The sequence below is a fragment of the Streptomyces sp. NPDC057623 genome (genome assembly GCF_042800355.1).
Classification (GTDB): domain Bacteria; phylum Actinomycetota; class Actinomycetes; order Streptomycetales; family Streptomycetaceae; genus Streptomyces.
The window spans coordinates 114,376-171,626 of record NZ_JBHVGZ010000014.1 but is presented as its reverse complement, the minus strand read 5'-3'; the positions used below and the strand labels follow the sequence as shown (position 1 = coordinate 171,626).

General features: G+C 70.6%; 50 protein-coding genes, 5 tRNA genes and 1 pseudogene (2 of these 56 only partly in view). 14 read left to right on the top strand and 42 right to left on the bottom strand.

All coding sequences use genetic code 11. The annotated features are described in order from the left end of the window. Nucleotides 1–290, bottom strand: partial view of a proline--tRNA ligase gene (gene proS, locus ACFU95_RS17660; RefSeq protein WP_383828138.1) — the 5' portion only. Its footprint begins 1,126 nt before the window's first position; the window shows 290 of its 1,416 coding nt (coding positions 1–290); its start codon is at nt 288–290; its stop codon lies off the left edge, out of view. A 197-nt stretch (nt 291–487) separates the two neighbouring features. Between proS and ACFU95_RS17655 the strand changes: the two genes are divergently transcribed. After that, entirely contained in the window at nt 488–1,345 is an 858-nt protein-coding gene (locus tag ACFU95_RS17655) for an SAM-dependent methyltransferase (protein ID WP_383828136.1), read from the top strand. Nucleotides 1,346–1,397: 52 nt separating this feature from the next. Here the strand turns inward: ACFU95_RS17655 and ftsH are convergent, their stop codons facing one another. From ftsH to ACFU95_RS17625, 6 genes are all read right to left on the bottom strand, one after another. Continuing rightward, on the bottom strand, nt 1,398–3,335 hold the full coding sequence (gene ftsH, locus ACFU95_RS17650) for an ATP-dependent zinc metalloprotease FtsH (RefSeq protein WP_383828134.1): 1,938 nt from the start codon (nt 3,333–3,335) through the stop codon (nt 1,398–1,400). 133 nt (nt 3,336–3,468) lie between these two features. After that, a complete protein-coding gene (gene ffh / locus ACFU95_RS17645; RefSeq protein ID WP_383828132.1) occupies nt 3,469–5,022 on the bottom strand; it encodes a signal recognition particle protein in 1,554 nt (517 codons plus the stop codon). A 106-nt stretch (nt 5,023–5,128) separates the two neighbouring features. Further along, complete coding sequence (locus tag ACFU95_RS17640; protein ID WP_383828130.1) at nt 5,129–7,576, bottom strand: [protein-PII] uridylyltransferase; 2,448 nt, start codon at nt 7,574–7,576, stop codon at nt 5,129–5,131. Nucleotides 7,577–7,604: 28 nt separating this feature from the next. Beyond that, a complete protein-coding gene (locus ACFU95_RS17635) occupies nt 7,605–7,943 on the bottom strand; it encodes a P-II family nitrogen regulator (protein WP_003997576.1) in 339 nt (112 codons plus the stop codon). Further along, the gene (locus tag ACFU95_RS17630; protein WP_383828128.1) at nt 7,940–9,295 is read right to left on the bottom strand and encodes an ammonium transporter; all 1,356 of its coding nucleotides are present in this window, start codon (nt 9,293–9,295) and stop codon (nt 7,940–7,942) included. Before ACFU95_RS17630 ends, ACFU95_RS17635 begins: the two co-directional genes overlap by 4 nt. Before the next feature lie 415 nt (nt 9,296–9,710). Further along, nucleotides 9,711–11,204 carry a hypothetical protein gene (locus ACFU95_RS17625; protein ID WP_383828126.1) on the bottom strand — a complete coding sequence of 498 codons (1,494 nt, stop codon included), beginning with the start codon at nt 11,202–11,204 and terminating at the stop codon, nt 9,711–9,713. Nucleotides 11,205–11,661: 457 nt separating this feature from the next. Between ACFU95_RS17625 and ACFU95_RS17620 the strand changes: the two genes are divergently transcribed. Further along, nucleotides 11,662–12,318, top strand: a complete 657-nt coding sequence (locus ACFU95_RS17620) for a bifunctional DNA primase/polymerase (protein ID WP_383828124.1) — start codon at nt 11,662–11,664, stop codon at nt 12,316–12,318. A gap of 108 nt (nt 12,319–12,426) precedes the next feature. On the opposite strand, the gene ftsY is transcribed toward ACFU95_RS17620, so the two are convergent. Beyond that, entirely contained in the window at nt 12,427–13,638 is a 1,212-nt protein-coding gene (gene ftsY / locus ACFU95_RS17615; protein WP_383828122.1) for a signal recognition particle-docking protein FtsY, read from the bottom strand. A gap of 105 nt (nt 13,639–13,743) precedes the next feature. Between ftsY and ACFU95_RS17610 the strand changes: the two genes are divergently transcribed. Next, the gene (locus ACFU95_RS17610) at nt 13,744–14,715 is read left to right on the top strand and encodes an LLM class flavin-dependent oxidoreductase (RefSeq protein ID WP_383828120.1); all 972 of its coding nucleotides are present in this window, start codon (nt 13,744–13,746) and stop codon (nt 14,713–14,715) included. A 142-nt stretch (nt 14,716–14,857) separates the two neighbouring features. Here the strand turns inward: ACFU95_RS17610 and ACFU95_RS17605 are convergent, their stop codons facing one another. The 4 genes from ACFU95_RS17605 to ACFU95_RS17590 all read right to left on the bottom strand — a co-directional run bounded on the left by ACFU95_RS17605 (nt 14,858) and on the right by ACFU95_RS17590 (nt 21,204). Continuing rightward, nucleotides 14,858–16,273, bottom strand: coding sequence for a sugar porter family MFS transporter (locus ACFU95_RS17605; protein WP_383828118.1), 1,416 nt, complete (start codon nt 16,271–16,273; stop codon nt 14,858–14,860). Nucleotides 16,274–16,497: 224 nt separating this feature from the next. Further along, complete coding sequence (smc, locus tag ACFU95_RS17600; protein ID WP_383828116.1) at nt 16,498–20,082, bottom strand: chromosome segregation protein SMC; 3,585 nt, start codon at nt 20,080–20,082, stop codon at nt 16,498–16,500. Nucleotides 20,083–20,335: 253 nt separating this feature from the next. Continuing rightward, the gene (locus tag ACFU95_RS17595) at nt 20,336–20,539 is read right to left on the bottom strand and encodes a hypothetical protein (RefSeq protein ID WP_030048901.1); all 204 of its coding nucleotides are present in this window, start codon (nt 20,537–20,539) and stop codon (nt 20,336–20,338) included. A 383-nt stretch (nt 20,540–20,922) separates the two neighbouring features. Continuing rightward, nucleotides 20,923–21,204 (bottom strand): acylphosphatase, encoded by a 282-nt coding sequence (locus ACFU95_RS17590; protein WP_383828114.1) that lies wholly within the window; start codon nt 21,202–21,204, stop codon nt 20,923–20,925. 152 nt (nt 21,205–21,356) lie between these two features. Here ACFU95_RS17590 and ACFU95_RS17585 point away from each other — a divergent pair, with 152 nt between their 5' ends. After that, on the top strand, nt 21,357–22,499 hold the full coding sequence (locus tag ACFU95_RS17585; RefSeq protein ID WP_383828112.1) for a CAP domain-containing protein: 1,143 nt from the start codon (nt 21,357–21,359) through the stop codon (nt 22,497–22,499). 51 nt (nt 22,500–22,550) lie between these two features. On the opposite strand, the gene ACFU95_RS17580 is transcribed toward ACFU95_RS17585, so the two are convergent. Both ACFU95_RS17580 and ACFU95_RS17575 read right to left on the bottom strand, forming a co-directional pair. Continuing rightward, a complete protein-coding gene (locus ACFU95_RS17580) occupies nt 22,551–22,892 on the bottom strand; it encodes a hypothetical protein (protein WP_383828155.1) in 342 nt (113 codons plus the stop codon). 327 nt (nt 22,893–23,219) lie between these two features. After that, nucleotides 23,220–23,810: a flavodoxin family protein gene (locus tag ACFU95_RS17575; RefSeq protein WP_383828110.1), complete on the bottom strand. Its 591-nt coding sequence runs from the start codon at nt 23,808–23,810 to the stop codon at nt 23,220–23,222. Between the two features lie 107 nt (nt 23,811–23,917). Between ACFU95_RS17575 and ACFU95_RS17570 the strand changes: the two genes are divergently transcribed. Beyond that, nucleotides 23,918–24,319, top strand: a complete 402-nt coding sequence (locus ACFU95_RS17570) for a winged helix-turn-helix transcriptional regulator (protein WP_383828108.1) — start codon at nt 23,918–23,920, stop codon at nt 24,317–24,319. Here the strand turns inward: ACFU95_RS17570 and mutM are convergent. The 10 genes from mutM to recG all read right to left on the bottom strand — a co-directional run bounded on the left by mutM (nt 24,292) and on the right by recG (nt 34,569). After that, the gene (mutM, locus tag ACFU95_RS17565; RefSeq protein WP_383828106.1) at nt 24,292–25,152 is read right to left on the bottom strand and encodes a bifunctional DNA-formamidopyrimidine glycosylase/DNA-(apurinic or apyrimidinic site) lyase; all 861 of its coding nucleotides are present in this window, start codon (nt 25,150–25,152) and stop codon (nt 24,292–24,294) included. The genes ACFU95_RS17570 and mutM overlap by 28 nt on opposite strands. A 56-nt stretch (nt 25,153–25,208) precedes the next feature. Further along, nucleotides 25,209–27,698, bottom strand: a complete 2,490-nt coding sequence (locus ACFU95_RS17560; protein WP_383828104.1) for a tetratricopeptide repeat protein — start codon at nt 27,696–27,698, stop codon at nt 25,209–25,211. Nucleotides 27,699–27,710: 12 nt separating this feature from the next. Further along, on the bottom strand, nt 27,711–28,148 hold the full coding sequence (locus ACFU95_RS17555; protein ID WP_383828102.1) for a hypothetical protein: 438 nt from the start codon (nt 28,146–28,148) through the stop codon (nt 27,711–27,713). Nucleotides 28,149–28,224: 76 nt separating this feature from the next. Then, entirely contained in the window at nt 28,225–29,079 is an 855-nt protein-coding gene (rnc, locus tag ACFU95_RS17550; RefSeq protein WP_383828100.1) for a ribonuclease III, read from the bottom strand. 7 nt (nt 29,080–29,086) lie between these two features. Then, the gene (gene rpmF, locus ACFU95_RS17545; protein ID WP_007493396.1) at nt 29,087–29,260 is read right to left on the bottom strand and encodes a 50S ribosomal protein L32; all 174 of its coding nucleotides are present in this window, start codon (nt 29,258–29,260) and stop codon (nt 29,087–29,089) included. 2 nt (nt 29,261–29,262) lie between these two features. Further along, nucleotides 29,263–29,904 (bottom strand): YceD family protein, encoded by a 642-nt coding sequence (locus ACFU95_RS17540; RefSeq protein ID WP_383828098.1) that lies wholly within the window; start codon nt 29,902–29,904, stop codon nt 29,263–29,265. A gap of 138 nt (nt 29,905–30,042) precedes the next feature. Then, nucleotides 30,043–31,101 (bottom strand): ATP synthase F0 subunit B, encoded by a 1,059-nt coding sequence (locus tag ACFU95_RS17535; RefSeq protein ID WP_383828096.1) that lies wholly within the window; start codon nt 31,099–31,101, stop codon nt 30,043–30,045. Nucleotides 31,102–31,159: 58 nt separating this feature from the next. Next, nucleotides 31,160–31,639 (bottom strand): pantetheine-phosphate adenylyltransferase, encoded by a 480-nt coding sequence (coaD, locus tag ACFU95_RS17530; RefSeq protein WP_383828153.1) that lies wholly within the window; start codon nt 31,637–31,639, stop codon nt 31,160–31,162. Between the two features lie 26 nt (nt 31,640–31,665). Next, the gene (rsmD, locus tag ACFU95_RS17525; protein ID WP_383828094.1) at nt 31,666–32,253 is read right to left on the bottom strand and encodes a 16S rRNA (guanine(966)-N(2))-methyltransferase RsmD; all 588 of its coding nucleotides are present in this window, start codon (nt 32,251–32,253) and stop codon (nt 31,666–31,668) included. A gap of 99 nt (nt 32,254–32,352) precedes the next feature. Further along, nucleotides 32,353–34,569 (bottom strand): ATP-dependent DNA helicase RecG, encoded by a 2,217-nt coding sequence (gene recG / locus ACFU95_RS17520; protein ID WP_383828092.1) that lies wholly within the window; start codon nt 34,567–34,569, stop codon nt 32,353–32,355. A 190-nt stretch (nt 34,570–34,759) separates the two neighbouring features. Here recG and ACFU95_RS17515 point away from each other — a divergent pair, with 190 nt between their 5' ends. Both ACFU95_RS17515 and ACFU95_RS17510 read left to right on the top strand, forming a co-directional pair. Further along, a complete protein-coding gene (locus tag ACFU95_RS17515; protein WP_383828090.1) occupies nt 34,760–36,598 on the top strand; it encodes an HSP90 family protein in 1,839 nt (612 codons plus the stop codon). Next, a complete protein-coding gene (locus tag ACFU95_RS17510; protein ID WP_383828088.1) occupies nt 36,595–39,567 on the top strand; it encodes a tetratricopeptide repeat protein in 2,973 nt (990 codons plus the stop codon). The genes ACFU95_RS17515 and ACFU95_RS17510 overlap by 4 nt, the downstream gene beginning before the upstream one ends. A gap of 20 nt (nt 39,568–39,587) precedes the next feature. On the opposite strand, the gene ACFU95_RS17505 is transcribed toward ACFU95_RS17510, so the two are convergent. Continuing rightward, entirely contained in the window at nt 39,588–41,291 is a 1,704-nt protein-coding gene (locus ACFU95_RS17505; RefSeq protein ID WP_383828086.1) for a DAK2 domain-containing protein, read from the bottom strand. 256 nt (nt 41,292–41,547) lie between these two features. Between ACFU95_RS17505 and rpmB the strand changes: the two genes are divergently transcribed. Beyond that, nucleotides 41,548–41,733 (top strand): 50S ribosomal protein L28, encoded by a 186-nt coding sequence (gene rpmB, locus ACFU95_RS17500; RefSeq protein WP_003993230.1) that lies wholly within the window; start codon nt 41,548–41,550, stop codon nt 41,731–41,733. A 134-nt stretch (nt 41,734–41,867) separates the two neighbouring features. Here the strand turns inward: rpmB and thiD are convergent, their stop codons facing one another. After that, a complete protein-coding gene (gene thiD, locus ACFU95_RS17495; RefSeq protein WP_383828084.1) occupies nt 41,868–42,659 on the bottom strand; it encodes a bifunctional hydroxymethylpyrimidine kinase/phosphomethylpyrimidine kinase in 792 nt (263 codons plus the stop codon). Beyond that, entirely contained in the window at nt 42,656–43,624 is a 969-nt protein-coding gene (locus ACFU95_RS17490) for a thiamine-phosphate kinase (RefSeq protein WP_383828082.1), read from the bottom strand. The genes thiD and ACFU95_RS17490 overlap by 4 nt, the downstream gene beginning before the upstream one ends. Nucleotides 43,625–43,830: 206 nt before the next feature. On the opposite strand from ACFU95_RS17490, the gene ACFU95_RS17485 reads away from it, so the two are divergent. Next, nucleotides 43,831–44,064, top strand: a complete 234-nt coding sequence (locus ACFU95_RS17485; RefSeq protein ID WP_003997603.1) for an Lrp/AsnC family transcriptional regulator — start codon at nt 43,831–43,833, stop codon at nt 44,062–44,064. 20 nt (nt 44,065–44,084) lie between these two features. Continuing rightward, nucleotides 44,085–44,594: a DUF3515 domain-containing protein gene (locus ACFU95_RS17480; RefSeq protein WP_383828080.1), complete on the top strand. Its 510-nt coding sequence runs from the start codon at nt 44,085–44,087 to the stop codon at nt 44,592–44,594. A 39-nt stretch (nt 44,595–44,633) separates the two neighbouring features. Here ACFU95_RS17480 and ACFU95_RS17475 read toward each other — a convergent pair whose 3' ends face one another. The 3 genes from ACFU95_RS17475 to ACFU95_RS17465 all read right to left on the bottom strand — a co-directional run bounded on the left by ACFU95_RS17475 (nt 44,634) and on the right by ACFU95_RS17465 (nt 47,694). Next, nucleotides 44,634–45,791 carry a D-alanine--D-alanine ligase family protein gene (locus ACFU95_RS17475; RefSeq protein ID WP_383828078.1) on the bottom strand — a complete coding sequence of 386 codons (1,158 nt, stop codon included), beginning with the start codon at nt 45,789–45,791 and terminating at the stop codon, nt 44,634–44,636. 80 nt (nt 45,792–45,871) lie between these two features. Then, nucleotides 45,872–46,882 (bottom strand): NAD(P)H-dependent glycerol-3-phosphate dehydrogenase, encoded by a 1,011-nt coding sequence (locus ACFU95_RS17470; RefSeq protein ID WP_383828076.1) that lies wholly within the window; start codon nt 46,880–46,882, stop codon nt 45,872–45,874. Next, a complete protein-coding gene (locus ACFU95_RS17465) occupies nt 46,879–47,694 on the bottom strand; it encodes a lysophospholipid acyltransferase family protein (RefSeq protein WP_383828074.1) in 816 nt (271 codons plus the stop codon). The genes ACFU95_RS17470 and ACFU95_RS17465 overlap by 4 nt, the downstream gene beginning before the upstream one ends. Before the next feature lie 169 nt (nt 47,695–47,863). Between ACFU95_RS17465 and cofC the strand changes: the two genes are divergently transcribed. Then, on the top strand, nt 47,864–48,502 hold the full coding sequence (gene cofC / locus ACFU95_RS17460; RefSeq protein WP_383828072.1) for a 2-phospho-L-lactate guanylyltransferase: 639 nt from the start codon (nt 47,864–47,866) through the stop codon (nt 48,500–48,502). Nucleotides 48,503–48,542: 40 nt separating this feature from the next. Further along, nucleotides 48,543–48,746, top strand: coding sequence for a hypothetical protein (locus ACFU95_RS17455; RefSeq protein ID WP_383828070.1), 204 nt, complete (start codon nt 48,543–48,545; stop codon nt 48,744–48,746). Nucleotides 48,747–48,817: 71 nt separating this feature from the next. Here ACFU95_RS17455 and ACFU95_RS17450 read toward each other — a convergent pair whose 3' ends face one another. The 4 genes from ACFU95_RS17450 to leuC form a co-directional block, all read right to left on the bottom strand. Beyond that, nucleotides 48,818–49,465, bottom strand: coding sequence for an HU family DNA-binding protein (locus ACFU95_RS17450; protein WP_383828068.1), 648 nt, complete (start codon nt 49,463–49,465; stop codon nt 48,818–48,820). A 138-nt stretch (nt 49,466–49,603) separates the two neighbouring features. After that, nucleotides 49,604–49,834, bottom strand: coding sequence for a hypothetical protein (locus ACFU95_RS17445; RefSeq protein ID WP_383828066.1), 231 nt, complete (start codon nt 49,832–49,834; stop codon nt 49,604–49,606). Between the two features lie 265 nt (nt 49,835–50,099). Then, nucleotides 50,100–50,693, bottom strand: coding sequence for a 3-isopropylmalate dehydratase small subunit (gene leuD, locus ACFU95_RS17440; protein ID WP_383828064.1), 594 nt, complete (start codon nt 50,691–50,693; stop codon nt 50,100–50,102). A 6-nt stretch (nt 50,694–50,699) separates the two neighbouring features. Then, nucleotides 50,700–52,130 (bottom strand): 3-isopropylmalate dehydratase large subunit, encoded by a 1,431-nt coding sequence (gene leuC, locus ACFU95_RS17435; RefSeq protein ID WP_383828062.1) that lies wholly within the window; start codon nt 52,128–52,130, stop codon nt 50,700–50,702. 202 nt (nt 52,131–52,332) lie between these two features. Here leuC and ndgR point away from each other — a divergent pair, with 202 nt between their 5' ends. After that, the gene (gene ndgR, locus ACFU95_RS17430) at nt 52,333–53,049 is read left to right on the top strand and encodes an IclR family transcriptional regulator NdgR (protein ID WP_383828060.1); all 717 of its coding nucleotides are present in this window, start codon (nt 52,333–52,335) and stop codon (nt 53,047–53,049) included. Nucleotides 53,050–53,120: 71 nt separating this feature from the next. Here ndgR and ACFU95_RS17425 read toward each other — a convergent pair. Then, a pseudogene (locus ACFU95_RS17425) lies at nt 53,121–53,647 on the bottom strand (DUF4188 domain-containing protein). 89 nt (nt 53,648–53,736) lie between these two features. Here ACFU95_RS17425 and ACFU95_RS17420 point away from each other — a divergent pair. Beyond that, the gene (locus tag ACFU95_RS17420) at nt 53,737–54,384 is read left to right on the top strand and encodes a MerR family transcriptional regulator (RefSeq protein ID WP_383828058.1); all 648 of its coding nucleotides are present in this window, start codon (nt 53,737–53,739) and stop codon (nt 54,382–54,384) included. A gap of 50 nt (nt 54,385–54,434) precedes the next feature. Here the strand turns inward: ACFU95_RS17420 and ACFU95_RS17415 are convergent. From ACFU95_RS17415 to gltX, 7 genes are all read right to left on the bottom strand, one after another. Beyond that, nucleotides 54,435–54,510: transfer RNA gene (locus ACFU95_RS17415), tRNA-Glu, on the bottom strand. 44 nt (nt 54,511–54,554) lie between these two features. Beyond that, nucleotides 54,555–54,626, bottom strand: a tRNA-Gln gene (locus ACFU95_RS17410). 20 nt (nt 54,627–54,646) lie between these two features. Next, nucleotides 54,647–54,719 (bottom strand) — tRNA-Glu (locus tag ACFU95_RS17405). 62 nt (nt 54,720–54,781) lie between these two features. Continuing rightward, nucleotides 54,782–54,854, bottom strand: a tRNA-Glu gene (locus ACFU95_RS17400). Between the two features lie 21 nt (nt 54,855–54,875). Further along, nucleotides 54,876–54,947: transfer RNA gene (locus tag ACFU95_RS17395), tRNA-Gln, on the bottom strand. Nucleotides 54,948–55,038: 91 nt separating this feature from the next. Next, nucleotides 55,039–55,770: an HAD family hydrolase gene (locus ACFU95_RS17390; RefSeq protein WP_383828056.1), complete on the bottom strand. Its 732-nt coding sequence runs from the start codon at nt 55,768–55,770 to the stop codon at nt 55,039–55,041. Between the two features lie 148 nt (nt 55,771–55,918). Next, nucleotides 55,919–57,251: the 3' portion of a glutamate--tRNA ligase gene (gene gltX, locus ACFU95_RS17385; protein ID WP_383828054.1), read on the bottom strand. 152 nt of this gene lie beyond the right edge of the window; only the last 1,333 of its 1,485 coding nucleotides appear in the window; the start codon falls outside the window, past its right edge; it ends in the stop codon at nt 55,919–55,921.

Here is a 57,251-nt window from a genome sequence, read left to right as displayed (position 1 = left end):
CCGTGCGTGACGACCGCGAGCTCCGGCGCGAAGCCCTCGACGTGGTCCGCCTCGCGCGTGAGATACGACTGCGGGATCAGCAACGGGAAGTACGCGTTCTGCGTGCCCGTCTCCTTGATCCGGGCGTCCATCTCGGCCTGCATCCGCTCCCACAGCCCGTACCCGTACGGCCGGATGACCATCGTGCCGCGCACCGGGCCGTTGTCGGCCAGCTCCGCCTTGGTGATCAGATCCTGGTACCAGCGCGGGAAGTCGTCCGCCCGCGGCGTCAGAACGGGTGCCTTTGCCATGGCGCGATGGTACGGGCACACCTTGCCGGAATGTGAATTTCAGCCATGGACGCAGGGAAGCCTCAAGCAGGGCTCCGCGACCCCTGGACGCGACGTCGGGTGCGGAGTTTCCTGGCATACGTGGGGATGTGAGCGCATGTCACGGGGGCCACGGAATCGGACACAGAGGCAACTCTCTGCGGATTGGGGCGCTTTAGATGACACCTACGCTCGTGCGGCAGCACCTGCCTCACGCGGGCGCTGCAGCCCGTGTGGACCTGTGTGCACGCGCGCGTGACTGGTCCGAGATCCAGGAGCGGATGCTGGTTCCGCTCTACGAGGCCGTCTACGAGCGAGTGGAAGTGGGCCCGGGGACCCGGCTCCTGGGCCTTGGCTGCGGCAGCGGGCTCGCCCTGCTGATGGCGGCGTCCAGAGGCGCGGCCGTCACCGGCGTCGAGTCCGCCTCCCCCGAACGACTGACCCTGGCACGGCAGCGGATGCTGCCCGACACGTGGGACACGCGCGCGCGTGCCGGCACCCGGCTCGTCGACGGTTCGCCCGGCGACGCGGCCGACCCGGCGGCGCCCGCCTACACGCTGGTGACCGCGTTCGAGCCCATCGGTTGCCTGGCGGGTGACTCGGAGGGGCTCGGGGAGACGCTCGCGGCCGCGACACCGCTCGCGCTGCGGGGGGCGCCTGTCGTCCTGGCCGGCTGGGGTCCGCCGGAGCGCTGTGCCACGTCGTCCGTGCTGCGGGTCGCCACGAAGTTGGCCGATCCCTTGCGCAGTGCGGGCAGTTGGCGCCCCGCACTGCGGGACGACCTGGAGGAGGTCGCCCAGCGCGCGGGTCTCAGGCCCGACGGCTCGGGCCGGGTGGCCTGCCCCTTCGGGTACGCGGACGTGGACAGCGCCGTACGCGGACTGCTGTCGACGGGCCTCTTCGACGCGGCGATCACCGCGACCGACCAGGCCCAGGTGGACAAGGAGCTGACGGAAGCGCTGCATCCGCATCAGCGGCGGGACGGGACGGTGTGGATGCCGAACGTGTTCCGGTACCTGATCGCCCGGGTGCCCTGAACGCAGGGGTGACCGACAGGGCCGAGCGTCGCCCTGGTGGGCGAAAGGCGTCCTACTGGGCGTCGTCCTTCGTCAGCCGGGTGATCCCCGCGATCCGGTACGCGTCCGCCTCCTCCAGCGTCTCGTTCTCCAGCAGCGCCTCGGCCAGGGCGTTCAACTGTCCTCGGTGATCACGGAGTTTGCGGCCGGCCTCCTCGTAGCACTCGTCGACGATCCGGCGCATCTCGGCGTCGATCACGTCGAGGGTCTGCGGGGCGGCCGCGAGCCCGTACGCCTGCTGGGGGTCGCTGGGCAGGGCGGACAGCCGGCCCACCCGCTCGCTCATGCCCCAGCGGGCGACCATCGCGCGGGCGATGTTGCTGACCTGTTCGAGGTCGTTCTCGGCGCCCGTGGTGACGACGCCGTAGACCAGCTGTTCCGCCGCCATGCCGCCCAGGGCGCCGATGATGCGGCCGCGCAGATATCCCTCGGAGTGCGCGTACCGCTCCACCTCGGGCGTCGACATCGTCACGCCCAGCGCCCGGCCGCGGGGCACGATGGTGATCTTGCGTACGGGGTCGGCGCCCGGCTGGAGCATGCCGAGGAGGGCGTGGCCGCTCTCGTGAAACGCGGTGCGCCGACGGTCCTCCTCGGGCATCACGAGGGTGCGCTCGGCACCCAGCTGCACCTTCTCCAGGGCTTCGGACAGGTCCGAACCGGTCACCTGGTCCTGCTTGCGCTTGACCGCGAGCAGTGCGGCCTCGTTGGCGAGGTTGGCGAGATCCGCACCGGTCATGCCCGGGGTCGTGCGGGCCACCTGGGTCAGGTCCACGTCCTCGGCGAGCGGGATCCCGCGGGTGTGGATGCGCAGGATCGCCTCGCGCCCGCCGCGGTCCGGCGGGGAGACGTTGACCACCCGGTCGAAGCGGCCGGGCCGGGTCAGCGCCGGGTCCAGGATGTCGGCGCGGTTCGTCGCCGCGATGACGATCACGCCCTCCGAGCCGGAGAAGCCGTCCATCTCGGTGAGGATCTGGTTGAGGGTCTGCTCGCGCTCGTCGTGCCCGCTCACCGAGGCGCCGCCGCCGCGCATCCGCCCGATGGTGTCGATCTCGTCGATGAAGATGATCGACGGCGCCACCTTGCGGGCCTCGGCGAACAGTTCGCGGACGCGGGAGGCCCCCACTCCGACGATCATCTCGATGAACTCGGAGGCGGAGGCGGAGAAGAACGGCACGCCCGCCTCGCCCGCGACCGCACGGGCCAGCAGGGTCTTGCCGGTGCCGGGCGAGCCCGCGAGCAGCACGCCGCGCGGCATCTTCGCGCCCATCCTGCGGTAGGCGTCGGGATGTTCCAGGAAGTCGACGACGTCGTCCAGTTCGCCCTTGACCTCGTCGATGCCGGCCACGTCGGCGAACGTCGTGCGTTCCTTGCCGGGCTGGAGTTCGACCGGCTTGGGCGGGGCCTTGCGGCCGAGCATGCCTCCCGCCCCGCCCATTCCCGCGCCCATCCGCCGGGCGACGAAGATCCAGACGGCGAGCAGCAGCACGATCGGGATCAGGGAGAACAGCAGGTTGGAGACGACGCCGCGCTCCTTCACGACGGGCTGTGCGGTCACCGTGACGTCGTGGCGGTCCAGTTGCCGCCAGAGGTCGTCGTCCGCGAAGGCCGGCCGCTGGGTCTTGAACCGGGTGTAGTCACCGTCGCCGTCGGGGTTGTCCCGGGCGCTCTTGAGCTCTCCCTGGATCGCGTCGCCCTTGGAGTAGAGCTTCTCGACATTGCCGGCGTCGACCTGTCGGCTGAACTCGGTGTAGGAGATCGTCGGCTCGTTGCCCCGGTCGAAGTACGTCAGTCCCACATAGGCGAGCAGGAACACGATCACCGCGGTGAGGAGCAGGCCCCACCAGCGGCCGCGCATCCGTCGGCCACGGGGCTGCCCGGGCGGCTCGTCCGGTGTGCCCTCGGTGCGCCACGGCTGGTCAGGGGCCTTGCGTGGTGGCGCGGCATTGCTCATATCTGGACGTTACGGCAGATGCCGGTCCCCGGCACGCGCTGAGGGCGCCCCTGCGGAAGGGGCGCCCTCAATGACGTACGCGAGAGGAGCCGTACGGGACGAGACGGTCGCACGGGCGAACCGTCAGCCCATGTCAGCCCATGAACTTCTTGAACTCGTCCGGCAGCTCGAAGTCCTGCGGAGCCTGCTGGCCCGGCACTCCGAAGGCGCCTCCGGCCTGAGCGGCGGCGGCGCGGCGGGCGGCTTCCTCCTGCTCCTGCTGCTTGCGCTTCATCGGGTTGCCGGAGCGCTGCTTGCCCTTGGCCTTCTTGGGCTGCTTCTTCGTCCGGCCGGGACCGCCACCCATGCCCGGCATCCCCGGCATACCGGGCATGCCGCCGCCCTGGGCCATGCGGGACATCATCTTGCGGGCCTCGAAGAACCGCTCGACGAGGTTCTTGACCGCGCTGACCTCGACACCGGAACCGCGCGCGATTCGGGCGCGGCGGGAACCGTTGATGATCGTCGGCTCCTGGCGCTCGGCCGGGGTCATCGACTTGATGATCGCGGCCGTGCGGTCGACGTCCCGCTCGTCGAGGTTGTTGATCTGGTCCTTGATCTGGCCCATGCCCGGGAGCATGCCGAGCAGCTTGGAGATGGAGCCCATCTTCCTGACCTGCTCCATCTGGGCCAGGAAGTCGTCGAGGGTGAAGTCCTGGCCCTTCTTGGAGGCCAGCTTCTCGGCCATCTTCTGGGCTTCGGCCTGGTCGAACGTCTTCTCCGCCTGCTCGATCAGGGTGAGCAGGTCACCCATGTCGAGGATGCGGGAGGCCATCCGGTCCGGGTGGAAGGCGTCGAACTCGTCGAGCTTCTCGCCGTTCGACGCGAACATGATCGGCTTGCCGGTGATCTGCCGGATCGACAGGGCGGCACCACCGCGGGCGTCACCGTCGAGCTTGGAGAGCACCACGCCGTCGAAGCCGACGCCGTCACGGAAGGCCTCCGCCGTGTTGACGGCGTCCTGACCGATCATCGCGTCGACGACGAAGAGGATCTCGTCGGGCGAGACCGCGTCCCGGATGTCCGCGGCCTGCTGCATCATCTCCTGGTCGATGCCCAGGCGGCCGGCGGTGTCCACGATCACGATGTCGTGGACCTTGGCCTTGGCGTGCTCGATGGAGTCCTTGGCGACCTTGACCGGGTCACCCACGCCGTTGCCCGGCTCGGGCGCGTAGACCGCGACGCCCGCGCGCTCGGCGACGACGCTCAGCTGGTTCACGGCGTTCGGGCGCTGGAGGTCGCAGGCCACCAGCAGCGGCGAGTGGCCCTGCTCCTTCAGCCAGCGGCCGAGCTTGCCCGCGAGGGTGGTCTTACCGGCGCCCTGGAGGCCCGCGAGCATGATCACGGTGGGCGGCTGCTTGGCGAAGCGCAGACGCCGGGTCTCGCCGCCGAGGATCGTGACGAGCTCGTCGTTGACGATCTTCAGGACCTGCTGGGCCGGGTTCAGCGCCTTGGAGACATCGGAACCGAGGGCACGCTCCTTGACGTTCTTGATGAACGTCCGGACGACGGGCAGGGCCACGTCCGCCTCGAGGAGCGCGATGCGGATCTCGCGCGCGGTGGCGTCGATGTCCGCCTCGGAGAGCCGTCCCTTGCCGCGCAGGTTCTTGAAAGTCGCTGAGAGGCGATCGGAGAGAGTATCGAACACGGCGCTCGCGGTCCTCGGGGTCGGTGGCAGCTGGGAATCGCCCTCCAGGGTATCCCGGCGGCACAGGTTGCCGGGATCCCTGGGTTCAGAGCCTTTGAACAGGCTCTCAGCCCCGCATGGTCTCCTCCAACTTGCGCGCCACGGCGGCCGCCTCCTCGCCGGGCAGCGGCGCCCCCTCGGGACCTGTGACATAGAACGCGTCGACGGCGTTGGCACCCAGGGTGCTGACATGTGCGCTACGCATCCGCACGCTCGCCTCCTCCAGCGCCCGGCCGATCCGGAACAGCAGCCCCGGGGCGTCCTGGGCGCGGACCTCGATCACCGTGGCCAGCCGGGACGCGGCCGGGTGGACCGACACCCTCGGCGGCGGTGGCACGACACCCCGGCGGCGCGGGTAGGCGGCGTCCCGCTCGGCCAGGCGCCCGGCGATGTCCAGGGTGCCGTCCAGGGCGCGGACGAGGTCGGCGCGCAGCCGGGTGGCCTGCGGCAGGGAGCCGTACTCGGCGGCGACCCGCCAGTTCAGCAGCAGGACGGAGCCCTCGACGCCGTCGGGCAGGTCCAGGGCGCGCAGCTCGGCCGTGCGGACGGTGAGGCGGTGCATCGCCAGGACGCCGGCCACCGCGGGCAGCACGCCCGGCTGGTCCGGTACGGCGATGAGGAGCTCCACGCCGAGCGGCTCGGGGTCGTCCGAGGGCTGCTCCCCGGTCAGCGGCTCGGTCTGCGCGCGCAGGGACAGCACCGGACTGCCGGTCGCCATCGCCTCGATGGCGAGCCGCTCCTGCTCGGCGGTGGGGGCGGCGGCCTCGGGCTCGTCGAGGTCGTCCCCGGCGAGCACGGCCGCGACCCGCTTGACCAGGTCGGCGACGAGGGAACCCCGCCAGGACGACCAGGCCGCCGGGCCGGTCGCCAGGGCGTCCGCCTCGGTCAGCGCGTGCAGCAGCTCCAGCGTGCCCTGCGAGCCGACCGCCTCGGCGACCGAGCGCACGGTGGCCGGATCCTCCAGGTCACGCCGGGTGGCCGTGTCGACGAGCAGCAGATGGTGGCGTACGAGGGTGGAGAGCACGGCCACGTCGTCGCGGTCGAAGCCGATCCGCGCGGCGACGTCCTTGGCGATGATCTCGCCGGCCACCGAGTGGTCCCCGGGCCAGCCCTTGCCGATGTCGTGCAGCAGGGCGGCGACGAGCAGGAGGTCGGGGCGGTGGACGCGGCGGGTGAACTCGGAGGCCCGCACGGCCGTCTCGATCAGATGCCGGTCGACGGTCCAGATGTGCACGGCGTTGCGCTGCGGGCGGCAGCGGACCCGCTCCCAGTCCGGGAGGAGGCGGGTGATCAGGCCTTCCGCCTCCAGCGCCTCCCACACGTCGACCGTGGGGCGGCCGGAGCCGAGCAGGGTCACGAGCTGCTCGCGCGCCTCGGCGGGCCAGGGCGTGGGCAGCGGGCGTACGGTGCCCGCCAGGCGCCGTACGGCGTGCAGGGAGAGCGGGAGCCCGGCCTGGGCCGCGGCGGCCGCGGCGCGCAAGGGCAGCACGGGGTCGCGTTCGGGGCGCGCGGCGCGGGCGAGCACCACCTCGCCGTCCTGCTCCACCACGCCCTCTGCCAGCGGGGAACGCTCGGCGGTCGGCTTCCCGCCGCCCAGCATGGCGCGCAGCCGCGGTCGCACGGCGCGCGACCGCAGTACGCGCCCCACTTCACGCCACGTGACATCGCTGGCATACGAGATGACCCGTGCCGCCTCGTACACCTGCCGCAGCAGGGTGTCGGCGTCGAGCAGTCCGAGCTCGGCGGCGACCTGGTCCTGCTCCTGGAGCGCGAGCCGGTCGGTCGCGCGCCCGGTGGTGAGGTGCAGGGCGTCGCGTACGTCGAGCAGTCGGCGCCGGGCGTCGTCGAGGCCCTCGCGCGGGGCGTCGGCCAGCCAGGAGGCGGCGACGGCGCGCAGGATGGTGGCGTCGCGCAGACCGCCGCGGGCTTCCTTCAGATCGGGTTCCAGGAGGTACTGGAGCTCGCCCTGGCGCTCGGCGCGTTCGGCGGACAGCTCCTGGAGTTCGGGCAGCCGCTTGGGCGCCTGGTTGCGCCAGTCGGCCAGGACCGCCGTGCGCAGTCCGGCGGTGAGACCGAGGTCGCCCGCGATGTGCCGGGCGTCCAGCAGGCCCAGCTGGACCTTGAGGTCCTCACCGGCCGTCTTGCGGGCCTCGGCGGGTGTACGCACGGAGTGGTCGAGGGCGAGGCCGAGGTCCCAGACCGGGTACCAGATGCGGTCGGCCAGGGCCGCCACCGCGCCGGAGTCGGTGCCGTCGTGCAGCAGGAGCAGGTCCAGATCGCTGCGCGGGGACAGCTCACCACGGCCGTACCCCCCGACGGCGACCAGGGACACCCCGCGCAGCCCTTCGGCGCCGGCGGCGAACAGGCCGGTCAGCCACTCGTCGGTGAGTTCCGCGAGGGCGGCACGGCGCGGCGGCCCGGACCGCGCCTCCTCGGTGAGGAGACGCAGCCGGGCCGCCGCGTAGCCGCTGGGTCCCGAGTCCTCTGCATCCTTGGAAACGTCCGTGCTCGTCACCCAGCGACTCCTGTTCTGTTGTGCTGCCTCAGAGCGCGTCGGGCCCGCGCTCGCCGGTCCTCACCCGTACGGCCGTCTCGACCGGGAGGGACCAGACCTTGCCGTCACCGATCTTGCCGGTGCGGGCGGCCTTGACGATGACGTCGATCAGCTGCTCGGCGTCGTCGTCCTCGGCCAGCACCTCGATGCGGATCTTCGGGACCAGGTCGACGGTGTACTCGGCACCGCGGTAGACCTCGGTGTGGCCCCGCTGACGACCGTAGCCGCTCGCCTCGGTGACCGTCAGGCCGTGGACCCCGAAAGCCTGGAGGGCTTCCTTGATCTCGTCGAGCCGGTGGGGCTTGACGACTGCGGTGATGAGCTTCATGCGTCCACCTTCTTGCTCGCGGCCGCCGCGGCCGGGGCCGGGGCTGCACTCCGGGCGGCACCGCCGCCGGCGCCACTGAAGTCGTATGCGGTCTCGGCGTGCTCGGCCTGGTCGATGCCGGCCACTTCCTCGTCCTCGTCGACCCGCATACCGATGGTCTTGTCGAGGATGAAGGCGAGGACCGCGGAGACGACCAGGGAGTAGACGAGGACACCGCCGACACCGGCGAGCTGCTTCCACAGCTGGTCGAAGCTGTGGTCGCCGTAGAAGACGCCGGTGGCCTCGGACTGGCCCTTGCCGCTGGCGAAGAAGCCGATCAGGATCGAGCCGGCGATACCGCCGACCAGGTGGACACCGACGACGTCGAGCGAGTCGTCGTAGCCGAACTTGTACTTCAGGCCGACGGCCATGGCGCACAGGAGACCGGCGATGGCGCCGACGGCGATCGCGCCGATCGGGGTGACCGCGCCACCGGCCGGGGTGATGGCGACCAGGCCCGCGACCGCACCGGAGGCGGCACCCAGCGTGGTGAACGCGCCGTGGCGGATCTTCTCGTAGATGAGCCAGGCGAGCATGGCGGCGGCGGTGGCGACCTGCGTGTTGACGAACATCAGCGAGCCGACGCCGTCGTCGTTGCCGAGCCAGGAACCGGCGTTGAAGCCGAACCAGCCGAACCACAGCAGGCCCGCGCCCAGCATGACCAGCGGGAGGCTGTGCGGACGCATCGGGTCCTTCTTGAAGCCGACGCGCTTGCCGATGACCAGGATCACGCCGAGCGCCGCGGCACCGGCGTTGATGTGGACCGCCGTACCACCGGCGAAGTCGATCACGCCCATGTCGAAGGCCCAGCCGCCCGCGCCCCAGACCCAGTGGGCGACCGGGAAGTACACGACCGTGGCCCAGAGCGCGATGAACAGCGCCCATGCCGAGAACTTCACACGGTCCGCGAGAGCACCGCTGATCAGGGCGGGGGTGATGATGGCGAACATCAGCTGGAAGACGAAGAAGACCAGCAGCGGAATGTTGTACGTCGTGCCCGCCGAGCTCCAGAGTTCGCCCTTGTCGACGTTACTGAGGCCGATCCAGTCGGAGTTCCAGCCGATGAGGCTGCCGGAGTCGGTGCCGAACGCCATGGAGAAGCCGTACAGCACCCACAGGATGGTGACGATCCCCAAACTGATGAAGCTCATCATCAGCATGTTCAGGGTGCTCTTGACGCGGACCATGCCTCCGTAGAAGAAGGCCAGGCCCGGGGTCATGAGCATCACCAGGGCGGAGCAGATGAGCATGAAACCTGTGTTGGCGGGCGACAGCTCTACCTTGTCTGCCGCCATCATGATGGCTGGTGCCATCGGCGTCTCCTCGTCATGTGTACGGCCCCGTGCGGGCGAAGCCTGAGCGGAAAATGAGGGGCGGGCCGGTTATGCGCCAAGAGATTGACGCAGCGCGGTTTCGGTGGAAGCCCCTCGTTGTTTCGCTGCCGTGACAAGGGCGCCTTCTGTGTTACGCCTCGATGAACTACCTGATGTCCGGCTGCCTGATCGTTATCGTGGCGCAACCTTCGATGAATGGCACCGCACCCATCGATGGAGGAACCCCCGTGGCGACCAGCCACATCCGCGGGAGCGGCGCCGGTTCAGGCGCGAAGAACAGCGACCGGCCGCGGTCGGCCTTCCGATGACCTGGCATGGGGGAGCCGAGTCGGGCAGTTCGGGAGGGCCGGCCGCGGCCGGGGTTCAGGGGTTGCGCTGCGATCGCACGCGAAGCTCAGACCGCCTCCGCGGTCTCCGGCAGCTCCACGGCGAGTTTGTCCGTCAGGTCCACGACCTCGGCGAGATCCCCGAAATCGCGTACAGCCGTGTCGACCGTCTTTCGGATACGAGTGTTGACGCGTTCGGAGCGCACCTTCTTGGCGATGGCCATGGCCTGCTCCGCGTAGACCGCGCTCTGCTCCGGTTCGCGCCGCAGCAGGTGCACCGTGGCCAGGCCGATCAGGTTCAGTGCGTACGACCGCTGGTGCTCGCCGTCCTTCGCGAACAGGTCCACGGCCTGCTGCATCACGGGCTCGGCGAGCGAGGCGTACGTCGGGCTGCGGCCCGCGACATAGGCCAGGTCACGGTAGGAGTGGGAGTTCTCGCCGTACAGCTCGGCCTCGGAGAAGAAGCGGATCCAGTCGGGGTCCGGCTCGTCCCACTCGTCGGACTCTGAGAAGGTGTCCTCGGCCATCCGGACCGCCCGCTTGCACTTGCCGGGCTGGCCCATGTTGGCGTACGCGCGGGCCTCCATCGCATACAGCATCGACTGGGTGCGCGGGCTCGCGCAGTCCCGGCTGCCGTACTGCGCGAGATGGATCAGCTCCAGGGCGTCCTCGGGCCGACCGAGGTGGATCATCTGCCGGCTCATGCTGGAGAGGACGTACGAGCCGAGCGGCCGGTCGCCCGCCTCCTTGGCGGCGTGCAGCGCGAGGACGAAGTACTTCTGCGCGGTGGGCTGGAGTCCCACGTCGTACGACATCCAGCCGGCCAGCTCGGCCAGCTCGGCGGCGACCTTGAACAGCTTCCTGGTGGTGGCCTCGGGCTGGGGCTCCTGGAGCAGGTCGGTGACCTCGTGCAGCTGGCCCACGACCGCCTTGCGGCGCAGGCCGCCGCCGCACTGGGCGTCCCACTGCCGGAACATCACGGTGGTGGACTCCAGGAGGTCCAGCTCCGGCTTGGACAGCCGGCCACGCGCGCGTGAGGACGGGACGGCCCGGGGCTCCTGGTACGGGGCGGGCGGCGCGGGGACCAGCCAGCGCTGCATCGGCTCGATGAGGGCCGGGCCCGCGGACAGGGCGAGCGAGCTCCCGAGGAAGCCGCGCCGCGCCAGCATCAGGTCGCTGCGCGAGAACTCGCTGAGCAGGGCCACCGTCTGCGGACCCGTCCAGGGCAGGTCGACGCCGGACACGGAGGGTGACTGCCGGGCGGCTCGCAGGCCGAGGTCCTCGACGGAGACGACACAGCCGAACCGCTCGGAGAACAGCTCGGACAGGATCCGCGGGATCGGCTCGCGCGGGTTCTCACCGTCGAGCCAGCGGCGCACGCGGGAGGTGTCGGTCGAGATGTGGTTGGCACCCAACTGGCGGGCGCGGCGGTTCACTTGGCGGGCGAGTTCGCCCTTCGACCAGCCGCTGCGCACGAACCAGGACGTGAGCAGCTCGTTCGGGCGCTTGTCAGCGTGCGATGCGCCACCAGCACTCGTACCGCTTCCGCTGTTGCCGCTCACTGGAACGCCCCCATCCCTTGGACCACTTGTCACCGAGTGCGCCAAGCCCTATCAGAATGCCGGTAAATACGGTCGGCCGTCCGCCAGTTGTCACCCTTCGAACGGAAAGCCGACTTGCCCCCGGCATACCCACGAGTGCATGTGCCCCGAGGCTCGTGCACACACGGTAATCCTACGATCACGCGCGCAGCCATGGCGATCCCGGAAACGCCACCATTCGCCACCCCTTCGGATGAACTAACGGTCGCCTCCACACGATTCACTTGACATAGGACGGCCGGAAGTGGGCGGAGCGAAGCACTTGGAGGCGCGCGTCGCCGAGCCCGCAACCCTGGACGCTTCCGAGCGCCGCGTGAGCCGAGCGGCGTCAGAGGGTAACCGGCCACCCAAGAACACACAGGGTCACGTTCCGCATCCGCGCCGTAACCACCCGCGCGCTGGACCCGTTGGAGGGGGCATGGGCTTCACGATCGGCGGCATCCGGGAGATCCGGTCCGGCTCGCGTCGACGCGGCCGCTCCTCGGAGTGCACCGCCGTCGCCGAGTTCACCGGACTGTGGGGCTGGGACGTGGTGCCCGGCGCGCGGGCCGCGGCGGGCGCCTGTTCGTGCGGCCGCCCCGACTGCGCCGCGCCCGGCGCACACCCCCTCGACTTCGCGCCCCACGTCCCGGCCGGGGCCACGCTCGACGACGTCAGCAAGGCGTGGTCGGAGTTCCCGGGCGCCTCGGTGATGCTGCCGGTCGGGCGGGCGTTCGACGTGATCGAGGTGGCCGAGGCCGCCGGACGCCGCGCGCTGGCCCGGCTCGAACGCATGGGCCTCCCCCTCGGCCCCGTCACCGCCACCCCCGAGGGCCGCGCCCACTTCTTCGTCGCCCCGGGCGCCGCCGCCGAGCTCCCCGAGCTCCTCTACCGCATGGGCTGGGACGACCCGACCCACCTGGACCTCCGCGGCCTCGGCCTCGGTACGTCCATCACCGCCCCGCCCTCCGACCGGGGTGGCCGGGGGCCGGTGCGCTGGCTGCGGCCCCCCGAGCTGGACACGGCTTCGAAGCCGCCGGCGGCACGGTTACTGCTGGGCACGCTGGCTTACGTGGCGCATCGGTCGCGGGCGTAGGGCGCACCACCGGGCACAGGCCTCACAGCCGTACACAGCGAAGCGCCCGTCCCCCAACTGCACCTTGGGAGGCGGGCGCTTCTTCGACCAGATACCGAATTCGGTAGGTCACTCTCCGATAAGGGCGTCAACGAACGCCTCCGGCTCGAACGGCGCCAGATCGTCGGCACCCTCGCCCAGCCCGATCAGCTTCACCGGTACGCCCAGCTCGCGCTGGACCGCGACCACGATGCCGCCCTTGGCCGTGCCGTCCAGCTTGGTGAGCACGATGCCGGTGATGTCGACGACCTCGGCGAAGACGCGGGCCTGCACCAGACCGTTCTGCCCGGTCGTCGCGTCGAGCACGAGCAGCACCTCGTCCAGCGGCGCGTGCTTCTCGACGACCCGCTTGACCTTGCCGAGCTCGTCCATGAGGCCGGTCTTGGTGTGCAGGCGCCCGGCGGTGTCGATGAGGACGACGTCGGAGCCCATCTCCTTGCCCTCCTTGACCGCGTCGAAGGCGACGGAGGCGGGGTCGCCGCCCTCCGGCCCGCGCACGGTGTAGGCGCCCACGCGCTCGCCCCAGGTCTGGAGCTGGTCGGCGGCGGCGGCTCGGAAGGTGTCGGCAGCGCCCAGGACCACACTGCGGCCGTCGGCCACGAGGACGCGGGCGAGCTTGCCGGTGGTGGTGGTCTTGCCGGTGCCGTTGACGCCGACGACCATCACGATGCCGGGCTTGCTCGCCTCCGGCTCGGTCTTGACCACACGGTCCATGTCGGTGCCGACCAGCTTGAGCAGTTCCTCGCGCAGCAGGCCGCGCAGCTCGGCGGGGGTGCGGGTGCCGAGCACCTTCACGCGCTCGCGCAGCCCGTCGACCAGTTCCTGGGTGGGCAGCACGCCGACGTCGGCGGTGAGCAGCGTGTCCTCGATCTCCTCCCAGGTGTCCTCGTCGAGGTGCTCGCGCGACAGGAGCGTGAGCAGTCCCTTGCCGAGCGCGTTCTGCGAGCGGGAGAGCCGGGCGCGCAGTCGGATCAGGCGGCCTGCGACGGGCTCCGGGATCTCGATCTCGGTCGGCGGGAGCTCTTCGACGACCGGCGGTTCCTCGACGGCGGTCGGTGCTCCGCCGCCCGGAAGGTCCACCTCCTCTATGGTCCGGCGCGGTTCGTCGCGCGGTGTCTCGGCCTCGTCGCCGACGTGCGGCTCGGCCGGAGGGGCGGTGATGTCGGGGGCGGCGGGGGGCGGCGGGGGCAGCTGCTTCTTGCGCCGGCTGCCGACGATGAGCCCGCCGAGCGCGCCGAGCACCACCACGGCGATGACTACAGCAAGGATGAGGATGTCCATAACCCGTCCAGTATCGGCCATGGAGCCCGGCGACACCCCCCTGGATGCCTGACACACCGTCAGCTAACGTCCTCCCCCACACCCGCCCGGTGAAGGGGGACCCCCATGCCCGTCACGGTCGTACGCTTCAACCTCGTCGAGCCCGACGCGACCCGCGCCTCGCTCGCCGCCCGCTACCGGGCGGCCCTGGAGATGGCCGCGTACGCCGACGGGCACGGCATCACCACCGTGCAGACCGAGGAGCACCACGGCGCCGAGAACAACTGGCTGCCGTCGCCGTTCGCCTTCGCGGCCGCGGTCTTCGGCGCGACGCGGCGCCTCGCCGTCACGGTCTCGGCGATCATCGGCCCCCTGCACGATCCGCTGCGGCTCGCCGAGGAGATCGCCGTACTGGATCTGCTGAGCGGCGGACGGCTGGTGACGGTCGCCGGGATCGGGTACCGGCCCGAGGAGTACGCCCTGTTCGACGTGGAGTGGAAGCGGCGCGGCAGGATCCAGGACGAGCTGCTGGAGACGCTGCTGAAGGCGTGGACCGGGGAGGAGTTCGAGTACCGGGGCCGAACGGTGCGGGTCACTCCGCGCCCGTTCACCGACCCGCACCCCCTGCTGCTGGTCGGCGGCTCCTCGCAGGCCGCCGCCCGCCGGGCCGCCCGGCTCGGCCTGCCCTTCTTCCCCAGCGCGCATCTGCCCGAGCTGGAGGCGTACTACAAGGAGCGGCTCGTCGAGTACGGCACCGAGGGCTGGACGATGATGCCTGCCGCCGAGACGCCCCTGCTGCACATCGCCGAGGATCCCGACCGGGCGTGGGCCCGCTGCGGCGGGCACTTCCTGCACGAGGCACGGACGTACGCCTCGTGGCAGTCCGGGGACGTACGGTCCGCCGTGAAGTCGGCGGCCACCAGCGTGGACGAGCTGCGCGCAGAGGGCGTGTACCGGATCGTGACGCCGCAGGAGTGCGTGGCGCTGGGGTTCGACAACTACGTGCTGCACCCGCTGTCGGGCGGGATGCCGGTGGAGGAGGGGTGGCACAGCCTCAGGCTGTTCTGCGAGCGGGTGCTGCCCTGCCTCGGCGACTGACGCCCCGCCCGCGCCGCCACCCGGCCCCGCACACAACGACACCGCCGCCCCGGCTCGGGCAGTGGCCGAGCCGGGGCGGCGGCGGAGATACGGGAGGAGGGGCAGCGGGGACTTGGCCCTTCCCCCCGAGTTCGGGGGCCGCTCAGCCCATCTCCTCCAGCTTCTTGCCCTTGGTCTCGGGCACGAACTTGAGGATGAACGGGATGGAGAGGAAGGCGAACACCGCGTACATCACGTACGTCAGCGACAGGTTCCAGTCCGACAGGTCCGGGAAGGTGATCGTGATGACCCAGTTGGCGATCCACTGGGCCGAGGCGGCCACGCCCAGGGCGGCGGCGCGGATCTTGTTCGGGAAGACCTCGCCGAGCATGACCCAGACGACCACGCCCCAGGACATGGCGAAGAAGAGGACGAAGGCGTTGGCGGCGATCAGCGCGACGTAGCCCTGCGCGGTCGGCAACGGGTCGCTGCCGTTCTGGAAGGAGAAGGCCCAGGCGGCCGCGGCGAGCGAGATGCCCATGCCGACGGAGCCGATGAGAGCGAGCGGCTTGCGGCCGAGGCGGTCGACGAAGATCATCGCGATCACGGTGCCGATGATGTTGATGATCGAGGTCTCGAACGAGTAGAAGAACGAGCTCGACGGGTCGACGCCCACGGACTGCCACAGCAGGTTCGAGTAGTAGAAGATGACGTTGATGCCGACCAGCTGCTGGAAGACGGAGAGGCCGATGCCGATCCACACGATCGGCAGCAGACCGAACCGGCCGCCCAGCAGGTCCCTGAAGGTCGACTTGTGGTCGCTCTTCATGGCCTGCTCGATCTCGGTGACCCGGCCGTCCAGGTCCGCGCCGCCCTCGACGTCGGCGAGCACCTTCTTGGCGTCCTCGATGCGGCCGACGCTGATCAGATAGCGCGGGGACTCCGGGATCGCGAAGGACAGCAGGCCGTAGACCAGGGCGGGTACGAGCATCACCCCGAGCATCCACTGCCAGGCTTCCAGGCCCGCGACCGTCCCGCGCTCCTCGCCGTCGGCCATGTTGAGGATGGCCCAGTTGACGAGCTGGGAGACGGCGATGCCGATGACGATGGCGGCCTGCTGGAACGAGGCGAGCCGGCCACGATAGGCGGGCGGGGCGACCTCGGCGATGTAGGCCGGGCCGATCACGGAGGCCATACCGATGGCGATGCCGCCGAGGACACGCCAGGCGGCGAGGTCCCACGCGGCGAAGGGGAGGCCGGAACCGACGGCGCTCACGGCGAACAGCACCGCCGCGATCTGCATGACGCGGATCCGGCCGATGCGGTCGGCTATGCGGCCGGCGATCGCGGCGCCCAGGGCACTGCCGAGCAGGGCGCTGGCGGCGACGGTCCCGGTGACACCCGAGCTGAGGTCGAACCGGGCCTGGATGCCGCCGTTGGCTCCGTTGATCACGGAGCTGTCGTAGCCGAAGAGGAAGCCGCCCATGGCGGCCGCCGCGGTGATGAAGACGACGTGCCCGAGATGTTCGGGGTGAGCCGTCCTGGCTCCTGACGTCTGTGCCTGCGCTGTGCTGGTCACGTGTACTCCTCGGGCCACCGGCAACGCTGCCGGGTGGGGGTCAGCCGCTCCAAGTAGTGATACCTGAAGGTAAAAGCAACGTTGCAGAGACTATGCCTTCAAGTTTCGAAGTCAATAGGCGAGTGGCTATGAGTTTCACGACGCGATTAGGTGACGTGCGTTCACTTCTTGAAGAGATGGTGAAAGTGGCTGGGTGCCGACGGGCTCACGCCCCGAGGCCGGCCTCAGCGCAGACGCTGGCTGATGACCTTTGACACACCGTCGCCCTGCATGGAGACGCCGTACAGCGCGTCGGCGACCTCCATCGTGCGCTTCTGGTGCGTGATCACGATCAGCTGCGAGGCTTCCTGAAGCTCCTGCATGATGCGGATCAGCCGCTGGAGGTTGGTGTCGTCGAGGGCGGCCTCGACCTCGTCCATGACATAGAACGGGCTCGGCCGGGCCTTGAAGATCGACACCAGCATCGCGACCGCGGTGAGTGAGCGCTCACCACCCGAGAGCAGCGACAGCCGCTTGACCTTCTTGCCGGGAGGACGCGCCTCGACGTCGACACCCGTGGTGAGCATGTTGTCGGGATCGGTCAGGATCAGCCGTCCCTCGCCACCGGGGAAGAGCCGGCTGAAGACGCCCTCGAACTCGCGGGCCGTGTCCCGGTATGCCTCGGTGAAGACCTGCTCGACCCGCTCGTCGACCTCCTTGACGACCTGGAGCAGATCGGCGCGGGTCTTCTTCAGGTCTTCCAGCTGCTCACTGAGGAACTTGTGCCGTTCCTCCAGCGCCGCGAACTCCTCCAGGGCGAGCGGGTTGACCTTGCCGAGCTGCTGGTAGGCCCGCTCGGCGGCCTTGAGCCGCTTCTCCTGCTCGGCCCGGACGAAGGGCTTGGGCTGGTTGCGCGGGTGCTCGGGGTCCTCGGGGAGCTGCTCGCCCTCGGCGGCCAGGGAGGGCGGTACGAGCTGATGGGGGCCGTACTCGGAGACGAGCCCGGCGGGCTCCACGCCCAGTTCCTCCAGCGCCTTGGTCTCCAGCTGCTCGATCCGCATCCGCTTCTCGGCGCCGAGGACCTCGCCACGGTGCACGGAGTCGGTCAGCTTGTCGAGTTCGGCCTTGAGGTCGCGGCCCTGGCCACGGGCGACGGTGAGTTCCTGCTCGCGCCGCGCCTTGGCCGCGTCGGCGGCGGTGCGCTCCTCGTCGGCGCGGGCGAGGGAGACCTCGACGTGCGCGAGCAGTTGGCGCGTGCCGGAGGCGACGGCTTCCGCGACGGCCGCCTCGTGCCGCAGCCGGGCCCGCCGCTGCTCGGCACGCGCGCGTGCGTCGCGCTCCGCTCGGGCGGCGCGGTCGAGGGAGTCGGCGCGCCCGGCGAGGCCCTTGACGCGTTCCTCGTGCGTACGGACCTGGAGGCGGGCCTCCATCTCGGTCTGGCGGGCGTTGGCACCGTCGGCGGCGAGACGGTCCCGTACCGACGTGTCGGGTTCCTCCTCGACCGGCATCTCCTCGGCCACGGCGAGCCGCTCGGCGAGTTCCTCGACATCCGTCAGGGCCTTGTCGAGGGCGTCCTGGGCCCGCGCGGCGGCGGCCACGGAGCGCTCCGCCTCGCCTGCCGCTCCTCTTGCCTGGCCTGCGAGCCGACCGAGTTGCTGGGCGACTGTCGACTTCTCCCGGTCGGCGGCCCGGCGCCGCTCTCCCAGCTCTTCGACGAGCGCGGCGGAAGCCTTGCGGCGTTCGGCTGCCGCGTGCTGGGCCTCGGTGAGCTCTTCGCAGCGCACGGCCAGCTCTTCCAACTCGGCGGCGGCCTCGTCCACGGAGGCCTGTACTTCGAGGAGGCTGGGGGCGCCGGCCGAGCCGCCGTGGGCGAAGTGGGCGCCGAGGAGGTCGCCTTCGGCGGTTACGGCGGTGAGGTCGGGGTGGGCGTAGACGAGTTCCTCGGCCTCTTCGAGGGTGGGGACCACGACGATGCCCCGCAGGAGACGGCGTACGGCGGGCATGAGCTCGGAAGGGCCGCGGACGAAATCTGCCACGTTTCGCTGTCTGGCGTCTGCGGGTTCGTTGTGGCTGGTCGCGCCGTTCCCCGCGCCCCTGGGGGGCGCCTCCGGCTCCCCCGCCAGCAGCAGTGACGCCCGGCCACCGTCCTGCTTGCGCAGCAACCGGATCGCCTCCGCCGCCGCGGACGGTGACGTCACCGCGATCGCGTCCGCCGCCGCCCCGAACGCCGCCGCCAGGGGAACCTCGTAGCCCGGCGTCACGGTCAGCAGTTCCGCCGCCGGGCCCAGCAGGCCGGTGAGGCGGTCCTTCGCGCCGAGCAGTATCCCCGTGCCGTCCTTGCGGCGCAGCCCCAGTGCCAGCGCCTCATGGCGGGCCTGGGTCGCGGCCCGTCCGCGCTCCGCCGCGGTGGCCGCCTCGCGAGCCGCGGTGAGGGCGGCCTCCGCCTCGGTGAGCTGCTGCTTCGCCGTCTCGTGCTGCTCGCCGAGTTCCGCGTCGCCGGCGTCCAGGCCGTCGACCTCGGCCTTCAGCGCCTCGTACTCCTCCTGCGCGGCGAAGGCCCGCTCCTGGGCCTCGTCCCGCGCGGCGGCCAGGCGGTCGATCTCGGCCTGGGCCGAGGCCGCACGCGAACGGGCCGCGTTGACCTGCCCGTTCAGCCGGGCCAAGCCCTCACGACGGTCGGCGATGGCACGGGCGACGTCCTTCAGCCGCCGTTCTTCCTGGGCGAGTTCGCGTTCCAGCTCGGCGCGGTGGGCGACCGTGTCCTCCAGGGCGTGCTCGGCAGCCTCCAGGGCCGCTTCGAGTTCGGCCTCCTGCTCACGGATCCGGGCGGCCTCGCGCTCCATGTCCTCGGGGTCGCGGCCCCGGCGCTCCTCCGGCGGCGCGGACGTCGCGCTCTTCACGCGCGCCTCGGCCAGCGAGATCGTGCCGCGCACCCGCTCGGCGAGCTGCGACAGCTCGTACCAGGTCTGCTGGGAGCGCTGGAGGCGCGGCGTGAGCTGCCGTACCTCGTCCTCCAAGAGGGCCTCGCGCTGAAGCGCCTTTCTCAGCTCCTGCTCGGCGGCTTCCTTGCGCTCCTTGAGCGCGGCCTCGTCGGCGACCTCGGTCCGGAGCGCCTGACGGAGCCGTACGAGATCGTCGGCGAGGAGGCGGAGCCGGGCGTCGCGCAGATCGGCCTGGATGACGGCGGCCCTGCGCGCCACGGCCGCCTGGCGGCCCAGCGGCTTCAACTGCCGGCGCAACTCGTCCGTCAGGTCCTGCACGCGCGCCAGGTTGGCCTGCATCGCGTCCAGTTTCCTGAGGGCCTTCTCCTTGCGCTTGCGGTGCTTGAGGACGCCCGCCGCCTCTTCGATGAAGGCGCGGCGGCCCATGGGGTCGGCGTGCAGGACGGAGTCGAGCTGGCCCTGGCCGACGATGACGTGCATCTCACGGCCGATGCCGGAGTCGGAGAGGAGTTCCTGGATGTCGAGGAGACGGCAGGTGTCGCCGTTGATCTGGTACTCGCTGCCGCCGTTGCGGAACATGATCCGCGTGATGGTGACCTCGGCGTACTCGATGGGCAGTGCTCCATCGGAGTTGTCGATGGTCAGCGAAACCTCGGCACGGCCAAGTGGCGGACGGCCGGTGGTGCCGGCGAAGATGACGTCCTCCATCTTGCCGCCGCGCAGCGACTTGGCACCCTGCTCGCCCATGACCCAGCTGAGCGCGTCCACGACATTGGACTTGCCCGAGCCGTTCGGACCGACGACACACGTGATCCCCGGCTCGAACCGGAGTGTGGTCGCCGATGCGAACGACTTGAACCCGCGGAGGGTCAGGGCCTTGAGGTGCACGGCGCTGGACTCTACCTTCCGCCGGTATCCCACTCCATGAACCCGCGGTTTCACCGATGAACGTGCAGGGCACACCAGACGTTAAAGAGGGTGAAAGGATGCGCGGGCCAGTAAGCGGGGGGCAAGAAAGAAGGGACGCCGAAGCGTCCCTTGCAACTTCTGACGACTGACTTACCAGTCGCCTGACAATTACTTAGCGGTTGGATACGGGCCGCCCAACCACTGCTTGTGCTGTTGTAGAGCGATGCAGTGATCAGGTGAGCGCAGGCTCCGCCTGGTGTGCGTCGATGCTCTCCATGATCCTGTCGTGAGAAGCGGCAGCCGTCAGCGCGTCGTTCTCCGCCTGGATTCGTCCGAGCTCGGATTCCAGGTCCTGTACGCGCTGCTGGAGCCGTCGCATCTCGGCGAGGAGTCGAGGGTCGGAGCCGCCGACGTAACCGAGAAGCGCCTTTGCCATGATGGATGGTCCTCCACACTGAGTGACCGACCGAAGCGGTGTGGGTCGTGAGGGATTCGCACCCGCGGTTGCTTGGCAGGCCTTGAGTTGTACTGCCGTTCAGCCACGCCAAACAGCGAAGGTGCGCGGGGCTTTCAGCGTCTCACCAAAAAGTTTGACGGTCAACACGATCACGCCCCGTATTGGCGGGCGAACCCGGGGGCGCACGGCCGGAAAGCGGCTGTGCGGCGACTCCTGCGGGGCCCTCGGGGCGTGGCGATCATCCTTGAGTGCGGAGCCTGCCATCGCACGCGCTTCTTGGCAACCACCTGCTCATTTCTGCTCGGGGCAGTTGCCGGTGGCAGATCCCTCCGCTTGTGCCAGGGCCGGTTTACAGAAATGGCTCAGCGGATGGCGAAGCCGTCGTAACCCCCGCGAGGTGTGTCCCAGATCTCGGTGACACCGTCGACCCGCCCGGGCGTGTCGTCACCCTCGAGCCAACCGAGGAGCCCTTCACAGCCTTCTCGCGAGCCCTCCGCGACCACCTGGACCCGGCCGTCGCCCAAATTGAGAGCAAAACCACTCAGGCCGCCGATCTCGAGGGCCTTGGCCCGCGTGAACCAGCGGAAACCCACACCTTGGACGCGTCCACGCACCCAGGCGACCAGCCGCACATCCTCGCTCATGACTGCAACCTAACGGGCCAATGTCTCTCTGGGCACTTCCTCCCCTGGCGCTATGGGGTACCGTCCCCACCCAATGAATCCCATATGAAACTCACACGATCGAGTGAGTTCTGTGAGGATCTTGAGACCGCAGGGACGAGGAAGGCCAGGACATGGGACGCCACCGACGCTCCGCCGCCGGACGCGCCGCCACGGGCCGCGCCACGGGGGTCACACATACGGACGGCTCCTACGCGGAGGGCCACGACCCACGGGACTCGTACGGCGGCGAACGCCCGACGATGGGCATCGCGCCCTATCTGAACCCGGAGGCGTACGCCGAGGCCTACGCGCAGAGCGACGCCTACCTCTTCGCCGCGGACGACGACTACGACCGGATCACCGGCACCACGACCTTCCCCAACGAGGAGACCGCCGTCTTCCGCAGTGACGGCTTCACGCCCAGCGCCGGCTCCCGGCGCCCCGGGGGCGGCTCGCACCGCCGCCGCAGGAAGAAGGCCGTGGCACCGGTGAAGACCGGACTGCTGGGCGTCTCCGCGGCGGTCGCCCTGGGCACCGTCGCGGTCGCCACGGGTGTGGTGCCCGGCATCGACAACTACCAGCTCGGCGGCGGCAACGGCGCGGACAAGGTGCAGGCCGCCGACACCCCGACCAACGCCCCCGACGAGCAGGGCGGGACGTCCGGCAGCGCCGACAGCCACGACAACGGCGCCCCGACGAGCCGTGACGTCGAACGGCCCGCCTCGCCGGCCCCGTCGACGTCGTCGGCCGCGCCGACGAAGACCCCGTCGAAGAAGCCGTCGGCCACCCCCAGCCAGAAGCCGAAGGGGACTCCTTCGCGTACGGCCACGAAGGCCCCGCAGAAGGAGAAGGAGCCGGAGCGGGAGAAGACCACCGCTCCCGTGGAGATGTCGGCCCGGGCGGCCGCCGCGGCCGAGGTGCTCCAGCTCGTCAACCAGGAGCGCGCGCAGGTCGGCTGCAGCGCGGTCGCCGCCAACAGCTCGCTCACCGATCTGGCCCAGGACTTCAGCGAGGACATGGCCGCGCGGGGCTTCTTCGACCACACCGATCCCGGCGGGGCATCCCCGTGGGACCGGGCCGCGAAGGCCGGCATAACCGACCTCGGCGGCGAGAACATAGCCCGCGGCCAGGCCGACGCCGCCGCGGTGATGGAGGCCTGGATGAACAGTCCGGGCCACAAGGCCAACATCCTGAACTGCGACTTCAAGACCCTGGGAGTCGGCGTGCACTTCGGTGCGGGCGGGCCCTGGTGGACGCAGGACTTCGGCTACTGAGAAAGCCCCGGGGAAGGGTCGCAGCCACTGGGCATGTTCGGGTCAGCCCAGCTAGCCGTCGTGAGCCTCTCTGTGCATGCCCATGCACAGGGCCCAGACGATGAAGACGTTGATGGCGACCAACGCCAGGGCCCATAGCGGGTAGTACGGCACCCAGAGGAAGTTGGCCAGCGCGCCCAGGCCGGCGACGAGCACCCCGAAGAAGCGTCCCCACAGCGCTCCGCCGAGTACGGCGCAGCCTGCGATGACGAGGACGATTCCCAGAACGAGGTGAACCCAGCCCCAGCCCGCCAGGCTGAACTCGAACACGTAGTGACGTGTCTGGAGGAACAGGTCGTCCTCAGCAATGGCAGCGATCCCCTCGAAGATCGCCATTGCTCCGCCGAAGATCATCAGCGCTGCCGCGAAATTGGTGGTACCGGACGTGGGCCCGTGCCAGGGACGCGGGTCGACGTCGGCCCATACAGGTTGGGGGGCATCACGGGCCATGTCGGCCTCCTCGGGTCGCAGAGCCATCCGGTCAGCCGACCTGCGGACTGACTCGATCCCTGATCTCAGCGTGGCACGACGGCATTCCGTCGGCATTCCGACGCGTGGCGCCGACTGCGCGGGCAGCCGTGGCCGGTGAGTAGCTGACCCCGGGTGCGCGCACAGCACGTACAGCAAGGGGCTCCCGTCCGGTCACGGTGACCGAACGGGAGCCCCTTCGCGCGTCAGCGGCTACGCGGCGACCGCGGCACGCCCCTGCGCGAACACCCTCGCGGTCTCGGCCACCCGTCGCCCCAGGTGCTCGGCCGTCGCCACGTCGGCCTTGTGGACGGCCTCCGGGCCCTGGTCGGCGTTGGTCTGGGCGGCGGCACCGGTGAAGACGCCCAGGCGGTTGAGGTCGTGCTCGGAGCCGGCGCTGCTGTTCCAGCCGGGGAGCAGACCGAGGTTGATCCAGTGCATGCCGAGCTGAGCGGCGAGAATCTGGAAGAACTGCAGGGTGTGCAGCTTGTCGCCGCTCTTGGACGCGGAGTTGGTGAAGCCGGCGGCCAGCTTGTCCGTCCACGCCTGCTCGGCCCAGCGCTTGGAGGTGGCCTCCGCGAAGACGTGGAAGGCACCGGACGCGGTGCCCATGTAGGTCGGCGAGCCGAACACGATGGCGTCCGAGCCGTCGAGGGTCTCCCACTGCTCCTCGGTGATCTCGTCCACCTTGATCAGGTGCACCTCGGCACCCGCCTCGACGGCACCGGAGCGGACGGCCTCGGCGATGACGGCGGTGTGGCCGTAGCCGGAGTGGTAGGCGATGGAGATGACAGGGGTGGTCACGTGCGTACTCCTGAAATGGGCAGCTCACTGGCGATACCCCAAGGAAAGCACTAACCTTTAGTTAGTGCAACCTGCCGGTTAGCGCTGCGTTCGAGTACGCTTCAGATATGGACACCACGCAGGAGCACTCGGAGGCGCAGGACCTCCCGTACGACGTGTTCGCCAAGGCATGTCCTTCGCGCAACACGCTGGAGCACGTCACGGGCCGTTGGGGCGGACTCACGCTCGGCGCCCTGTACGAGGGCTCGCTGCGCTTCAACGAGTTGCGCCGCCGGGTCGACGGCGTCAGCGAGAAGATGCTGTCCCAGACCCTGCACGCCCTGGAGCGGGACGGCCTGGTCCACCGCGAGGCCCAGCCGACGAACCCGCCACGGGTCGACTACGAGCTGACGCCCCTGGGCCGCGGGGTCGCCGAGCGGCTGCTGGCCCTCATCCACTTCGTGGAGGGGCAGATGGACGACGTGCTGGAGGCACGTCAGCGCTACGACGGGACGCGCGGCGCCCTCTGACACTTCGAGCAGAAGTAGCTGGACCGGTTCATCCAGGGCCGTCGGCGCATCGGCGTACCGCAGCGCTTGCACGGCAGTCCCTCACGGCCGTACGCGTCGAGCGACCGGTCGAAGTAGCCCGACTCGCCGTTGACGTTGACGTAGAGGCTGTCGAAGCTCGTGCCGCCCACCGCGAGGGCGGCGTTCATGACGTCCCTTACGTGGCCCAGGAGTTCGAGGCTGCGCGGGCGCGTGAACGTACCGGTCGGGCGCTCGTAGTGCAGACGGGCACGCCAAAGGGCCTCGTCCGCGTAGATGTTGCCGACGCCACTGATCAACGACTGGTCGAGCAGGGCCCGTTTGATGGTCGTGCGCTTGCGGCGCAGGGCCTGGTGGAAGGCCTCGTCGTCGAAGAGCGGGTCGAGGGGATCGCGGGCGATGTGCGCGATGACGTCGGGCAGACCGTCGGGGGTGTTGTCGTGCAACGACAGCCCACCGAAGGTGCGTTGGTCGACGAAGCGCAGTTCCGTGCCGAGGGTGTCCGCGAACCGGAACCGGATCCTGAGGTGCTTCTCGTCGGGCGCGCTCTGCGGCTGGACGAGCAGCTGACCGCTCATGCCGAGGTGGGCCAGGACCGACTGGTGCGTGTCCTCCAGGGGCAGCCACAGGTACTTGCCACGGCGGCTCGGCGTGCCGATGCGGTGGCCCTTGAGGCGGTGCGCGAAGTCGTCCGCGCCGGCGATGTGCCGGCGGACGGCACGCGGGTGCAGCACCTCGGCGTCGGCGACCGTGCGATGGGCGACCCACCGCTCCAGGCCACGCCGTACGACCTCGACCTCGGGCAACTCGGGCACGACTCTCCTTCGCGGTGCCGGTGACTGGCTGTCCGCAGCGTAGCGCGAGGGTCCGTTCAGTCCGCAGGGCCGTCGGGCCGTATCCGCCCGTCGGCGGTGAGCCCCCGGGTCAGCAGGGCGTCGGCCTCGCCCGTGCGGCCCTGGTCGCGCAGCACCTCGACGAGATCGTCCAGCGCGTGCCGGTCGCCCTGGTCGAGGAGCACGCGCAGTTCATCGGCCCGGCCGAGCCTCTTGAACAGCTCGCGCAGGCCATAGGGCGGGGTGTCCTCGGCATCGGAGAGCAACGCGATGGCCCGGTCGGCCTCACCGCGCGCCACGAGAGCGTCGACGAGCGCGTCCGTGAGCCGGAACGCGGCTCTTGCCGTGCCCTTCCGGGCGTGCAGCCGCACCGCCTCGTCCAGGTCGCCCTCCCCGATCGCCAGCCTCGCCAACTCCCCGGCCGCGTAGGCGTCGCCCGCCTCCGCCCGCGCCCGCAGGTCGTCCACCCGGCCGGCGGCACGCAGCAGCTCGGCCAGTTCCGACCCCACGTAGGCGCCGGTGTCGGCGATCGGGGTCAGGACCGCCACGGCCCGGTCGATGTCCCCACGCTCCCGCAGCAGCCGGGCCGCCTCACCCGCCGCGTCGGCATGCCCCTCCGCCGCACGCGCCAGCAAGGTGTCGAGGTCGCCGCTCTCCGCGAGCAGGTGCGCCAGCGTGAAGTCGAGATCCCCGCTGCCCTGGTCGGCGAACTCCCACAGCACCTCCAGTCCCTCTTCCGTACGGCCCTTCTCATGGAGGAGTTCCGCGAGGTTCCAGGCCGCCGCGAAGTACCCGGCCTCAGTCAGTTCGTACAGCCGCTCGACGTTTCCCTCCTCCTTGAGCAACTCGGCAAGGAAGAGGTGCGCGTCGTCGTACTCGCGTTCATGGAGCATCTCCAGGATGGGGATGGCCCGTTCGTTCTCGCCCTCGTCGTGGAAGAGTTGAGCGAGCCGATTCCAGGACCACAGGTCGTCCGGGTCGAGGTCCTCCAGCAGCAGCGAGATCGCCAGCCGGGGATGCCCGTACTCGATGAGATGGCCGACGGCGTACTCGTTGCCCTCCTCCGCCAGGTCGAGCAGTTCCTCGAAGTCCCAGCCCGCGAGGATCGTCCGGTAGAGGGCCGCCTCCGGGTGGGCGGAGGCGGTGAGGCGGTCCGCCATCTCCTGGGCGCCGTCGGGGTTCCCCGTCCTGCGGTACAGCTCGCCCAGCTCCTGCATCGCCGAGGATGAGCCCCTCTCGACCGCCTTGCGGAACAACGGTACGGCGGCACCGACCCGCTGCCGGGCGGCTGCGGCCGATGCGGTCCTGACGATGTCGGCGGTGTCCGTCAGGTGCTCCGCACAGGCTTCCCAGAACGTCTCCGGCGGCGGTACGGCGCGCCGCACCCGGCCGGTGTGCTGAACGAGGTAGTCGGCCACCCGGTAACCGTCGGGACGGCCCATCGCCGGGCCGTCGCTCACCGGGACGAGGGCTGAAGTGGCACCCAGCTGGGGGCGGGTCGCGTAGTCCAGCGCCTCCTCGAACCAGCCGTCCGGGGCGGTGGCCCGCTCGGCGGGGCCGCAGTAGCCGGGCGCGGCGGCCCGCAGCAGGCCCTCGGGAACCGGGGACCGCACGCCCAGCAGCGTCGCGTCGACGGCGGCGGTCATCAGCGCACGGGCATAGGGGCCGGCGTGCTCCCACCGGTGGACGAGCTGCGGTGCGCCGGCGATGACCTGGGTGAGCCCGAAGTCGCCCGCCTCCAGCGCGGTGCGCAGTCGCTCGTCCGACGCGGCGAGCGCGGCCGCGCGTTCCTGTTCGGCCGGGGTGAAGGCGGCGCCGACATGAACGACGTCCGCGAGTTTGAGGAGCTCACGCTCGGCGCGATGCCGATCGTCGGCGTCCGCGGGGACGGGGCAGGCGGTCCAGGTGTCGTAGTAGTGCGGCCAGAGCGTGCCGACGATCACCACCTGCTGGGGCGGCGCCAGCAGGGCACGCACCGTCGCGGCGGTCATCTGGTGCGGACCGGACACGTGGTTCTGCAGCTCGTCCAACCAGACCACCAGCCGCCGGGGTGACAGACCGACGAGTTGCTCGATCTGGCCGGCGTCGGCGGGGTGGCACAGCCACCAGTCGGGCAGCAGGGCGGAGACCGCCTCGTACAGCGAACGGGTCTTGCCCACCGAGGAGCCGCCCACCAGGAGCACGAATCCACCGTCGCGCGCCGCCGCCTCGATCAGCGGGCGCGCCCCGTCGCCCTCCCGTGTGTCCAGGTCGCGTGGCACATAGGCGGGCAGGGCCGAAGGCTCGGCTCCGGTGAGGCGGATGGAACGGTGCACACCGAGGTGCAGCGGGTCGGCGTCCCGGACCCGGACAAGTCCCGGGGCCGGCGGCGGCACGGCGCCGGGAGCGGTCCACCCCGCATCGGGCCCCCGCCGCTGCCCGCCCGAGCCGGTGACGACGGTGACACTGCCGTGCACCTCCCCGATCTGGACGCTGTCCCCGGCGACGACCGAGTTCTCCACCCGGTTTCCGTGCGGCCCCGACGCCACAGGTCCTCCTGGTCAGGCGCGGTCCGTGGACCCGATACGGGCGTTGCCGCCGATCGAGCCGATCTGGATGGCGTCCCCGACGATCACGCTGTTCACGACGGTCTGGGAACGCTCGCCGGTACGAACGGCAGCGGGAGCTCGGGCCAGCAACGCCCGCACGTCCGCCGCCAGTTCGCCGTCGGTCAGCAGCGCCTTGCGGACGGCCTTGCGCAGCGCGGCCGTGTTGTCGGGGTCATCCGGGTCCTCGACCACGTCCGCGAGCGCCTCGGGCAACTCCTCACCGTCCGCGCGGACACCGAAGACGCGTTGCGCCAGCCGCCGCCCGAGGGCGACCGTCGCGGTGGCGGCCTCCTCCTGGGTACGGGCCAGCACAGCGACGCCATAGGCGCCTGCCGCCGCGGTGATGTACGGAGTGATCTCGGCGACCACCTGTACGACGTCTCCGGACACCTTTCCCCCTCGGGCCGGTGGATGAGCCGAGCGCCCGCCCCGGTGAGGGGACGGGCGCTCGGATCGCTCTGTTCGGTCAGGCGGAGGCCGACGACGCGTCGGCGTCGGGCTCAGCGATGTCCGGCTCGGCGGCATCCGCTGCCGCCTTCGCCTTCTCGGCGCGCTCGTCCGCCGCGGCCCGGATGGACCGCCACGCGGATTCCGCGGCCTGCTGCTCCGCCTCCTTCTTGCTGCGGCCGGTGCCGGTGCCGTACGAGACGCCTCCGACGCGGGCGGCAGCAGTGAAGGTCTTCTCGTGGTCGGGGCCGGTCTCCGTGACCAGGTACTCGGGCACGCCGAGCCCCTCGGTCGCGGTGAGTTCCTGGAGACTGGTCTTCCAGTCCAGGCCGGCTCCGAGGTTCGAGGACTTCTCGATCAGGGGGTCGAAGAGCCGGTGGACGAGTTCGCCCGCCGCGTCCAGACCCTGGTCGAGATAGACCGCGCCGATCACCGCTTCCAGGGTGTCGGCGAGGATCGATGCCTTGTCCCGGCCGCCCGTGCCCTCTTCACCCCGGCCGAGCCGGATGAAGGAGCCCAGTTCGAGCCCGCGGCCGACCTCCGCCAGCGCACGCGAGTTGACCACCGCGGCCCGCAGTTTGGCCAGTTGGCCTTCGGGCAGGTCCGGGTGGGTGCGGTACAGCGTGTCCGTGACAACGAGGCCGAGGACGGAGTCCCCGAGGAACTCCAGGCGCTCGTTGGTGGGCAGGCCGCCGTTCTCATACGCGTACGACCGGTGGGTCAGCGCACGCACCAGAAGGGCGGACTCGAGCTTGTACCCGAGCCGCCCTTCCAACAGCGTGTGGGACGAGGCCTGGCTGTCCGCCTTCTTGCGGGCGTGTGGGTCCGCCTTGGCGTCTTCCGCCTTCTTGGCAGTGGACACAGTGCCTCTCACCAGCCGCTCAGACCTCGAGGACCTGGCGCTTGTTGTAGGTGCCGCAAGACGGGCACGCAATGTGCTGCAGCTTGGGCTCGTGGCAGCGCTCGCACGCAACCAGGGTGGGGACCGCAGCCTTCCACTGCGACCGGCGGTGGCGCGTGTTGCTGCGCGACATCTTCCGCTTCGGAACAGCCACGGCTACTTCTCCTGCTTCTCGTCGACGCCCGGTTCGGCGCCGCTCATCTCGTCCTTCTCGCCGTCTTCGAGTGAACCGGCGAGTCCCTGCAGTGCCGCCCAACGGATGTCGACGGCGTCATGGTGGTGGTCCGGGTCGTCCGCAAGGCGTGCGCCGCACTCGGCGCACAGTCCCGGGCAGTCTTCCTGGCACACCGGCTGCATCGGCAGTGCGAGCACCACCGCATCCCGCAGCACGGGTTCGAGGTCGAACAAGCCGTCCTCGAGAAAGAGCCTGTCCTCGTCGTCCTCGGCGTCGTCGCCCGGTTCCGCGCTGTGATGGCGGCCCCGGTCGTCGGCGTCAGGGTACGAGAACATCTCCTGGAATTCCGCTTCGACGTCGAGCTGAAGCGGCTCCAGACACCTTACGCACTCCCCCTCGGCCTGTGCACGGGCGGTGCCTGTGACAAGCACACCTTCCATGACCGACTCGAGTCGGAGTTCGAGCTCCACCGGGGCGCCTTCCGGCACTCCGACGACCCCCTGGATACCGAAGTCCTTGGGGGCGTCGATCGTGCGGGTCAGGCGCTGCAACGCACCGGGCCGCCGGCCCAGCTCGTGTGTGTCGAACACGAGAGGGTTGCGGTGGTCGAGGCGGGCTGTCACGCCATTCCTGCTTTCGATCTGCTGAGCTCAGAGGGTCACTGCCCTGCGGTGTTCCCGGGCAGCTTTGATCGCGGACGTACGCGCGACCGAAGAGCCAGGATACTGGACCTTTCCCTCACGGCCCAATCCGGCGGTCCCCTACTGGCCTCGCCCCTGCTCGTAGGCCCGCAGCTGCTCCGCACTGATCATGCTCGTGTCGAAGAGGCTGGTCTCGTCGAGAGCGTAGCCCTGCTCGCCCTGCGCGGCCTGGTGCGGGACCTGGTGCTGGGCCTGGTTCGGGTCGTACGCGGCCTGCTGGGGGTCGTAACCCTGGTAGGCGTAGGGATCGGCCTGCTGGTAGCCGTAGGGGTCCTGCTGGCCGCCGTACTGCTGCTGGTAGCCGTACGGATCCGCGGTCTGCTGCTGATAGCCGTATGCCGGCTGCACGGTCTGCGGGTCGTACTGCGGCTGCGCCGGTACGGCCGTCTGAGCGTCCCGCTCCGCGAGCGCGGCGAGGTCGGCGAGGTAGTCGGCGTCGCTGGAGTGCTGGACGGTGCCGGTGTCGTCGGCGAGGGCGCCGAGGTCGTCGGTGGCGATCCGGCCGTGCAGCTTCTGGCGGCCGCGGCCGACGGCCTCCAGGGTCTTGGCCAGGACCGCCTCGAAGGCGCCGAGCTTGATGTCGACGTAGCCGTCGGCGTTACGGCGCAGGGTCTCCGGGTCGTGGCTGCGCTCGGGGGCGTCCTCGTCCTCGTAGCCGTGCTCGTCGGTGCCGGGTCCGGTGCCGAGGAGCTTCTCGCGGCCGCGGCCGACGGAGCCGAGGGTCTTGGTGAGGACGACCTCGAAGTTGGCGAGCTTGGAGTCGACGTAGTCGTCGGCCTCCGCTCGGACGTCCTCGGCCTCCTTGCGGGCCTCGGTGAGGATGCGCTCGGCCTCGGCCTGGGAGCGGCGGGCGACCTCGGTGTCGGAGATCAGGGAGCCGCGTTCGGCGTGCGCGCCCTGGATGATCCGCTCGGCCTCCTGACGGGCCTGCTCGACCATCTGCTCACGGCCGCCGATCAGCTCCTGGGCCTGGGCGAGCGAACCGGGCAGGGCCGCACGGACCTCTTCCAGCATCGAGAGCAGTTCGGCGCGGTTGACCACGCACGAGGCCGACATGGGCATCGACCGGGCACCTGAGACCGAGGCGACGATCTCGTCGAGCTTCTTCTGCACGTCCACCGTGTGCTCGCCACTCTCTACAGCTGTGATGGAGACGGACGGGACGACTGTAGCCCCATCAGTCCTTGCGCAGGCGCTTGTTGAGGGCCTCCAGAACCAGCGGCGGTACGAGGTGGGAGACGTCGCCGCCCCAGGTCGCGACTTCCTTGACCAGGGAGGAGGACAGGAAGCTGTAGGTGGGGTTGGTGGGGACGAAGAGGGTCTCCACGCCCGACAGGCCGATGTTCATCTGGGCCATCTGCAGCTCGTAGTCGAAGTCGCTGACAGCGCGCAGGCCCTTGACGATGGCCGGGATGTCGCGCTGCTTGCAGAAGTCGACCAGGAGGCCGTGGAAGGCCTCGACCCGGACGTTTCCGTACTCGGCCGTGACCTGGCGGATCAGGTCGAGCCGCTCGTCCACCTCGAGCAGGCCCTTCTTGGCCTTGTTGATCATGACGGCGACGTAGACCTCGTCATACAGCCTGGAGGCTCGGGAAATGATGTCGAGGTGTCCGTTGGTGATCGGGTCGAACGACCCGGGACAGACGGCGCGGCGCACTACTGATCCCTCGCTCTCGGGTCCGGTCATCGTGCGTCTTCGCACGTGGAGGCGGCGCGACCGTACCAAAACGTTCCCTCGCCGTAACGACGGGCCCGGATCGCTTCGAAACCGTCCGGCCACCGGAATTCGCCGCCTCTGGTGCTGCGCTCCACGGTGACGAGCGCCTCCGCCGCGAGCCAGCCCTCTGAGCGGAGTGTGAGCAGAATCTCGCGAAGATCGTGATCTGTGACTCGGTACGGCGGGTCCAGGAAGACGAGGTCGTACGGCTCGGCGGGCGCCGGGGTCTGGATGATCTGTTCGGCTTTGCCCGCCCTTACCTCGGCGCCCGGGAGGCCGAGGTTCTTGACGTTCTCACGGACGACGCGGGCGGCTCGGGCGTCGGCCTCGACGAGGAGGGTGTGGCCGGCGCCGCGGGAGAGGGCCTCCAGGCCGACGGCACCCGACCCGGCGTAGAGGTCGAGGACCCGTTCCCCGGCCAGGGGGCCGCCGAGGAGGGACTGCCAGGTGGAGAAGAGACCTTCGCGTGCGCGGTCGGAGGTGGGGCGGGTTCCCGTGCCGGGGGGCACGGCCAGGCGACGTCCGCCGGCTGTGCCGGCGATCACGCGGGTCATCTTCGGTCCTTGTTCGGAGGTGGTTACGAAATCAGTGTGGCAGCAGGTCCGCCGTGGTTGCTCGCGCAGTTCCCCGCGCCCCTGACGGGGCGCTCCTCCTCAGCCCTTTTCCAGGTACTGCTCCCTCTCCTCGTCCAAGAGGGCGTCCAGAGCCGTCCGCAGACCGGGAAGCTGCGTCAGTTCGGGGTCCGCCGCCACCAGCGCCGCCGCCTCGTCCCTCGCCTCCGCGATGATCTCCTCGTCCTCGATGACGGCGAGGACCCGCAAGGACGTACGGGCTCCCGACTGGGCCTGGCCCAGGACGTCGCCCTCCCGGCGCTGCTCCAGGTCGATGCGGGAGAGTTCGAAGCCGTCGAGGGTGGCGGCGACCGCGTTGAGGCGCTGGCGGGCCGCACTGGCCTCGGGCATCTCGGTGACCAGCAGACACAGGCCCGCCGCCGAGCCTCGGCCGACGCGGCCGCGCAACTGGTGGAGCTGGGAGACGCCGAAGCGGTCGGCGTCCATGATCACCATCGCCGTGGCGTTCGGGACGTTGACGCCGACCTCGATGACCGTCGTGGCGACCAGGACGTCGGTCTCGCCGGCGGCGAAGCGGCGCATCACGGCGTCCTTGTCGTCGGGGTGCATCCGGCCGTGCAGGACCTCGACCGCCAGCCCCTGGAGCGGCCCCTTGCCCAGCTGGTCCGCCACGTCGAGGACGGCGAGCGGCGGGCGCTTCTCGGCCTCGTCCTCGGGGGACTTCTTCTTGCCGGTCTTCTTCGGGTCTTCCTCCTCGTCCCCGATGCGGGGGCAGACGACGTAAGCCTGATGGCCGCCCGTGACCTCCTCGCGCACGCGCTCCCAGGCGCGGGCCAGGAAGTGGGGCTTGTCGGCGGCCGGGACGACGTGGGAGGCGATGGGCGAGCGGCCGGCCGGGAGCTGGTCGAGGACCGAGGTCTCCAGGTCGCCGAAGACGGTCATGGCGACCGTGCGCGGGATGGGGGTGGCCGTCATGACGAGCAGGTGGGGCGGTTGTTTGCCCTTGCCGCGCAGGGCGTCGCGCTGCTCCACCCCGAAGCGGTGCTGTTCGTCGACGACGACCAGCCCGAGGTCGTGGAACTGCACCTTGTCCTCGATCAGCGCGTGCGTGCCGATGACGATTCCGGCCTCGCCGGTGACCAGGTCGAGCAGTGCCTGGCGGCGGGCCGCGGCGCCCATGGACCCGGTCAGCAGGACCACCTTCGTGGCCTGCTCGGCCCCGCCCAGCATCCCGCCCTCGGCCAGCTCGCCCATCATCTCGACGATCGAGCGGTGATGCTGCTGGGCCAGTACTTCGGTGGGCGCGAGCATGGCGGCCTGACCACCGGCGTCGACCACGGCGAGCATGGCGCGCAGGGCCACCATCGTCTTGCCCGATCCGACTTCCCCCTGGAGCAGCCGGTGCATCGGATGCTCGGTCGCGAGGCCGTCGAAGATCTCCCTGGAGACCTTCTGCTGGCCCTCCGTGAGGGTGAAGGGGAGGCGGTCGTCGAAGGACGCCAGCAGGCCGTCCTGGCGGGGCCTGCGGGCCACCGCGGGGAGTTGGGCGTCGGCGTGGCGGCGGCGGGCCAGGGCGACCTGGAGGACGAAGGCCTCGTCCCACTTGAGGCGGGAGCGGGCGTCCTCGATGTCGGCCTTGGTGTGCGGGCGGTGGATCTTGAGGAGTGCCTCGGGCAGCGAGACCAGGCCGCGGCCCTCGCGCAGGGAGTCCGGGAGGGGGTCGACGGCCTCCTGGGCGCTGGGCAGGACCGTCTGGATCGCCTTGCCGATCTTCCAGGACTCCAGTTTGGCGGTGGCGGGGTAGAGGGGGATCAGGGCGCCGGCCCAGGTCTCCACGGTTTCCGCTGCCTCGTCGCCGGCACCGCGCAGCAACTCGTACGCCGGGTGCGCCAGTTGGAGGCGGCGGTTGAAGACGGAGACCTTGCCGGCGAACATCGCACGGGTGCCCGGCAGCAGCTCCTTGTGGGGCTTGTGAACGCCTGCGCCGAAGAAGACCAGTTGGAGGCGGCCGCTGCCGTCGGTGATCGTGACTTCGAGGCGCTGGCCCTTGCCCCGCGGGGCCTTGGCGGAGGCGAAGGAGTGCAGGCGGGCGTCCGCGACCATGGCGACCACCGTGACGTGCTCGTCCATGGGGAGGTCGGCGAGGTGGGTGAGCTGGCCGCGCTCCTCGTATCTGCGGGGGTAGTGGTGCAGCAGGTCGCCGACGGTGTGCAGGCCGAGGTGCTCGGCCATCACCTTCGCGGTGGGAGGGCCGAGCACCTTCTTCAGTGGTTCTTCCAGTGCGGGCACGAGATCCATTCCACACCACGGCACTGACAATGCCGTAGAGGTCGCATCGGCCGTCCCGGTAAACGTCCCGGAAACCCCTGGTCAGACGTTTCGATTGGGCTCTAGGATGGCCCGCTCCGGCCATCCTTTCGCGGTTACCGCCTCACCGGGACCGCCCGACCCCGCGCCGTCGCGAAGTCCCCCCACCGGCGCAGCGACGATGGACTCCCAGACCTCACAGTCATCCCAGGCACCTCAGCCACCCCGGTCACCTCATACGTTCCAGGTCGACCTGCGTGGTCTGGTGGACCTGCTCTCCCACCATCTCTACTCCAGCCCGAAGGTCTACCTTCGCGAGCTGCTCCAGAACGCCGTCGACGCCATCACCGCCAGACGCGCCGAGGAGCCGGGCGCGCCGGCCGTGGTCCGGCTGTACGCCGAGTCGGGCGCTCTGCGGGTCGAGGACTCCGGGGTCGGGCTGACCGAGGAGGACGTGCACGACCTCCTCGCGACCATCGGGCGCAGCTCCAAGCGTGCCGAGGGGCTCCAGGAGGCCCGCTCCGGCTTCCTGGGGCAGTTCGGCATCGGTCTGCTGGCCTGTTTCGTGGTCGCCGAGCGGATCCGGGTGGTCAGCCGCAGCGCCCGTACGCCGGACGCGGCGCCCGTGGAGTGGACGGCGACGGACGACGGTTCGTACACCGTGCGGACCCTGCCGGACGACGCCCGTGCCGAACCGGGCACCACCGTGCACCTGGTGGCGCGGGCCGGGGCCGCCGAGTGGCTGGCCGAGGACCGGGTTCTCGCGCTGGCGCGGGACTTCGGCTCGCTGCTGCCGTACGACGTCCGGGTCGGCGGTGAGGCGGTCACCGACCTGCCCGCGCCCTGGGACCGCCCGTACCCCTCCCCCGCCAACCGGCGGGTGGCCCTGGCGCGGCACTGTCACGACCTGTTCGGCTTCACCCCGCTGGACTCGATCGACCTGGACGTGCCCCTCGCAGGGATTCGCGGCGTGGCCTACGTCCTTCCCTCGGCGGTCAGCCCGGCCCAGCGGGCGGGTCATCGCGTCCACCTCAAGGGCATGCTGCTGACCGAGCGGGCCGAACAGCTACTGCCGGACTGGGCGTTCTTCGTGCGCTGCGTCCTGGACACCGACAGCCTGCGGCCGACGGCCTCGCGTGAGTCGCTGTACGAGGACGAGACGCTGGCGGCCGTACGGGAAGCGCTCGGCGAAAGGATTCGGTCCTGGCTGACCGGCCTCGCGGCCGGTGATCCGGAACGGCTGGCGGCCTTCCTGTCCGTGCACCACCTGGGCGTGAAGTCGCTCGCGCGGCACGACAGGGAGATGCTGCGCACGATGCTGCCGTGGCTCCCCTTCGAGACGACCGACGGGCGGCTGTCCCTGGAGGAGTTCGCGCAGCGGCACCCAGTGGTGCACTTCACGCGGACCGTCGAGGAGTACCGGCAGGTCGCGCCCATCGCGTCCGCGCAGGGCGTCGGGGTGATCAACGGCGGCTACACGTACGACAGCGAGCTGGTCGAGGCACTGCCGTCGGTGCGGCCGGGAACGGTCGTCGCCGAGCTGGACGCGGACACCGTGACCGCCCATCTGGACTCGGTCGACCCGGCCGAGGAACTGGCGCTGGCGGGCTTCCTGGCGGCCGCGCGGGCGAAGCTCGACCCGCTGGGCTGTGACGTCGTCCTGCGCGCCTTCCATCCGCTGTCCGTGCCCGCGCTGCACCTGGACGACCGAGCGGCCCGGCACGAGCAGGCCCGCGCGGAGGCGGAGGAGCAGGCCGACGACCTCTGGGCGGGCATCCTGGGCTCGCTGCGCGGCAGCGCGCCACGCGCGCGGCTGGTGCTCAACCACCTCAACCCGCTGATCCGGCGGATCAGTTCGCTGGGCGATCCGGAGCTGATCGGCACCGCCACCGAGTCCCTCTACGGGCAGGCGCTGCTGATGGCGCAGCGTCCGCTCAGGCCCGCCGACACGGCGCTGCTGAACCGCTCCTTCATCGGTCTGCTGGAGTGGGCCACGAACGGCGAGGAGGGTCGCCGATGAGCGACGTCACGGACTTCGACGCGCTGCGCCGGGCGATGGCGGAGAACTCCGAGGAGCCGGAGGGCCCCGCCCGCAACGCGCGCGCGGAGCAGCTGCTCGCCGAGGCCGAGAAGCTGAACGTCCCGCTCGCCGTGATCGAGGCGCTGGGACACCAGCTGAAGGTCTACAACTACAGCTCCGAGAAGGACAAGATGTTCGTCCCGTTCGCGCGTCTGCTGCGCCTGTGGGACGAGCGGCCCGAGGACTTCGACGAGTACGAGACGCATTCGCTGCACTGGGTCTTCAAGTGGATGTCGTCCGGCATGCTCGACCAGCCGCACGTCCCGCTGGCCTCGATCGAGAAGTGGCTCGGCGAGATGGAGCACCGCTACCGCCTCGCCGGGCACTCCGAACGGGCCGTGCGCAGTGCCGAGTTCAGCGTGGCCGCACATGTCGGGGACGTGGCGCGGGCCGAGCGGGCGTACGACGCCTGGCTGGCCGCCGACCGGGACGGCATGGCCGACTGCCACGCGTGCGAGCTGCACGGGCAGGGCTGGTGGCAGGCCGAGCGGGGCCGGGACACCGAGGCGCTCCGACTGTGGGGACCGGTCCTGGAGGGCGAGTTCACATGCGCCCACGAACCGCACACCGTCCTCGCGTCGTCCTTGGCCCCGCTGCTGCGCCTGGGCCGCCTGGACGAGGCCCGCGCCCACCATCTGCGGGGCTTCCGGCTCGTCCGGGCCATGGAGAGCATGCGCGGCGCCTACGCGGACCACGTGGAGTTCTGCGCGCTCAGCGGCAACGAGGCGCGCGGCCTGGAGCTGCTCGCCGAGCGGCCGGCGTACTTCACGGACGACGGGCATCCGCGCAGCAAGCTGGAGTTCATGGCGGTGGTGGCCCTGCTCATGGACCGTCTGGGCGAACTGGGCCTGGGCGATCAGCGGGTGCCGGGCCCGGCGGACCGTGCGTGGACCGCCGGTGAACTCGCCGCACACGCGCGCGTGGAGGCCCTCGCGCTGGCGGCGGGCTTCGACCGGCGCAACGGCACGGACCACGTCAGTAAGCAGGCACGCGCGCGTATGGCGCAGCGGCCGCTGGTGGAGCGGCTGCCGCTGGGGGTACGTACGCCGGCGGCGCGGCCGGCGGGGGTGACGGCGCCCGCTCCGGCAGGGGCCGGCGTGTCCGGGGGTTCCGAGGGCGCGGAACGGGAGCCCGACCTGGCCACGCTCCTCATCGAGGCACGGCGGCTGTCGGACACCCTGCAGCCCAACGCCATCGAGGCCTGGGCGGCCGTCTCGCGGGCCGCCGAGGGCGTCGAGCTGGCCGCCCGCGACCGGGCGGAGATCGCCGATCACCAGGCGATGGACCTGGGCCCCGAGGGCGTCGCCCTGTTCGAGGAGGCCGCCGGGCTGTACGCGGAGGCGGGCGACCCCGGCGAGGCGCTGGCGGCACGCGCGCGTGGCGCCTACGTCCGCGCGCTCAACGGTGAAGTACCCGATGCCCTCGCGGTGATCGCCGACCTGTACGACCGGGCCCTCGCGCTGTACGCCGAGGACGGCACGGGCGTACGTCAGGCGGCGGCCGTCCTCATGAGCCGGGCCCGCATCCTGATGCGGCGGGTGCACGAGGCGGAGGGCGCGACGCAGGAGGCAGCCCAGGCCGACGCCAGGGCGGCCGCCGGTGAGGTGCTCGCGCTCGTCGACGGGCAGGCCGGGGACGACGTACGGCTTGCCTCGCGGGCCGCCGAGGCGCAGGCGATGCTCGCGGAGCTGGCCGCGCTCGCCGGGGACGTGGAGCGGGCCGCGGGGCTGTTCGCGCGGGCTTCGGCGGCGTTCGTCGACGCGGGGCTGCCGTGGTTCGCGGTGGAGTACGAGGCCCGGCTGGCCGGACTCGCGCACCATCTCGGCGACATCGCGGAGGCCGAGCGGGCGCTGCGGGCGGCCCTGGAGCACGGCGGGCCGCACCTGGAGGCGCCGGGGCGGGCCCAGCTGCACCTCCAGCTTGCCGAGGTGCTCGGCGGCCGGGGGCTGGCCGAGGAGGCCGCCGAGCACGCCCTGGAGGCGGCGCACTGGGCGGACGAGGCGGGCGAGAGCCGGACGCTGGGCGCCTGGGCGCGGCAACAGCTCGGCGGCCTGCTGCTGCGGCAGGGACGGTTCGCCGAGGCCGCCGAGGTGCTGGAGTCGGCACTGCCCGACCTGACCGCCGAGATGCACGGCGACGGTGCGGTCGTCCAGACCCAGTGGTGGCTCGGCGACTGTCTGAGCGAGCTCGGCGAACACCGCGAGGCGGCCGACCGCCGGTTGCAGGCCGCCGAGATCGCCCGGCACTGGCCCGAGCAGCACGACCACGCCACGCTCGCCCACCTCGCCGCGGAGTCCCTCGGCCACGCGGGCCTGCCCGCCGAGGCGGACCAGGCGTACACGCGCGCGGGCGCGCTCTGGCGCACCCTCGGCAACGTCCACGGCCTCGTCCGCTCCCTGCGCGCCCGCGCGTGGCTGGCGCTGCGCGTGGAGGACGACGTCGAGGGCCTGGAGGGCGGCGCCGACACGGCGTCCGCATTGATGGCGAGCGCGGTCGACGAGTGCACCGCGGCGCTGGACTCCGCGGAGGACGAGGAGGAGCGGCTGCGGATGGTCGCCGAACTCGGCCACACCCATCGGCAGTTCAGCGACCTGCTCGCCCGTTCGGCCACGGAGGACGCCGAGGACGAGTCGATCCGGGCCGTGCTGGAGGGGGCACTGTCCCAAGTGACGCAGGCCGTCACGGTGTTCGCCTCGCTCGGCGACGACGCCCTGCACAGCCGCACCGGCGCCGAACTCGCCGCGGGCTGGCTGGAGGCCGACCTGGGCCGCCCGGACCGGGCCGCCGCACGCGCGCGTGCCGTGCTGACGGCGTACGAGGGCCACGACGTGGACGACGGGGCGGCCCAGGAGCGGCGGGCGGAGGCCGAGCAGATGCTCGAGGTGGTCGAGGAGCAGGACACGGAGTAGCGGGCCGCGGCCGGCCCGCGTCACTCCACGCCGATGAGCAGCAACGCCCCTTGCCGCCCGCCCCGGTACACCACGGTGTCGACGGCGAGATAGGACTCACGCACGCGTGCTTCGAGACGCTCGGCGATCGTCTCCGGCGCCTCGTCGCCCACGACGAGGGTGACGAGTTCCCCGCCGGCCGAGAGCATGCGGTCGAGGACGGTCTCCGCGGTGGCCGTGACGTCCGTCCCGATCACGGCCACATCGCCCTCGACGAGGCCGAGGACGTCGCCGGCCTGGCAGATGCCGGCCATGGTCCAGGACTGCCGTTCGGCGACGGCGACCTCGGCGTAGCGGGTCGCGCCGGCCGCCGACGTCATCGACACGACGTCCTCGTCGAAGCGCCGCTCCGGCTCGTGCACGGCGAGCGCCGCGATGCCCTGGACGGCGGAGCGGGTCGGGATCAGCGCCACGCGGATGCCCTCCGCGCGGGCCTGCTCGGCCGCCGCGGCCGCGGTGTGGCGCAGCTCGGCGTCGTTGGGCAGCAGCACGACCTCGCGCGCGTGGGCACGCCGTACGGCCTCCACGAGCTCCCCGCTCGCGGGCGGCTCCCCGGGGCGCGCGAGGACGGTGGTCGCACCGGCCTCGCCGTACAGCCCGGCCAGACCCTCACCCGGCACGACGGCGACGACGGCACGCTGAGCGCGCTCCCGGGGCGGCCGCCCGGCACCCGTGGTGTGCACGTCACCGGCACCGAAGTGGGTGATCCGGATCCGGTACGGCCGCCCGGCCTCGACGCCGGCCTCCACGGCGGCCCCGGCGTCGTTCACATGCACGTGCACGTTCCACAGCCCGTCACCGCCCACCACCACGAGCGAGTCCCCGAGGCCGTCGAGCCGCTCCCGCAGCCGCGCCACGGCCGCGTCCTCGGCCTCCAGCAGGTAGATCACCTCGAACGCCGGACCGCCCTCCTGCGTGCCGTCGGCGCACTCCTCGGCATCGGCGGGCGAGACGCTCCCCTCACCGCTCGGGGCGCCGTACGACCCGTCCGTCGCGTCCACCACGCGCGCGTGTCCGGCGGCGAACCGGGGCACCGCCTCCCCCGTGAGCGTCTCCACCAGCGCGCCCAGCACGGCCAGCAGCCCCCGTCCGCCCGCGTCGACCACCCCCGCGCGCTCCAGGACCGCCAGCTGTCCGGGCGTCGCGGCCAGCGCCGCACGCGCCCCGTCGTAGGCCGCCCGCGCGACCGCACCGCAGTCGTCGCCCTCGGCCCCACCGGCCGCGTCGGCGGCCGCGGAGGCGACCGTGAGGACCGTGCCCTCGACGGGGTGGGCCACGGCCTGGCGGGCGGAGTCGGCCGCCTGCCGCAGGGCGGCGCGCAGACCGGAGCCGTCGGTATGAACCGTGTCACCGTCGGCGGCGAGTACCTGGGCCATGCCGCGCAGCAACTGGGCGAGGATCGTCCCGGAGTTCCCCCGGGCGCCTATCAGGGCCCCGTGCGCCATCGCGCGGGAGGCGTCCGCGAGGCTGGGTTTCCCGACGTCGTAGGCGGTGAACACGGCTTCCACCGCCGCGACCGCCGACTCCACGGTGAGGTACAGGTTCGTCCCCGTGTCCCCGTCGGCCACGGGATAGACGTTGATCGCGTCGATCTCCTCGCGCGCCCGACCGAGTGACTCCAGCGCGAGGCCGCACCAGGTGCGCACCGCGAGAGCATCGAAGAATGTCTGCGGCACCTGCGCCACCTGCGCCTCCTTGAGCTGCCGGACGTGGCACGCAGCGTAGACCCAGACCCGGTGCGCACCGGAAGAGGGCCGGGAGCGGGGTCCTGATCAGGCATGGTAGTTTCGTTCTACTGGCGCAGTCGTTGTATGCTGCTCCGGTTGCCCGATGCAGATCGGGCCGTTCCCCTGGCAATGTCACTCAGATCTCTGATCCTAGATCTCGATCCCGGCATGCCGGGATTAACCGTAAGTGGATCTGAAGTCTTTGGAGTGACCCGTGGCTGCCAACTGCGACGTCTGCGGCAAGGGGCCGGGCTTCGGCAACAACATCTCGCACTCGCACCGCCGTACGTCCCGTCGCTGGAACCCGAACATCCAGCGCGTCCGTACCGTGGTCGGCGGGACGCCGAAGCGCGTAAACGCCTGCACCTCGTGCATCAAGGCCGGCAAGGTCTCGCGCTGACGCCAACAGCTGAGCGCGCGGCCACTGCTGGTTCGCCGCATAGAGCCGGTCCACCTCGGTGGGCCGGCTTTTTGCATGTCCGCCTTCTCACGTCCGCCTTCTCACGTCCGCCTTCTGCACGTCCGCCTTCCGCACTACGAGCGCCCGCGGAACCGCCACCCATGATCCACCGGCCCGATTCCCGCACCCAGCGCGAACCCCGCTCTGATCGCCCCGGTGACGTACTCCTTGGCCGCCGCCACCGCCTCCGGGACGGACTGGCCCTTCGCGAGCCCTGAGGCGATCGCGGAGGCTAGCGTGCAGCCCGTGCCGTGGGTGTGCCGGTTGTCGTACCGGGGCGCCCGCAGCCAGTGCTCCTCGGAGCCGTCGGTCAACAGGTCCACGGCGTCCCCGGACAGATGGCCGCCCTTGATCAGCACCCAGCGCGGCCCGTACGCCAGAACGGCCGCCGCGGCCTCCCGCAGCTGCTCCTCCGCCTCGACCTGGACGCCGGTCAGTTGCGCCACCTCGTCGAGGTTGGGGGTCGCCACAGTCGCCACCGGCAGCAGCTTCGTGCGTACGGAGTCCAGCGCGGAGGCCGCGAGCAGCGGGTCCCCGTGCTTGGACACGCCGACCGGGTCGACGACCGCCGGTGCGTCCGTCCCCCCGATCAACTCCGCCACCATCTCGACGAGTTCGGCGGACGACAGCATCCCCGTCTTGACCGCCTGGACGCCGATGTCGTCGACGACGCTGCGGTACTGGGCGCGCACCGCCTCCACGGGCAGCTCCCAAGCGCCCTGCACACCGAGGGAGTTCTGCGCGGTGACCGCCGTGATCACGCTCATGCCGTGCACACCGAGCGCGAGCATCGTCTTCAGGTCGGCCTGGACTCCGGCGCCGCCGCCGGAGTCCGAGCCCGCCACGGTGAGGACGCCCGGGATCATGACTCGATGTCCCCGCCGAAGTGGTCCCAGCCGCCCTTCTTGGTCCACGGCGCCCCGTCCACCGTCACCTGGGGCAGCGCGGACGGGTTGAGGACCTCGCCGATGACCTTCCAGCGGGCCGGCAGCTTCACGTCCGGCGGGAAGGTCGCCACGATCGCGTGGTCCTCTCCCCCGGTCAGCACCCACTGCATGGGATCGACGCCGACGGCCTGTCCGATGTCGTTCATCTGGGTCGGGATGTCGATCGCGCCGGAGCGGATGTCGATCCGGACCTTGCTGGCCTCGGCGATGTGCCCGAGGTCGGCGATCAGCCCGTCGCTGACGTCGCACATCGCGGTCGCGCCGAGCCCCGCGGCGGCCGGGCCCGCGTGATACGGCGGCTCGGGGCGCCGATGGGCCTCGACGAAGGCGCGCGGCGAGCGGAAGCCACGGGCGAGCACGGCGTATCCGGCGGCGGACCAGCCCAGCCAGCCGGTCACCGCGACGAGGTCGCCGGGCTGCGCGCCCGCCCGCGTCACGGGCTCCTGGTTGCGCAGATCGCCGAGTGCGGTGATCGACACCATGATGGTGTCGCCCCGTACGACGTCCCCGCCGACCACGGAGGCGCCCGCGACCTGGCACTCGTCACGCAGGCCGTCCATCAGCTCGGTCGGCCAGGTCACCGGGAGTTCGGCGGGGACGACCAGGCCGAGCAGCAGCGCGGTCGGCACGGCGCCCATGGCGGCGATGTCCGCGAGGTTCTGCGCGGCGGCCTTGCGGCCCACGTCGTAGGCCGTGGACCAGTCACGGCGGAAGTGCCGTCCCTCCAGCAGGATGTCGGTGCTGGCGACCACCCTGCGGTCGGGCGCGGCCACCACCGCGGCGTCGTCGCCGGGGCCGACCCGGACCGCCGGGGTGGTGGTGAGACGGGAGGTGAGCTCCCTGATGAGCCCGAACTCGCCGAGCTCACCAACAGTGCCCTTCATTGCCCTTACGCCCCTTCTGTCCCTGTCCGTACCCGGTCGCGCTTCACTACTGTCCTCGTTACGGTCGAGGTGTACGTCAACTTCGGTCGTGCCGGTACCCCGGCGCGCAAGCCCCGGCCCTCGCAGGTCTCCCCGCGACGAGCGGCGACGCGATACCGTGGCGTTCCTTTTCCCCACATGATCCTCGTGGCCGCCCTGGAGGTTCCGTGGTACAGGCGTACATCCTGATCCAGACGGAGGTCGGCAAGGCGTCGACCGTCGCCGAGACGATCAGCAAGATCCCCGGAGTCATCCAGGCCGAGGACGTGACAGGACCGTACGACGTCATCGTGCGCGCCCAGGCCGACACGGTCGACGACCTGGGTCGCATGGTGGTCGCGAAGGTCCAGCAAGTGGACGGCATCACCCGCACCCTGACCTGCCCGGTCGTACATCTGTAGCCCCCGTCTACCCTTGGCCGGTGAACTCTTTCCGTCACCGGCACATTTCTGTCCTCGGGCTGCCCGCGCTCGTCCTGCTGATCACCGCAGCGGGCTGCTCATCAGCAGACGGCAGCGCGTCGACGGCGGTTCCCAGCCCCGCCGCAACAGTGGCCGGGATGTGCCGTAACCTGGACAAAGTACTGCCGGCCAAGGTGGACGGTGCCCACCGTGAGGATCCCTCGCCCGCGTCCGCGCTGACCGCGGGCTGGGGGGACTCCGCGATCATACTGCGGTGCGGTGTCACGCGACCGCCGAAGATGGTCGACCCGAACGTGGCCAACGGGCACGACGCCGACGCCGTTCCGGGCGGGGTCGAGGGCGTCGACTGGCTGATGGAGAAGCAGGACGCCGGGGCGTACCGCTTCACCACCGCCAATCGCAAGGCGTATGTCGAAGTGGCGGTGGCCGCGGGGCACGACAGCTCGGGTGCGCTGATCGACCTGGCGTCGGCGATCAAGAAGACGATCCCGGAGCGGAAGACCTACTGAGCACCGCGGCCCCCGGCGCCGGCGTGAAGGCCGGAAGGCTCAGCGCAGCCCCGTCGACCGCCGCAGCGCCGCCTGGATCAGCCGGTCCACGAGATCCGGGTAGCTGATCCCGCTCGCCTGCCACATCTGCGGGTACATCGAGATCGGCGTGAAGCCGGGCATCGTGTTGATCTCGTTGATCACGAACTCCCCGTCCTCGGTGAGGAAGAAGTCCGCGCGCACCAGGCCCTCGCACGAGGCCGCCTCGAACGCGTCCACCGCGAGCCGCTGGACCTCGGCCGTCTCCTCCGGCGTCAGCGGGGCCGGCACGATGCCGGGCGTGGAGTCGATGTACTTGGCCTCGAAGTCGTAGTAGGCGTGCGCGTCCGGCGGCGGGATCTCGGCCGGTGCGGAGGCGCGCGGGCCGTCCTCGAACTCCAGCACCCCGCACTCGATCTCACGGCCGCGCAGCGTCGCCTCGACGAGGATCTTCGGGTCGTGCCGCTGGGCCTGGATGATCGCCTCGTCCAGACCCGACAGGTCCTCGACCTTGGTGATGCCGATCGACGAACCCGCGCGCGCGGGCTTCACGAAGAGCGGCCAGCCGTGCTCTCCGGCGAGGTCGACGATCTTCTTGCGGGCGGCCGACTCGTCCTGCTCCCACTCGCGCGGGCGGATCACCACGTACGGGCCCACCTTGAGGCCGAACGAGGTGAACACCCGCTTCATGTACTCCTTGTCCTGGCCGACGGCCGAGGCGAGCACGCCCGAACCCACGTACGGGACGCCGGAGAGCTCCAGGAGGCCCTGGAGGGTGCCGTCCTCGCCGTACGGGCCGTGCAGCACGGGGAAGACGACGTCGACGTCACCGAGTGCCTTGGGTACCGATCCGGGCTCGCTGTAGACCACTTCGCGGCTCGCGGGGTCCACGGGGAGCACCACGCCGCCCTCGCTGGACTCTGCGAGGTCCTCGACGTCGGGCGTACGCCGCTCGGTGATCGCCATGCGTTCGGGATCGTCGGCGGTGAGCACCCAGCGGCCGCCGCGCGTGATGCCGATCGGCAGGACGTCGTACCGCGTCCGGTCGATCGCACGCAGTACGGCGCCGGCGGTGACCATGGAGATCCCGTGCTCGGAGCTGCGACCGCCGAACACGACGGCCACGCGCGGCTTGCGGGGCGGCTGGTCAGGGCTCTGGGGGAGGTTCTCGGTGCTCATATCGCGTTGAGCGTACCCGCCCGTAGGGGCCGAGTCAGCGTCCGGAGGGTGGCGTTCGCTCAGCGTCGCTCCGGCTTCGCTCAGCGTCGCTCCGGCTTGGCGCTGCGCGACATGAGCTCCTTCAGGGCGACCACGGGCGGCTTGCCCTCGTGGACGATGCCGACGACCGTCTCCGTGATGGGCATGTCGACGCCGTGCCGGCGGGCCAGATCCAGCACGGACTCACAGGACTTGACGCCCTCGGCGGTCTGCTTGGTGACCGCGATGGTCTCCTGAAGGGTCATGCCCTTGCCGAGATTGGTGCCGAAGGTGTGGTTGCGGGACAGCGGCGAGGAGCAGGTCGCCACCAGGTCGCCGAGGCCCGCGAGTCCGGCGAACGTCAGCGGGTCGGCGCCCAGCACGACACCGAGCCGCGCGGTCTCGGCGAGGCCGCGCGTGATCAGCGAGCCCTTGGCGTTGTCGCCGAGCCCCATGCCGTCCGCGATGCCGACGGCGAGCCCGATGACGTTCTTCACGGCACCGCCCAGCTCACAGCCCACCACGTCGGTCTCGGTGTACGGCCTGAAGTACGGCGTGTGACAGGCGGCCTGGAGGCGCTGGGCGACGGACTCGTCGGTGCAGCCGACCACAGCGGCGGCCGGCATCCGCGCGGCGATCTCACGGGCCAGGTTGGGGCCGGTGACCACGGCGATGCGGTCCTGGCCGACCTTGGCCACGTCCTCGATGACCTCGCTCATCCGCATGGCGGTGCCGAGTTCGACGCCCTTCATCAGGGAGACGAGGACCGTGCCCGGCGCCAGCATCGGCGTCCACTCGGCGAGGTTGGCGCGCAGCGTCTGGGAGGGGACCGACAGCACCGTGAAGTCGGCGCCGGCCATGGCCTGGGCGGGGTCCGTGGTCGCGCGCATGCCCTGCGGGAGCTCGACGCCGGGGAAGTAGTCGGGGTTCGTACGGCTTGAGTTGATGGCCTCGGCGACCTCGGGGCGACGCGCCCACAGGGTGACCTCGCACCCCGCGTCGGCGAGGACGATACCGAAGGCAGTGCCCCACGAACCAGCACTCAGAACTGCCGCCTTGACGGGCTTGCTCACGTGCCCTGCCCCTCTTCCTGCTCGGCCTTTTGCTGCACGGCCTCTTCCTGCTCGGCCTCGGGCTGCGTCCGCCGGTTCTGCGCGGCAGTGCGGCGCCGTTGCTCGATGCGCTCCTGACGCGGATCGTACGGCGTCTCGGGCGCCTTCTCGCCGCGGATCTCCTCCAGCTGCCGGGTGATGGCGGCCATGATGACCTCGGTCGCCTCCTTCAGCAGGTCCGGGGTCATCTCCTTGTCGTAGAAGCGCGCGAGATCCACGGGCGGGCCCGCCAGCACCCGGTGGGTCTTGCGCGGAAGGAGGTTGAGCTTCTTGGCGTACGGCGGCAGCAGTTCGTTGGCGCCCCACTGCGCGACCGGGATCACCGGGCACCTGGTCTGGAGGGCGACGCGTGCGGCACCGGTCTTGCCGGTCATGGGCCACTGTTCCGGGTCGCGGGTGATGGTGCCCTCGGGGTAGAAGGCGACGCACTCGCCGCGCTCCACGGCGCCGATGGCGGCCCGGAATGCGCTCAGCGCGTCCGTGGTCTCCCGGTAGACGGGGATCTGCCTGGTGCCGCGCATCGCGGCGCCGACGAACCCCTTCTTGAAAAGCCCGCTCTTCGCCAGGAATCGCGGAACCCGACCGGTGTTGTACTGAAAGTGCGCGTACGCGAAGGGGTCGATGTGCGAATTGTGGTTCACCGCGGTAATAAATCCGCCGTCGGCCGGAATGTTCTCCATTCCACGCCAGTCCCGCTTGATCAGAACCACCAGCGGCGGTTTGCAGAGCACCGCGGCGAAGCGATACCAGAAGCCGATTCTGCGGCGGGGCACGCGGACACCTTCCTCTAGGGATCAAGCACATCGGGCCGGAGGGCCGCACAAGTCTCGCCCCAGGCCGCCGGTCTGTCGAGAACACCGTACGCCTCGCCACCGTCACCGCCAGATGGCCCCGGTGACGGCTGAGTGACAATGGCCGCGACGAGAGAGGGACGGAACGCTGGTGCAGTGGACCTTGGTCATACCCCTGAAACCCTTGGCGCGGGCCAAGAGCAGGCTCTCGGACACCGCGTCGGACGGGCTGCGCCCGGGCCTGGCCCTCGCATTCGCCCAGGACACGGTGGCGGCGGCGCTGGCCTGCCCGGCGGTGAAGGATGTGGCAGTCGTCACGAACGACGCCCTGGCCGGCCGCGAGCTGGGCGCACTTGGCGCGCATATCGTCCCGGACGAACCGGGCGGCGGCCTGAACGCGGCACTGGCACACGCGACGGCAGTCGTACGGTCATCCCGTCCCGAAAGCGCCGTAGCCGCCCTGAACGCCGACCTCCCGGCTCTCCGCCCGCTGGAATTGGCCCGGGTCCTGGACTCGGCCACGGAATTCCCCCGCGCTTTTCTCCCCGATGCGGCGGCGATCGGCACCACATTGCTTTCGGCCGCCGCCGGCCATGAATTACTGCCCGCTTTCGGCGAGGATTCGCGGTCCCGCCACCGCGCGTCGGGGGCGGTGGAACTCGGCCTCGACGACGTGGACTCCGTACGCCAGGACGTGGACACCGGCGAGGATCTACGGGCCGCACTGGCCCTGGGGGTCGGCCCACGAACGGCCACGATGGCAGCACGGCTGCTGATCAAGGGGCTGTAGCCGAGCGACCCGAAGCACAACCCGTCGTAGGGTTACCACCATGCAGGCCACCGCTTACACCTACGACGAGAACACCCGCTCCGGCAGCGTCCTCCTGGACGACGGCACCCCCGTCCCCTTCGACGCCCCGGCCTTCGACGCGGGCGGCCTGCGGCTGCTGCGCCCCGGGCAACGGGTCCGCATCGAGACGGCGGGCGAGGGCGAGGCCCTGCGCATCACGCTGGTGACCCTGCAAACCCTGTGAACTGCTGCTGAACACGCCGCGGGCCGGACTCCACACGGAGTCCGGCCCGGCGCGTGAGTGCCCCTGCGGTTCTACCTCTTGCGGGCGGTGGCCTTCTTGGCGGTGGTCTTGCGAGCCGTCGACTTCTTGGCGGGCGCCTTCTTGGCGGTCGCCTTCTTCGCCGGGGCCTTCTTCGCCGTCGCCTTCTTGGCCGTGGTCTTCTTCGCCGCGGTCGCCTTCTTGGCGGCCGTCGTGGTCTTCTTCGCCGGCGCCTTCTTCGCGGTGGTCTTCTTGGCGACGGCCGTGGTCTTCTTGGCCGTCGTCTTCTTCGCCGTGGTCTTCTTCGCGGCGGCCGCCTTGGTGGTCTTCTTCGCGGCGGCCTTCTTGACCGTCGCCGAGGCGCCACCGGTCAGGCTGCCCTTGGGCGCCTTCTTGACGGCGACCTCGCCACCACGCGGCAGCTTCTTCGAGCCGCTCACCAGGTCCTTGAAGCCCTGACCGGCACGGAAGCGCGGAACGGAGGTCTTCTTGACGCGAACCCGCTCGCCCGTCTGGGGGTTACGGGCATAACGAGCGGGTCGGTCGACCTTCTCGAACGAACCGAAGCCGGTGACCGAAACCCGCTCACCCGAGACGACCGCGCGGACGATCGCGTCCAGTACGTGGTCGACAGCATCGGCGGCCTGCTGGCGGCCGCCCATCTTGTCGGCAATCGCTTCTACGAGCTGCGCCTTGTTCACGTCTTCCCCTTCGGAGACATCGCCAGAACGAAAGTGTTCAAGCTTTTTCGCACGTTAGGCAGATATATACCGCAAATCAAACACGAAACGGGCTAATCACCCTTGTGCCGCAACAGACTCGACTGTCTCGAAGGTTGATCAGCGTTCCTCTTCGGGGAATCGCCCCGCCTCAAGATCCGCCATGAACCGCTCCAGACGCCTTGTCGCTTCGGCGACGTCGTGCTTGGCCGCGGCCGTAATGACCAGCAGCTTCCGGGTCAGCGCCATCCGTACGCCCTCCGGGACTTGCAGTGCGCGCACTGTTGTGTGCGCTTCCTTCAGTCGGTCCGCGACTGCCGCATAGAGCTCGAGTTGGCCGTCGTGTTCCATGCACAGATTGTGCCATCTGGGGCGAGTTGTCGCCTGCCAGGGGTGCAACTCCGGCCTCGAATGGCCTTCCGGGCACTTGCGGAAGTCACGGCCACACCACTCGCGTACCCCTGCAACACCCGCCGTAACGTGGGAAGTTGAGTCCGGCACGCAAACGGCGCAGGGCCGTTCGGGTGCAGACATGCCAGTACCCCCGATCGGGCTGATCGGGGGTACTGGCGGGGTGTTGCGGTGTCCGAAAGTCGCCTTGCGCCGAGCCTTCGGCTCAGTTCTGAAGCGTGCGCGGCTTGAACGACGGCCGCTTCGCCTCGTAGGCCGCGATGTCGGCCTCGTTCTGGAGGGTGATCGAGATGTCGTCGAGGCCGTTCAGCAGCCGCCAGCGGGAGTTCTCGTCCAGCTCGAAGGAGGCGGTGACGCCCTCGGCGCGCACCTCACGGGCCTCCAGGTCGACGGTGATCTCGGCCTGCGGGTCCTTCTCGGTGAGCTCCTGGAGCGCGTCCACGATCTTCTGCTCCAGAACCACCGTGAGCAGGCCGTTCTTGAGTGAGTTGCCGCGGAAGATGTCCGCGAAGCGCGAGGAGATGACCGCCTTGAAGCCGTAGTTCTGAAGCGCCCACACGGCGTGCTCACGGGAGGAACCGGTGCCGAAGTCGGGACCGGCGACCAGGACCGTGGCGCCCTGCCGCTCGGGCTGGTTGAGGATGAACGTCTCATCCTTGCGCCAGGCCTCGAACAGACCGTCCTCGAAACCGTCCCGCGTGACCTTCTTGAGCCAGTGAGCAGGGATGATCTGGTCGGTGTCGACGTTGGAACGGCGCAGCGGGACGCCCCGGCCGGTGTGCTTGGTGAATGCTTCCATGGCTGATCAGACTCCAGCGGGCGTACGGGTCTCGGCGTCGGACAGGTCGGCCGGGGAGGCCAGGTGGCCCAGGACCGCGGTGGCCGCCGCGACCTGCGGCGACACCAGGTGCGTACGACCGCCCTTGCCCTGCCGGCCCTCGAAGTTGCGGTTGGAGGTGGACGCGGAGCGCTCACCCGGGGCCAGCTGGTCCGGGTTCATGCCCAGACACATCGAGCAGCCCGCGTGCCGCCACTCGGCGCCGGCCTCCTTGAAGACGACGTCCAGACCCTCGGAGACGGCCTGCAGACCCACCCGCGCGGAACCCGGGACGACCAGCATCCGTACGCCATCGGCGACTTTGCGGCCCTTCACGAGCTCGGCGGCGGCGCGCAGGTCCTCGATGCGGCCGTTGGTGCACGAACCTACGAAGACGGTGTCCACCTTGATGGAGCGCAGCGGCTGACCGGCCTCCAACCCCATGTATTCCAGGGCCTTTTCGGCGGCGAGGCGCTCCGAAGCGTCTTCGTACGAAGCAGGGTCGGGGACGTCCGCCGAAAGCGGCGCGCCCTGGCCGGGGTTGGTGCCCCAGGTGACGAACGGCGACAGTTCGGCGGCCTCGATCACGACCTCGGCGTCGAACTCGGCGTCCGCGTCCGTCTTCAGCGTCTTCCAGTACGCGACGGCCGCGTCCCAGTCCTCGCCCTTGGGGGCGTGCGGGCGGCCCTCGAGGTAGTCGAAGGTGGTCTGGTCGGGGGCGATCATGCCCGCGCGGGCACCGGCCTCGATCGACATGTTGCAGATGGTCATCCGGGCCTCCATCGAGAGCTGCTCGATGGCGGAGCCGCGGTACTCCAGGACATAGCCCTGGCCGCCGCCCGTACCGATCTTGGCGATGATCGCCAGGATCAGGTCCTTGGCGGTGACGCCGTCGGGCAGCTCGCCGTTGACCGTGATGGCCATGGTCTTCGGGCGGACCAGCGGCAGCGTCTGGGTGGCCAGCACGTGCTCGACCTGGGAGGTGCCGATGCCGAACGCCAGACCGCCGAAGGCGCCGTGCGTGGAGGTGTGCGAGTCACCGCAGACGACCGTCATACCGGGCTGGGTCAGGCCCAGCTGCGGGCCGACGACGTGCACGACACCCTGCTCGACGTCGCCCAGCGGGTGCAGGCGCACACCGAACTCGGCGGCGTTCGCACGCAGCGTCTCCAGCTGGACACGGGAGACCGGGTCCGCGATGGGCTTGTCGATGTCGAGGGTCGGGGTGTTGTGGTCCTCGGTGGCGATGGTCAGGTCGAGCCGGCGCACCTTGCGGCCGCTCTTGCGGAGGCCGTCGAAGGCCTGCGGGCTGGTCACCTCGTGCAGCAGGTGCAGATCGATGAAGAGGAGGTCGGGCTCGCCCTCGGCGCGCCGGACGACATGGTCGTCCCAGACCTTCTCCGCGAGTGTCCTACCCATCGCTTTCCCTCCGGCCGGTTTACGGTCCACCGGCCCAACTAGAGATCTTGAGAAGGCGGCCGGCACCCGTGCCCCTGCTTCCGGGCGTCCACCGCCAGACCCGTACCGGTTGACGGGCCGCTCTGCCTTCGTTCTTCCAGAGTGGCGCGTTCCACGGAAAATTGAACTTGCGTTTCACAGAGTGAGACGCGAGTATCGTTGCATGGACAACAGTAGCGGCGTCGGCGTTCTGGACAAGGCAGCCCTTGTCCTGAGCGCCCTGGAGTCCGGTCCGGCCACCCTCGCAGGGCTCGTCTCGGCCACCGGACTGGCACGACCCACGGCACATCGACTGGCCGTGGCTCTGGAACACCACCGCATGGTGGCGCGTGACATGCAGGGCCGTTTCATTCTCGGCCCCCGGCTGGCAGAACTGGCCGCGGCCGCCGGTGAGGACCGCCTCCTCGCCACGGCGGGCCCGGTCCTCACCCACCTCCGGGACATCACGGGCGAGAGCGCACAGCTCTACCGCCGCCAGGGCGACATGCGCATCTGCGTCGCCGCGACGGAACGCCTGTCCGGCCTTCGGGACACGGTCCCGGTCGGTTCGACGCTCACGATGAAGGCGGGCTCCTCGGCGCAGATCCTCATGGCCTGGGAGGAGCCCGAGCGCCTGCACCGGGGCCTCCAGGGCGCCCGCTTCACGGCCACCGCGCTCTCGGGCGTACGACGCCGGGGCTGGGCCCAGTCGATCGGCGAGCGCGAGCCGGGCGTCGCGTCGGTCTCCGCGCCCGTGCGCGGCCCGTCGAACCGCGTGGTGGCCGCCGTGTCGGTCTCCGGCCCCATCGAGCGGCTGACGCGCCACCCGGGCCGTATGCACGCCCAGGCCGTCATCGACGCCGCCGGCCGCCTCTCCGAAGCCCTGCGCCGCACCGGCTGACCCGGGACACGTCAGCGGGAAGGACCTGCCTCAACGCCGCGGCAGACCCTCCCCGTCCCTCGATCCCCCCGTCAGCCGGCCCCTTCGGCCGCCTTCGCGTTCGCCGACCGGTGCGCGAACCGGTCCTTGGCGTAGCGCCCCCGCTTCTCCACCGGCACCTGCCCATGCGCCGCGGCGAGTCCGAACGCCGGCATGTCCGAGTAGATCGACTCGTACGCCCCCTCCGGCACGACATACGCCTCGTGCCACATCCCCACGTGCTGCCGGACCTTCCCCGCCTTCTCCCTGCGGTTGAAGACCGCCCACGCCTCGCGGTGGAGCATGTCCGACGCATGCGCGTAGGCGTACAGCTTCTCTTTCGACTCCCAGTACTGCACGACGTAGTACGTCCGGGGCGAGGCCGTCAGCAGGACATGGCCGAGCAGACCGCGCTCGGGCGCCCGGCCCAGCTCTCGCGCAGCATCCGCAGCATGCCCACCGCCACCGGCAGCCAGTGACGCACAGCCCAGAAGTGGTTGACGCGCATGCCGATCAGCAGGACGACGACATCGCCCTCGGCGTCCGCGGTGGTGCGACCCGGTACCGGCTTGGCGAACATGCGACTCCCCTGCTTCCCCTGTCGGATAGCGGCACTATCCTTCCGAGTGGCGCTTGGATAGTGGCACTCCCCAAAGAAGGGCGCAAGAGATGCGGCTGGCTGAACTGAGCGAGCGCAGCGGGGTGTCCACCGCGACGATCAAGTACTACCTGCGCGAAGGACTGTTGGCGCCCGGTCGCCAGATCAACACCACGACGGCCGAGTACGACGAGGAGCACCTGCGTCGGCTGCGCCTGATCCGCGCGATGATCCAGGTCGGCCGGGTGCCGGTGGCGACGGTCAAGGAGGTGCTGGGGCATGTCGACGACGACTCCCTGCCCCGCGCGATCCGCCTCGGCGCCGCGATGTGGGCGTTGCCGCAGGTGCGGGAGCCGGACGAGGACGACGAGTACGTCCAGGCCGCACACGAGGAGGTCGCCGCACTCCTGGACCGGCTCGGCTGGGAGAACGCCAAGCGGCTGACGACCATCTCCCCCGCCTACCGCTCGCTGGTGGTGGCGGTGGCAGCCTTCCGCCGGCTCGGCTACGGCTTCGGGGCCGAACTGCTCGCCCCGTACGCCGAGTTGATGCACCGGACGGCCGTCCTCGACCTGGACAACATGGAGACGTACCCGACGGAGGCGGAGCGGATCGAGTTCGCGATCCTGGGGGCGATCCTCAACGAGCCGGTGCTCCAGGCGCTGCACCGACTGGCCCAGGAGGAGGAGTCGACGCGGCGGTACGGCTTCGACGAGTAGCCGGCGCCAGGCACGACGAAGGCCCCCCGCCGAAGCGAAGGGCCTTCATGTGGTACCCCCGACCGGATTCGAACCGGCGCTACCGCCTTGAGAGGGCGGCGTGCTAGGCCGCTACACAACGGGGGCGTGGATCTTACGAGCGTTTAAAACTACACCGCCGCAGATCCGAGCTGGTCTACCTGGACTCGAACCAAGACTAACTGAACCAGAATCAGTCGTGCTGCCAATTACACCATAGACCAATGTGGTTTAGACCAGTTCGTACCCCCGACCGGATTCGAACCGGCGCTACCGCCTTGAGAGGGCGGCGTGCTAGGCCGCTACACAACGGGGGCCCTAGCGATCCTGCATCGAGGTCGGTGGGAGCTACCCAAGCCGTCCTCGCGGGAAGGATCTGTACCCCCGACCGGATTCGAACCGGCGCTACTGCCTTGAGAGGGCAGCGTGCTAGGCCGCTACACAACGGGGGCTTTGCAGATGAGCTCTGCGAGCTGGCCTACCTGGACTCGAACCAAGACTAACTGAACCAGAATCAGTCGTGCTGCCAATTACACCATAGGCCACTGGAACGCAAGCCCCTCAGGGGGTTTTGTTCTAGTTTGCTCCTCCGGGTTCCGGCCTTTCGGCCCGCTCCTCGGCGGCGCAGGAAGAACATTACCTGAAGGTGGACGGGGCTCCAAAACGGGTATCCGCGCCGAGGAGCGCGGGGAGTTCGGCGAGGGAGGCGATCCGGTGCGGTCCGCCGGAGGCGTCAGCGCTGGTGTACACGCCGTCACGGTCGATCCAGACCGACAGCAACCCGGCCTCCGCGGCACCGCGCCCGTCGATCTCCGGGTGATCGCCGACGTACGCCACCTGGTGCGGGGCGAGCTCCAGGGCGGTGCAGGCGGCGTGGAAGGCGCCGGCGTCCGGCTTGGAGACGCCGAGCTCGGCGGCGCACAGGATGGCCTCGAAGCGGTGGTGGACGCCGAGCACGCGCAGTTTGCGGTCCTGGACGTGGATGCTGGAGTTGGACAGCACCGCGTGGCGGTGACTGGCCGCGAGGGCGTCCAGGACCGGCAGGACGTCCGGGAAGAGGGCCCAGGCGGTCTCGTAGTGCGCGATGTACCGCTCGAACCACGCGTCGGCCTCCGCGTCGCTCAGCTCCTCCCCGAGGAACACCCGCACCCGGTCCCGGCGCTGCCCCTGGAAGTCGACCTCCCCTGCCGAGAAACGCGCCCACTGCGCGTCGGTGATCGCCCTCCAGTGCACGATGGCCTGCTCGACGCTGCCGTATCCGCCGAGCAGACCCTCGGCCGTCAGGTGCGCCCGCATTCCCTTGCGGTCCGCCTCGGTGTAGTCGAAGAGCGTGTCGTCTACGTCCCAGACCACGGCGCGGATGCTCATGGTCCGACGGTAACGCGCCGTGCCGGGGCCTGTCCGACGAACGCGTCCCACGACCGGAGCGCGTGTCCGATCGAGGGGAACGACGCCCTCTGACAACGCCGAAGGGGCGGCACCCGGTTGTCCGGGTGCCGCCCCTTCGGTGTCGGCGTTACGCCGCCAGCCTCGCCAGCGCCGCGTCGATGCGGGCCAGCGTCCGCTCCTCGCCCAGGACCTCCAGGGACTCGAACAGGGGCAGGCCGACCGTGCGGCCGGTGACGGCCACACGGACCGGGGCCTGGGCCTTGCCGAGCTTGAGGCCGTGGGCCTCTCCGGCCGCCAGGACGGCCTCCTTCAGGGACTCGGCCGAGGTCCAGTCGGCTGCCTCCAGCTTCTCGCGGGCGGTGTGCAGGAGGGCGTCCGAACCCTCCTTCATGGCCTTCGTCCAGCTCGCCTCGTCGCGGACCGGCTCGGCGAGGAAGAGGAAGTCGACGTTGTCCGTGATCTCGGAGAGGACCTTCAGCCGGGTCTGGGCGTGCGGGGCGATCGCGTGCCAGCGGGCCTCGTCGAAGTCCTCCGGCGCCCAGGGGGCGAACGGGGCCTTCAGCCAGGGGGCGCAGCGCTCCGTGAAGTCCTTCACGTCGAGCAGGCGGATGTGGTCGCCGTTGATCGACTCGCACTTCTTCAGGTCGAAACGGGCCGGGTTGGGCTGCACGTCCGCCACGTCGAAGGCCGCGACCATCTCGTCCATCGTGAAGATGTCCTGGTCGGCGGAGAGCGACCAGCCGAGGAGGGAGAGGTAGTTGAGGAGCCCCTCGGGCAGGAAACCGCGCTCGCGGTAGAGGTTCAGCGACGACTCGGGGTCACGCTTGGAGAGCTTCTTGTTGCCCTCGCCCATCACGTACGGCAGGTGGCCGAACTGCGGGATGCTCTTGGCGATGCCCAGCTCCGTCAGCGCCTTGTACAGGGCGATCTGACGGGGGGTCGAGGAGAGCAGGTCCTCGCCGCGCAGGACGTGGGTGATCTCCATCAGGGCGTCGTCGACCGGGTTGACGAGGGTGTACAGCGGGGCGCCGTTGGCGCGGACGATGCCGTAGTCCGGGACGTTCTCCGGGGTGAAGGTCAGCTCGCCGCGGACCAGGTCCGTGAAGGTGATCGTCTCGTCGGGCATGCGGAAACGGACGATCGGGGCGCGGCCCTGGGCCGTGTACTCCTCGACCTGCGCGTCGGTCAGGTCGCGGCAGTGGCCGTCGTAGCCGGAGGGCCTGCCGGCGGCGCGGGCGGCCTCGCGGCGGGTGTCCAGCTCCTCCTGGGAGCAGTAGCAGCGGTAGGCGTGACCGCCGTCCAGGAGCTTCTGCGCGACCTCCTTGTAGAGGTCCATGCGCTGCGACTGGCGGTACGGCGCGTGCGGGCCGCCGATCTCGGGGCCCTCGTCCCAGTCGAAGCCCAGCCAGCGCATCGAGTCGAGCAGCTGGCCGTAGGACTCCTCGGAGTCGCGGGCCGCG

Coding starts and splice junctions, on each gene's coding strand:
- ACFU95_RS17655 (WP_383828136.1), top strand. CDS start 488: ATGACACCTACGCTCGTGCGGCAGCACCTGCCTCACGCGGGCGCTGCA.
- ftsH (WP_383828134.1), bottom strand. CDS start 3,335: ATGAGCAATGCCGCGCCACCACGCAAGGCCCCTGACCAGCCGTGGCGC.
- ACFU95_RS17635 (WP_003997576.1), bottom strand. CDS start 7,943: ATGAAGCTCATCACCGCAGTCGTCAAGCCCCACCGGCTCGACGAGATC.
- ACFU95_RS17630 (WP_383828128.1), bottom strand. CDS start 9,295: ATGGCACCAGCCATCATGATGGCGGCAGACAAGGTAGAGCTGTCGCCC.
- ACFU95_RS17620 (WP_383828124.1), top strand. CDS start 11,662: ATGGGCTTCACGATCGGCGGCATCCGGGAGATCCGGTCCGGCTCGCGT.
- ftsY (WP_383828122.1), bottom strand. CDS start 13,638: ATGGACATCCTCATCCTTGCTGTAGTCATCGCCGTGGTGGTGCTCGGC.
- ACFU95_RS17610 (WP_383828120.1), top strand. CDS start 13,744: ATGCCCGTCACGGTCGTACGCTTCAACCTCGTCGAGCCCGACGCGACC.
- ACFU95_RS17595 (WP_030048901.1), bottom strand. CDS start 20,539: ATGGCAAAGGCGCTTCTCGGTTACGTCGGCGGCTCCGACCCTCGACTC.
- ACFU95_RS17590 (WP_383828114.1), bottom strand. CDS start 21,204: ATGAGCGAGGATGTGCGGCTGGTCGCCTGGGTGCGTGGACGCGTCCAA.
- ACFU95_RS17585 (WP_383828112.1), top strand. CDS start 21,357: ATGGGACGCCACCGACGCTCCGCCGCCGGACGCGCCGCCACGGGCCGC.
- ACFU95_RS17580 (WP_383828155.1), bottom strand. CDS start 22,892: ATGATCTTCGGCGGAGCAATGGCGATCTTCGAGGGGATCGCTGCCATT.
- ACFU95_RS17570 (WP_383828108.1), top strand. CDS start 23,918: ATGGACACCACGCAGGAGCACTCGGAGGCGCAGGACCTCCCGTACGAC.
- rsmD (WP_383828094.1), bottom strand. CDS start 32,253: ATGACCCGCGTGATCGCCGGCACAGCCGGCGGACGTCGCCTGGCCGTG.
- recG (WP_383828092.1), bottom strand. CDS start 34,569: ATGGATCTCGTGCCCGCACTGGAAGAACCACTGAAGAAGGTGCTCGGC.
- ACFU95_RS17515 (WP_383828090.1), top strand. CDS start 34,760: ATGGACTCCCAGACCTCACAGTCATCCCAGGCACCTCAGCCACCCCGG.
- ACFU95_RS17510 (WP_383828088.1), top strand. CDS start 36,595: ATGAGCGACGTCACGGACTTCGACGCGCTGCGCCGGGCGATGGCGGAG.
- thiD (WP_383828084.1), bottom strand. CDS start 42,659: ATGATCCCGGGCGTCCTCACCGTGGCGGGCTCGGACTCCGGCGGCGGC.
- ACFU95_RS17490 (WP_383828082.1), bottom strand. CDS start 43,624: ATGAAGGGCACTGTTGGTGAGCTCGGCGAGTTCGGGCTCATCAGGGAG.
- ACFU95_RS17475 (WP_383828078.1), bottom strand. CDS start 45,791: ATGAGCACCGAGAACCTCCCCCAGAGCCCTGACCAGCCGCCCCGCAAG.
- ACFU95_RS17455 (WP_383828070.1), top strand. CDS start 48,543: ATGCAGGCCACCGCTTACACCTACGACGAGAACACCCGCTCCGGCAGC.
- ACFU95_RS17445 (WP_383828066.1), bottom strand. CDS start 49,834: ATGGAACACGACGGCCAACTCGAGCTCTATGCGGCAGTCGCGGACCGA.
- leuD (WP_383828064.1), bottom strand. CDS start 50,693: ATGGAAGCATTCACCAAGCACACCGGCCGGGGCGTCCCGCTGCGCCGT.
- leuC (WP_383828062.1), bottom strand. CDS start 52,130: ATGGGTAGGACACTCGCGGAGAAGGTCTGGGACGACCATGTCGTCCGG.
- ndgR (WP_383828060.1), top strand. CDS start 52,333: ATGGACAACAGTAGCGGCGTCGGCGTTCTGGACAAGGCAGCCCTTGTC.
- ACFU95_RS17420 (WP_383828058.1), top strand. CDS start 53,737: ATGCGGCTGGCTGAACTGAGCGAGCGCAGCGGGGTGTCCACCGCGACG.
- ACFU95_RS17390 (WP_383828056.1), bottom strand. CDS start 55,770: ATGAGCATCCGCGCCGTGGTCTGGGACGTAGACGACACGCTCTTCGAC.